Below are 57,671 nucleotides of genomic sequence, written 5' to 3'. Positions count from 1 at the left end.
ACAGCAATTCCCCGGCGACCAGCTGGAACCGGTGTGGACCTCGCTACTGAACACCCGTCAGGCCGTCGCCCGCGGCGAAGACTTGCGCCTGCTGCTGGTGAGCCTGTCGAAAAACCTTCACCAACTGACCCGGAGCAATGGCTAACCCCATGAAGACACGCAACCTTCGCCTTTGGATCAGCTGTCAGCATGGCGTCAGCAGTGTCGAAACCGCCTTCCTGATGCCAGTGGTACTGGTCAGCCTGATGCTGTTGTTTGAAATCGCCCACATGATGCTGGTGATCATCATTGGCAATCTGGCGTTGGACTCGGCGCTGAAAAACGTCCGTGACGCCGAAGGCATTTCCCTCGGCAGCAGTCAGTACCTCAGCGACGCCATCATCAGCAACATGCGTCAGGAAGGCTTTGGCTACCTCAACAAGGTGCAACTGACGCCGGAAGTGATGGTGTACGAAAACCTCGACATGATGAGCTCTGACGGCGGTGATGAAGACAACGACAACAGCGATGACGACAGCAGCGGCGCTTCAACCATGCCCCTTGTCGTCGCCGTCAGCGTCGAAAGCAAAGTGCCCTTTATTACGCCACTGCCCGCCTTGCTGATGATGTCGAACCAGTTTGGTTATCGCTTTCACCAGATCACCGGCACCCTTTACCAGAGTGAGTCGGAGCAATGATGCGCTGCGGCCATCGCCGTCAGCGTGGGGTTTCATTGGTCGAAACCGCGCTGTTGCTGCCGATTCTGATTGGCCTGACCTTTCTGGCGGCGGACCTGTTTCGCGTCAATATGGTTCGCGGCCAAATGGAACAGGCGATAGACACCCTGTCGTCGGTACTGGCGGGCCAGCAAACCCTCAGCGAAGGCGGCCTGCAACAACTGCTGGATGTCAGCATGCAGCACTTTCCCGACTACCAGCTCAACCTTGCCGAAGTGCAATCCGACCGCACCGTGGTGTGGTGGCTGCAACGAGGCAACGAAACCCACTTGTGTGATGACCGCATCAGCGCCAGCCAATACAACGGCGAGCTGCCGCAAGACGACGAAGGCGCCACCAAAGTACCGCTGATTGTGGTGCAAGGCTGCATTCCCGCCCGCCATCTGGGGCTGGCCAGTCGCCTGTTGATGAAATCCCGGCTGCAAACCGTCGCCATGTCCCGCCAATTGCTGGACGGTTTGCAACTGGACGAAGCCCTAGCCAAAGAAGCCGGACTGGATACCGATGAATAACCCTTTCCTCCGCGGCCAACGTGGCGCTGTTGCGCCGTTCGCCATTCTTGTGATTGCCGCTCTGCTGCTGACCGCCGCCTACGTTCAGGACACCGTGCGAATGGACGCCAACAGCCGCCAGCTAAAACGCGCCACCGACGCGGCGGCACTGGCACTGGCCAAGGAATGGCTGTTGCAGGACCCGGCTTTCAATGAGCAAAGAGAAATCATTGCCGAAGAATACATCCGCGCCAACCTGGGGCTTGACCAGGGGCTGGCACTGACGCTCGATCAGGTTGAAGTCGAGCAGCTCGATCGCAATGGCTACCCCAATTTTGAAGTTAGCGCCCACTTTACCGCCAACGCCGAATTGAGCGGCTTCGGCAGCCACGATATTCGCGTTGCTTCCACCGCAGAAGTGATCAGCACCACTCAGGAAGTGGCGCTGGTACTGGACTCTTCGATGACGCTGGTATCCAGCTTTGGACTGACCTCGGACGCCACCTTGCACGCTGATGCCATCGAATATTTCCTGCAACAGCTGTACGGCACCGACACCTCCGGTGAGGTTGTGGAAGAACGCGACAACCTCTACGTATCAGTGGTGCCTTTCAGCAACGGCGTCAACCTTTACAACGACGACGAACCCCAAAACAGCCAAAGCCGTCTGCTCGAATGGGCCACCACCGAATCGCTGACCCAGGACGAAGACTTTTACTGGATTGGCAGTCGTGGGTTTTACGAGCGTTACGGCGACCTCACCAGTCCGGTCTACCCGGACCGACGCGCCAAACGTCAGGGCTTCTATCGCGGCACCACCAGCCTCAACCGTCGATGGGTCTGGGAACCCAACCCCCAACAAGATCCCTTTCGACTGTTAGCCCGGATGCCCGGCTCCAATGCCGAAACCGGTCGCCCGGCACGTTCCGAGCAACGCTACTACACCCTGTCCACCATCGGTGACGGCGACTTTGCCGGAAGCCAGACCATCGCCACCGATCCCGGCTTGCCGAACACGCCCGTGCTGCCGCTGACCGCCAACTACCACACTGTGATGGAGCAAGTGCGCCGCATCAAAGGCGACTGGGAAATCTGGCCAATGCCCGGCATCTTGTGGGGCGGCTCGACCCTGTCGCCACAATGGCGCGGTGACAACGGCTGGGGCAGTCAGGAAACCCCGAAAGACTACACCCGTGACAGCAATGGCGAAGTGCACAACAAATCGCTGATTCTGTTTATGGAATGGTTCGACGGCTACGCCTGGGACCACATCGACACCGCCGCCGATTACATTGATATCTGCCAGCAGTTCGAGGAACGCGACATCGTTTTCTACGCCGTGGTGCGGGTCGATCAACCCGGCGACCTCGACAAGGCCGAAGGTGGCTCCAGCGTCGTACCCAACCACTGGCTCGAACCCTGCACCGGTGACGGCAAACGCCTGCACGTAATCACCACCGCAGCGGATCTGTCGGAATTGAAAAACGCCTTCGATGAGATCTATCAGGACCTGACCTACAGCAATTCGTACGTGCGTCTGGTGCAGTGATGGGCGGTCAATGTGATGGGCGCAAGCGCCCATCCTATAAACGCACCCGACTCCCGACGCCTGACATCTCCAACACAAGACACAAAAAAGCCCGGCAATGCCGGGCAAATGATGGAAAGTCGGTCGTAATATAAAATCAGGCCGCCAGAGGCTTCTCGAAACACTGCTCCAGCACCGTACGGAAATTCCTAAACGCGGCTTTGGCCGCTGCCAGCATCTGCTCTTCTTCCGCGTCGCTCAGTTGCAAGCCATCGATCACAGCAGTGAACTGCTTCCAGCTGGTCATGCGGGCCGCGGGCGATTCAGCCGCCAGATGGCTGGCACCTTCGTTGGCACTCAAGCCCAATGCTTCGGCGTATTTGATCAACTTGGCGGCACCCAGAGTGGAGCCTTCCGACACAAACAACCAGGCCAACGCTTCAATCAATGGCAGGTCCTTCTCATATGGCACGGCATCCACCGTCGGTACCGCATGGCCAAGAAACGCCAGATCCTTCGCCGCGGCCTGCAAGCGGCTGCGATGGGCGGCGTCTGGCAGCAGTTCGGCCACCTGTTTGTCTTCGTACAATCCCAACAGCTGCTGTTGGAAAATGTATTGGGCCTCAACCCATGGGCCGTAGTTTTCCACAGCCTTGAAAGGGCCAAAACGGTCGACCAGCACATGCAGGTCTTCATGCAGGTCATCGGTGTTCGCCATCAGGCGGCGGCAGCGGGATTTGTGTTCGGCAGTAGTATTCATACGGTCTCCAGGTCCGGACGCTCATCAAAGGTTATTCATGGCCGGATACGGTCGGGTCCAGATAAACAGCTGGCCTGTCGTCATCCCCCCAATCGCCAGCACGGTGACCCACAACGGGGTTTGCCAGTAGAGCAGCAGCACGACGCCGACCGCGCACAGCAACAGGCTTTTGATTCGGGTAGAACGGCGAATGGCACCTTCCTGCTTCCAGCAACGCAGGCTTTCAGCCCATAAAGGATGCTGTTCAATCCAGCGTTGCAAGGCAGGGGAAGAACGCGAAGCCAGCCACACGGCCAGCAGCACAAACTCGGTCGCAGGAATACCGGGCAATACCGCACCGACAAATGCCAATCCCAATGACAACACAGCCAATACGCCAAACAACACGCGGCGTATGCGGGTGGGAAAGGTCATTCGTTTCAACATTGGAGCAGTTACCAGCATTACGACGGAGAAGCACCGCCAACCCGATGAATGATAAGCACTTGCGGCTTCACGAACAGTGCGAACAGATTAAGGCTTGTTAAGAAGTGGCAGGATGGAAGCGGCAAGATGGAAGCGACCGTCGCTTGCGTGCAAACAGCCAAGACTGGCGCTTCTGTAAAAGTGATTTTCCGGCTCGAACGCCCATTCTGCCGCATTCCGACACATCCATGTCGTTTCCATCACACAGTCAGGGCTGCACCCTGAAACGCGCCAAACCGATCATTTTTTGTACCGTCGCTTTTTGTCATACCCCGGCCGCAAGCAGACATTCTGGCCCCCAAAGCCAGACTTACTATCCCTCCGACATACAAGCGCAACGTACTAGCGCAGACGCAATAAACACGGTCATCTCGACCCATACGTTTCAGGATAAGCCCATGTTCAACAAGCAAGATCGTATTGCGGATTTCGATCCGGCCCTGTGGGAAGCCATGCAAAATGAAGTGGCTCGTCAGGAAGATCATATCGAGCTGATCGCCTCCGAAAACTACACCAGCCAGCTGGTGATGGAAGCCCAGGGCTCCCAGCTGACCAACAAGTACGCTGAAGGTTACCCGGGCAAGCGTTACTACGGTGGTTGTGAATACGTCGACGTGGTTGAGCAGCTGGCCATCGACCGTGCCAAGGAACTGTTCGGTGCCGATTACGCCAACGTGCAGCCACACTCCGGCTCCCAGGCCAACGCCGCGGTATTCATGGCCCTGCTGCAACCAGGCGATACCGTTCTGGGCATGAGCCTGGCCCACGGTGGTCACCTGACTCACGGTGCCAAGGTGTCTTTCTCTGGCAAGATCTACAACTCCGTCCAGTACGGTCTGAACGCTGAAACCGGCGAGATCGACTATCAGGAAATGGAAAACCTGGCCAAGGAACACAAGCCGAAAATGATCATCGGTGGCTTCTCGGCCTACTCCCAGATCGTTGACTGGGCTCGCATGCGCGAAATCGCCGACTCCGTTGGCGCTTACCTGTTCGTCGACATGGCACACGTTGCCGGTCTGGTAGCGGCAGGCGTTTACCCGAACCCAATGCAGTACGCCGACGTGTGTACTACCACCACTCACAAGACCCTGCGCGGTCCACGTGGCGGTCTGATCGTTGCCAAATCCAACCCCGAGCTGGAAAAGAAACTGAACTCCGCCGTATTCCCGGCCGGTCAGGGTGGCCCACTGATGCACGTGATCGCCGCCAAAGCGATTGCCTTCAAGGAAGCGCTGTCGCCTGAGTTCAAGGAATACCAGCAGCAAGTGGTTAAAAACGCCGACGCCATGGCGCGCGTATTCGTAGAACGCGGCTACGACGTGGTTTCCGGTGGCACCAAAAACCACCTGTTCCTGCTGTCCCTGATCAAGCAAGGCCTGACCGGTAAAGACGCTGACGCCGCACTGGGCGCCGCTTCCATCACCGTGAACAAGAACGCCGTTCCAAACGACCCACAGTCGCCATTCGTGACTTCCGGTCTGCGCATCGGTACGCCGGTAATCACTACCCGTGGTTTCAAGGAAGAACAGTGCAAGGAACTGGCAGGCTGGATCTCCGACATTCTGTCCGTGCTGGGCACGTCTGAAGAAGCCCGCATCATCGGCATGGTGAAAGAGAAAGTTCACGACCTGTGCAAGCAGTTCCCTGCTTACGGCGAGTGAGTTTGCAGCGTCGGATGTCTGGCGTCTGGCGTTGACTTGAAGGAGGGAATTTATTCCCGACCCAGGCCCGCTCAGACGGCGACAAAACCGCCGCCATTCCGACAGCACAAACCACAGAAGATGGGCGCTTGCGCCCATCTTCTGCTATTGATTTAAAGATTATTGAAGATCACGCTGGTTGTATGAACAACAGCGGGGTCTGATGTCACCCGAGGAGCCGATCATGGCTATCAGTCTGTTCGACATGTTGAAAATCGGTATTGGCCCGTCCAGCTCTCACACCGTTGGACCCATGAAAGCCGCCTGGATGTTTTCATCGGCGCTGGCCAAAGAAGGCCTGCTGACGCAGGTTAACCGGGTGCAATGCCAGCTTTACGGCTCCCTCGGCGCAACGGGCAAAGGCCATGGTTCTGGCCCAGCGGTACTGCTGGGGCTGGAAGGCGAACTGCCAGAAAAGATCGACCCGGACCGCGTGGTGCCACGCACTGCCGACATCGAAGAAACCGGTCAACTGACGTTGCTGGACGTCACCGACTACCTCGAAGACGGCGTTCAGGCCGAGCCCAAAACCATTCCGTTCAATATGAACGAAGACCTGATCTACCACCGCATTGAAGCCCTCGACTTCCACGCCAACGGCATGACCTTCTGCGCCTGGGATGCCGATGGCAACGAACTCAAGTTCTCCACCTACTACTCGGTAGGCGGCGGCTTTGTGGTCGACGACAGCGTGCACTCCAGCGACAAGATTGGCGCCATCGTCGAAGACGCCACCAGCGTGAAATACCCGTTCAAGACCGGCGAAGACCTGCTGCGCATCTGCAAGGAAACCGGCCTGTCCATCTCGGAAATCATGATGGAGAACGAAAAAGCCTGGCGCACCGAAGAACAGATCCGCGAAGACATTCTGGAACTGTGGGGCGTGATGAAAGACTGCGTCAAAAAAGGCATGTCTTCCGAAGGCATCCTGCCCGGCGGCCTGAAGGTCAAACGCCGCGCCAAAGCCCTGCATGAAAGCCTCAAAAACCGCACCCGCATGGACATGATCACACCATCGCTGGGTGCGATGGACTGGGTCAACCTGTACGCTCTGGCCGTGAACGAAGAAAACGCAGGCGGCGGTCGCATGGTCACCGCTCCTACCAACGGCGCGGCAGGCATCATTCCTGCGGTACTGCACTACTACATCAACTTCTGCCCCAACTCCGATGAAGAAGGCGTGATTCGCTTCCTGCTGTCGGCTGCCGCAATTGGCATCCTGTTCAAGGAAAACGCCTCTATTTCGGGTGCCGAAGTCGGCTGCCAGGGCGAAGTCGGCTCCGCCTGCGCCATGGCCGCTGCCGGTCTGGCCGAAGCCACTGGCGGCTCGCCGTTGCAGGTCGAAAACGCCGCTGAAATCGGCATGGAACACAACCTCGGCCTGACCTGCGATCCGATTGGCGGACTGGTTCAGGTGCCGTGTATCGAACGCAACGCCATGGCCGCCATGAAAGCCATTAACGCCGCCGCCATGGCCCTGCGAGGCGACGGCGAGCACTTTGTCTCACTGGATAAAGTGATCAAAACCATGCGCGACACCGGCAAGGACATGCTCGATAAATACAAGGAAACCTCACGCGGCGGCCTGGCCGTGAACGTGATTGAGTGTTGATTCAACAGAATTAACAATCTGCACAAAAGAACGGGGCTTGGCCCCGTTTTCCGTTTTTAGCGTCCAGATCAAACTCTCCCACTCAAACTAACCACTCAAACTCTCGCGCTGTTCGCACATCCCTGCCAGCGCCAGGTCGATCTCACGCTGGATGTTCTGTAGCTGCTCGATCTTTTCACTGACTTCGGCGCGTTTTTCGCGCAGGTGTTTAGCCAGTTCTTTGGGCGTCAGCGAGCGTTGGTACAACAGCGCGTTGAGGCTTTTGATTTCTTTCAGGGTAAAGCCCAGATGTTTGGCGCGGATAATGAGTTTGAGTTGTTTCACCACGCCATCGTCGTAATGGCGATAGCCGTTCTGGCCTCGTACCGGTGCGGCCAGCAGGCCTTCTTTTTCATAGAAACGAATGGTGTCGCGGCTGAGGTTGGTAGCAGCCATCACGTCTTTCATCTGCATGGCGGGCAAACCCTTGACTGTGGAGTAAACTCCATAGTTTAGGCTCTGCTCTTTATTGAACACAACGTCAAACTGATAACAACAACAGGACGGATGCATGCAGATTGAATTCAAGGCGGCCGATGGAGCGACATTGGCGGGTTACTGGTTTGATGCCCAGACAACCAACGCAGCGCACTGGCAGACCAAAGGCACCGTGCTGGTAAACCCCGGAACGGCCACCAAAACGCTGTTTTATCGTCGTTTTTGTGAGTATTTGCAGGCCAACGGCTACCAGGTTTTGTTGTGGAATTACCGGGTATTCTGCGAGTCCCGCCAGCAACCGTTGCAGCAGTCGGATTATCGCTTTTCGGACATTGGCCGGCTGGATATTCCAGCTGCCATTGCCGAGGCCAAACGTCGCACCCCAGCGGGGCTGCCGTTGTTCTGTGTCGGCCACAGTGCCGGCGGCCAGCAGTTTGGCTTTGCCGACAACGTCGATCAGGTGCAGGGCCTGGTTGCGGTGGCGTCCTCGGCGGGTTATTTCGCCAATATGCCGTTGGGTTATCGGCTGAAGGCGCATTTTTTCTTCAAGCTGTTTGGGCCTTTGTCGCATCGCCTCACAGGTTATATAGCCGCTGGTCGCTTTGGTTTTATGGAGGATTTGCCAACTTCGCTGGCGTCCGAGTGGCACGACTGGTGTAAGGAGCCGGATCTGTTTTTTGCTCCCAGTTACTACGGTAAAACCGTTGCTGAGGGGGCTTACAAGGCGATGCCAATGCCGGTGCATGTGATCCATGCCAGCGATGATGAAATTGCTTCTGCCGCCAATGTGGCTAATTTCTGGCGTCATATTAAGGGCGTGAAAGGCATCAGCTTTCAGCAGTACCCGGCAACGGGCAGTCCTAACCGCAAGATCGGCCATTTTGGCTATTTCCATTCAGCCAATCGGTTTATCTGGGAGGACATCCTGCAACAACTGGAGCAGTGGCGGCTTGGGCTGGACGCTTGAAGTGAAGGCTTAAAGTTGAGATCTGAATAACTCTGTCAGTCGCCCATAAGAAAGGGCCTGCTGTTGCCAGCAGACCCTTAAGGAGAATCTCAACGCCAATTGGAAACTCCAACGGAGTCAGCGCATAAAAACGCAGGCTCTCACGTTTCAGGTTAGATCATGGCCCGCTGTTCTGGCGTCAATATGTCATAAATGCGGGTTTGGGCATCGCTGCGCACGTTGATCATTTTTTCATGCACCGCCGCCAGTGTGTGATTGGCTTTCATGATGGCATGGGCATCAAATTGCTCGTCGGCGTACAAATCCCGCAGCTTGTTCTGCATTTCCATTTCGGCGCCTTGCAGCTTCCACAGCTCTTTGCGCTTGTGGTCGTTGATCTCGGTGATTTTATCCACCTGCTTGTCGCTCAGGTCGAGGGCGGCAATGGGGTCAAACGGTGCCGGAGCGAAAGTTTCGGTTTCAACCACCAGCACCCCTTCGTTGGCGCTGGCCGATGCCTTGTTGCTGCTGGCCTGTTGAGAATCGGAATTCGAAGAGTGTTCCGCAACTTGCGGCACCTGGTCATGCTGAATCGGCAGTGGCGTTACGGCCATGGCCAGTGATGAGCCAGCGGCGAGGGCAATCGCCATTACGCCTGCCAGCCCTTTTGCAAACAGGGGCTTGGCGGCAAAACGGGATGAAGCATTCTGGTTACGTTGATTGGCCGGACGGTTATGGTTCGGGCTGTTGGTATTCATAACAGACTCCTTGAGCGCTCTTCAGCGCTGGGCAAATTGAGCTTGATGGATGGGCGGTGTTGCCCGCTCATGGTTGCTTTGAGAGCCTCTTGCGCCAGTTACTGCACCCAACCGTTCAGGTTTTACGCTTTGTGACCATGACCCACAGCGACTTTGCAGTCATGACGAATGCCAACACCTGCAGTGGAACTTGCCCGTTGTTGTATTGACTCAGGCGGCGCACAAACCAGTCGTTCAGAGCACACCCCACTAAACACCGGCCCCAAACCCCACGACGTTGCTGACAGTAACCATCAAGGATTGCAGTCGCGACAATTTCTCAGCTTGCCCAAAAAGGCATATCCATGTCGCGTTTTGAAAAACGCCCTCTCCGCAAAGGCGGCTAAATACGCCCATGGCAGTAAAGGGAAAAATCCCCGAGCGCCCCTCACAGCAACCGGGTTGCGGCCCACGCAGCGTTATTTACCACCTATTGAGGAAACCAGAGCGATGGAAAAATATTCCGGCTTGTCGCTGGTGAAACATTCACTCAGCCACCACGAAAACTGGGAGCGACAGTGGGCCAATCCAACGCCGAACAAAAAGTACGACATTATTATTGTTGGTGCTGGCGGCCATGGTCTGGCGACTGCTTATTACCTGGCCAAGGTTCACGGCATCACTAACGTTGCGGTACTGGAAAAGAACCACCTGGCGGGCGGCAACATTGCCCGTAACACCACCATCGTGCGTTCCAACTACCTGTGGGACGAATCCGCTGCCCTGTACGAGCACAGCATGAAGCTGTGGGAAGGCCTGTCGCAGGATCTGAACTACAACGTGATGTTCTCCCAGCGCGGCGTGTACCACACCTGTCACACCCTCGGCGACATGCGCGCCAACGAACGTCTGGTTCACGCCAACCAGATCCAGGGCGTCGACAACGAAATGCTGACGGCCGAACAGCTGCAGAAAGAAATTCCGACCCTCGACTGCTCTGCAGGCGCTCGCTACCCGATCATGGGCGCTTCCGTTCAGCGCCGTGCCGGTAACGCCCGTCACGATGCCGTTGCCTGGGGCTACGCTCGTGCTGCTTCTGCGCTGGGTGTACACCTGATCCAGAACTGTGAAGTGACCGGCATGATCATCGACGGTTCCAACACCATCCGTGGTGTGAAGACCAAGCAGTACGGTGAAATCCGCGCCGATCGCGTCGGCTGTGTTGCCGCGGGTAACTCCGGTGAAATGGCGCGTATGGCTGGCTTCGAAATGCCGGTTGAGTCACACCCGCTGCAGGCGCTGGTGTCCGAGCCTATCAAGCCATTCCTGGACACCGTTGTAATGTCCAACCACGTACACGGCTATATGTCCCAGTCTGACAAGGGTGACCTTGTGATTGGTGCCGGTATCGACGGCTGGGTTGGCTACGGTCAGCGTGGTTCCTACCCGATCATTGAGCACACGATTCAGGCCATCGTTGAGATGTTCCCGTGCACCAGCCGCGTTCGTATGAACCGTCAGTGGGGTGGCATCGTGGATACAACCCCTGACGCCTGTCCAATCATCGGCACCACGCCAGTGAAGAACATGTTCATGAACTGTGGTTGGGGTACCGGTGGCTTCAAAGGGACTCCGGGTTCCGGCTGGGCCTTTGCTGAGACTCTGGCACAGGGCAAACCGGGTGATCTGGCGGCGCCATTCAGCATGGACCGTTTTGTTACCGGCGCTCTGATCGACGAACACGGCGCTGCCGGTGTTGCTCACTAATCCAGCCTGAGAGGAAATCATCATGTTGCATATTTATTGTCCTCACTGCTGCGAATACCGCGAAGAGGAAGAGTTCCACTGCAAGGGGCAGGCACACATTGCCCGCCCGCTGGACCCGGATAACTGTTCCGAGCAGGAATGGGCCAACTTTATCTTTTTCCGCAAGAACACCAAGGGTCAGCATCAGGAGCTTTGGCACCACTCTGCGGGCTGCGGCAAGTTCTTTAACGTCAGCCGTAACACCATTACCTACAAGATCGAGCAGAGCTACCTGTTGGGCACCGCACCACAGCCTGTGCTGGATGTGAACAAAGAAGGAAAAGCGTGATGGCACAAGTGAACCGTACCCAGGCTGGCGGCCGTATCAATCGCGGCAAGCCGCTGTCCTTCACCTACAACGGCAAGCAGTTCACCGGTTACGAGGGTGATACCCTGGCCTCTGCACTGCTGGCCAACGGCGTCGACATCATTGGTCGAAGCTTCAAATACAGCCGTCCACGCGGCATTGTTGCGGCGGGCGCAGAAGAGCCAAACGCAGTAATGCAGGTTGGCGCGACGGAAGCTACCCAGGTGCCTAACGTCCGTGCGACCCAGCAAGCGCTGTTCAACGGTCTGACCTGTTCTGCCGTGGCTGGCTGGCCAAATGTGGACTTCGATTTGATGTCCTACGTTGGCAAGATCGGCGGCAAGATGATGCCTCCGGGCTTCTACTACAAGACCTTCATGGGTCCTGCCGGCATGTGGCCAATCTACGAAAAATACATTCGTAAAGCGGCGGGTCTGGGCAAGGCGCCAAAAGAGAAAGACGTCGACATCTACGACGCCATGAACCGTCACGCTGACGTCGTGGTTGTGGGGTCCGGCCCTGCGGGTCTGGCGGCGGCGCGTGCGGCGGCAAGCTCCGGTGCTCGTGTGATTCTGGCCGACGAACAGGAAGAGTTCGGTGGTTCGCTGCTGCACAGCAGCGAGACCATCAACGGCAAGCCTGCCGCTGAGTGGGTCACCGAAGTGGTTGCGGAACTGGCGGGTAACAAAAACGTGGTACTGCTGCCTCGCGCTACCGTTAACGGCCTGCACGATCACAACTTCCTCACCATTCATGAGCGTCTGACCGACCACCTGGGCGACCGTGCTCCAACCGTTGATGGCGTTCAGATGGCTCGTCACCGTATGCACAAGGTTCGCGCTCATTGCGTGATTCTGGCTACCGGTGCGCAAGAGCGTCCAATCGTATTCGCCAACAACGATGTTCCGGGTGTGATGGGTGCTTCTGCGGTTGCTACCTACATCAACCGTTACGGTGTGGTTCCTGGCAAAACTCTGGTCGTTGGTACTGCTAACGACGACGGCTACGACGCTGCCATCGCCTGGAAAAAAGCGGGCCGCGACGTGGCTGCCATCGTCGACAGCCGTCCGGGTGCCGATGGCGACCGTGTTGAAGAAGCCCGTCAGCTGGGTATCAAGATCATCTTCGGTTCCGTGGTATACGACGCCAAAGGCCAGACACGTGTTAAAGCGGCCAAGGTCGGCGCAGTCAGCCCTGATGGCAAAAAACTGATCGGCGACAAGCTCGACATCAGCTGTGACACCATCGCTACTTCCGGCGGCTGGAGCCCGGTGGTTCACCTGTCCTGTCACTCTGGTACGCGTCCACAGTGGGACGACAAGATCATCGGTTTCGTACCGGGCGACTGCTACGAGAACCGTCTGTACGTCGGTGGTATCTCTGGCAACTACGAGCTGGGTGCCTGTCTGACTGACGGTCAGGCGGCCGGTGAAAACGCCGCCAAGTCTGCCGGTTTCACACCAGATACCCCACGCGCTAACTACCAGACCAAAGCGGTCAAGGTATCTGCACCAATGGCGCTGTTTGTGGCTCCTCACGAGAAGCCATTCAGCCGTGCGCCAAAGCAGTTTGTTGACTACCAGAACGACGTCACCGCTGGCGGTATCGAACTGGCCGTGCGTGAAGGCTTCGAGTCCATCGAACACGTCAAGCGTTACACCGCACTGGGCTTCGGTACAGATCAGGGCAAACTGGGCAACATCAACGGTATGGCCATTGCCGCTCAGGTTCGTGGAGCCACCATTCCTGAAGTCGGTACGACTGTATTCCGTCCGAACTACACCCCAATCGCGTTCGGTGCCATCGCTGGCCGTAACGCCGGTGAACTGTTCGATCCAAAACGCTACACCGCCATGCAGTCCTGGCACGAAGCCAATGGCGCGCTGTTTGAAGACGTCGGTCAGTGGAAGCGTCCCTGGTACTACCCTAAGCCGGGCGAAACCATGCAGCAGTCATTGGATCGTGAATGTCTGGCAACCCGTGAAAGCGTCGGCATTCTTGATGCTTCCACGCTGGGCAAGATCGACATCCAGGGTAAGGATGCCCGTGAATTCCTCGGCCGTGTGTACACCAACGCCTGGGCCAAGCTGGCAGTCGGCAAATGTCGTTACGGCCTGATGTGTGGCGAAGACGGCATGGTATTCGACGACGGTGTAACTTCCTGTCTGGCTGAAAACCACTTCCTGATGACCACCACTTCCGGCGGTGCGGCGCACGTACTGGAATGGCTGGAACTGTACCATCAGACCGAATGGCCAGAACTGGAAGTCTTCATGACCTCCGTAACGGACCACTGGGCCACCATGACCATCTCCGGTCCTAACAGCCGTAAGCTGCTGGAACAGGTGAGCGAAGGTATCGATCTTGATAAAGACGCCTTCAAGTTCATGGACTGGCGTCAGGGCAAGGTGGATGGCATTCCGTCCCGTGTGTTCCGTATCTCCTTCACCGGTGAGCTGAGCTACGAGATCAACGTACCGGCCAACTACGGTTTGCAGGTATGGAAGAAACTGATGGAAGTGGGTGCGCAGTACAACATCACGCCATACGGCACTGAAACCATGCACATCCTGCGTGCTGAAAAAGGCTTCATCATTGCCGGTCAGGATACTGACGGCTCTGTGACGCCACAGGACCTGGGCATGAGCTGGGCGGTTTCCATGAACAAGCCATTCAGCTTCATCGGTAAACGCGGCATGAACCGTCAGGACCCGACCCGAGCCAACCGCAAGGAACTGGTGGGTATCAAGACCAAGGACCCGAAAGTGGTGCTGGTTGAAGGTGCGGCGGCGGTGAACGAGCGCAACTACAAGCAAGGCTCCAACGTGGTTCAGGGACACATTACGTCCAGCTACTACAGTGCCGTGCTGGGCCGCAGCATCGCGCTGGGCATGATCAAGGACGGCTTCAACCGCATGGGCGAAACCGTTTACTACCCAACAATGGACGGCTCAGTGATCGAAGCAGAGATCTGCAGCCCGGTATTCTACGATCCAAAAGGAGACCGCCAGAATGTCTGATATCACTCCAGTCATCGTGATGAACGACTGCGCCGTCATGAACCAGTTCGCCTCCGACAACAGCAAGGCTGAAAGCCCGATGGTGAACGTCAAGTGGGCCAACAGCAGCAACGCCACCGTGTTTGCCAAAGAGCTGGCCTTCAGCGGCCACATTGTGCTGCGCGGCAAGCCAACCGACGACGCCTTTATGGCCGGTGCTGCCAAAGTGCTGGGCACGGAACTGCCGGGTAAGCTGAGCAGCGTTGAAAGTGGCGAGTACGTGGTGCGCTGGTTGTCGCCAGACACCTGGCTGATCACCATGCCGGGTGCCGCGGCGTATGCTCTGGAAACCCGCCTGCGTGAAACCCTCACGGGTCACTATCAGGTGGTGAACGAGTCCGGCGGCCAGACCCTGCTGGTACTGAGCGGTGAAAACGCGGAAAACGTACTGCACAAGTCCGTGCACTACGATATCCACATCAGCAACTTCCCGGTGGGCAAGGTGGTTAACACCAACTTCGCCAAAACTGGCTGCACCCTGCGTCGTCTGGGGGAGCAGGAGTTTGAACTGGTGGTTCGTCGTTCTTTCTCTGACTACGTTGCCGCCTGGATTCAGGACGCAGCGGCGGAATACGGCTTTGCCTGGCAGGGCTAACCGCATTACCGCACCCTCGATGGCCAGTCTTTGACTGGCCATTTTTTTGCCTGCGGTTTGGATCAAGGAGTCTGACACCTGACGGACCAGCGTTGTGCCCCAATCACAGTTCTGAGCAGCGGTTTTGTTATGCTTTGCAAAACTCAACGGATGGGTCGTCATGCAAAAAGCCATTATTCGCCAGCTCGTCATTGTCGCCAGTCTGGTGATCTTCCTGATTGTCAGCGGGATGCTCGATCCTCTGCTGCCCATGCTGAACAGCCTGGACCCAAGCGACAGCCGCGACTTGCCATTCATCGGGTTTGCTGTGGTGTTTATTGGCCTGTTTTTCCTTGGGCCACTGCTAAAGATAGCCAAGGCAAGCAAACAATCCGGCAAGCAGCAAACGCCACTGGAACAGGCTTTGGCACAGGAAAAGTGGCGCGATAACCGCATCAAAAGCAACGTCAGCCCCGGTCTTCTGGGGATATTCGGCGGCGGCTTTTTGCTGTTATTCACCGGGACTTTCAGTGCCGCAACCGTAGCACCCACAGATATAGCCAACACCCTGCAACAGGGCGAGGTCGCCCGTCTGCTGGTGTACCTGTTGCCAGCAGCAGCATTGGTGATCCTGCTTCGCGGCATTCGAGCCCAGTACCGCTACCGCACTACCCCACAGGACAGTGTGCAACTGTCGCCCTTCCCCGGCCAGATTGGCGGTTTGGTGGCTGGCACACTGGACATCCCGGCCGCTCAGGGCTCGCCGTCTGACTTGATGAGCCGTCGTTATCAGGCCTCGTTGCAGTTAATGAAAACCACCACCTCCGGCTCCGGCAAAGACCGCCGTACCCACACCGCACTGGTGTCTGAAAAACAGGTCGATGCCAGCACCGAGCTAAGCGCGGTGGGCCAAAAGGTGGGGTTCAGCTTCAAGGTGCCGCAGGGCTTTCCGCAATCCCGTTTTGGCTCGCGCAACGGATATTGGTACCAGCTGAAAATCACCAGTACCGATGGCGACTACAGCAATACCTTTGAAATCCCGGTGTTCAAACCCACCGAACCCCTTGAGGAGATTCAACCAAGTGATCCAACGGCTAATAGCAGCCCTCAGCGAGAAGCCGTCATGGATAGCGAATTGGGCCTGGATACGGAGTCCATCAGCAAACGCTCGTCTGTCGCCCATCCCTTCAACGCCCATGCTTTGCCCATCAAGCTGGACAGCGGTTTACCGAAACTGAGCTGGGTGTTTGGGTTGGTTGGCTGCATATTCGCCATCATTGGCGTGGTGATGATGTTTGTTGACGACGCACCGGTAATTTTCCCGCTGGTATTCACCCCGGTGGGTGCCTTGATCGCTATCGTTGGATTGCGTTCGGCAGTCACGCGCTATCACACCGAAATCAACGCCGATACCGTCACCCACACCCGGGTAGTGATCGGCAAGCCTAAAACTCCGACCGTCTGGCAGCGTCAGCAGCTGGATCGTCTGCATCTGGTTAGCGGTGGCAGCAGTACCACCAACGGCCGCATGACCGAGTACTATCAGTTGGCCCTGCGCACACGCAGCGGCAAGGATTTGAGTCTGGAATTTGCCATCAAAGGCCGTGAGCAGGCGCTCAATCGAATGACCCAGCTAAGCGAACAAACCGGGCTGCCACTGTCATACGATCCCCTGCCTGCCGCGCACAGTCTGGGTGGAAGCCAATAAACGCAGATTGGTATGGAGCAACAAACAGAAGAAGCGGTGGGTGGAAAAGGAATACAGCGGAACAGAGAGAGGAAAAGCGAGAACGAGCAAACGTTGAAGTCCACCGCGCCGTGGTGGACTTCAGCGCCCGGGTTTGAACTACACGCGGATGCGGTGCAGCTCGTTACGGAAGATCAGGGAAGCGATGATCATAGCGACCACCCCGGCCCAACCAATCACCGCAAAGATTTGCCCCGTGGTGCTACCTTCTACCCAGCCCACCAACGATGAGCCAACGGCACAGCCGAACAGCACGCTGGCCAAACCAGCAGCAATATGGGATGCAGACAGGAACATTTCACGAGTGAATCGGTTCAATCGCAAGTGGTGAACCACACGCTTGCGACGCGCCCACCAGGTGGTTGCCAGTACGGCCGCCAGAATAGCGCCCGCGGTGCTGACCGACACCTGTAGTAGCGGTACCGACCACCAGTCGATACCAAAAGCTTCTGCAAACGTAACCAGCAAACCGGCTACGGCGAAGAACATCAGTTGTTTTTTCATGTTTGCCCCCTCGACAAACGCCTATACAAAATGCCCAACCGAGAAATCCATTGCCCGACGATCGCATTCACAAGGATGTGTCGTTAGGGATTGCCAAAAAGACTCACACTGACTTCAGGACTATTGGTAAGGCTAGTCCTTCCACTGGCACAGAAGCGAGAATCTGTTCACAAATTGAACAGCAAAGTCGCATTTGCCAGTTACCAAATGGCCAGCATGGCCTGCTTTTGAACATCGCTAAAAGCAGACAGACTAATCGGGCGGCGCATTATGCCTATTCGTAATGACCGACCCAATGCCTCTTTTGAACAAATGTGCATCAATTCCGCATTTCAGCGCTGTTTATTGCCCGCACGTCATTGCCAGCTCACGCTCGCCTTGTGGCAGTCACCCAAGCCTGGTGGTGACGAGCGCCAGCACACAGGTGAAGAGCGCCAACGCAGAAAACAGATAGATACAAAAATGGTCTCTTAAGAGCCCTATGAACACTCAGGTACACGCCCAGTGCGGTGCCAGATGATTCCAGGGAACCTTGGGGAGTATGGAAAGAAATTCAGACAGGAAGTTCGATACGTTATGTAAAACACAGGCTATTTCGATGGAACAACCTGTTCGATGACACAGCAAGGCTGTGTCATCGTCGGCTGGCCTGGCGTTTACCAGACTTCCTGATTATCAATCGCCGCCGCAGCGCCAACCAGACCCGGGTTTTCTGCCACACACAGCCACACAGGCACGGCGTTCAGGTAGCTGAAGAAACGGCCCTTGTTGGTCATATGGGCAGAGAATTCGCTGCTCAGCAGCAGTTCGCGTACCCGTGGCAAAATGCCACCACAGAGGTAGACGCCACCACGGGCACCCAGCGTCAGTACCTGATCGCCAACCACGGAAGCCAGAATCCGGAAGAAACGATCCAGCGCCGCATAACCCAACGAATTCGGGTCTTCCAGCGCCTGTGCGCTGACGTCTGCTGGCGATTCACACACCGGCTTCTCGCCACGCAGTTCCGCCAGCACCTGATACAGCTCCAGCAAACCGCCACCGGATAAAATACGCTCAACCGAAACCCGCTTATAGCGCTTGAAGAAGCCGGTCAGGATGGCCATTTCTTCTTCGCCGTTTGGCGCAAAGCTGACGTGGCCACCTTCGCTGGACAGTGGGTACCAGTCTTTTTCGGCCGGAATCAGACCGCCAACACCCAGACCGGTGCCCGGACCAATCACCAGACGCGGTGCGTGTTCCATACAGGTACCGGCGTGAACTTCCACCAGCTCGTCGTCTTTCAGGTTCAACATGCCCAACGCCATGGCGGTGAAGTCGTTCACCAGCTTGAGCTGATCCAGCTCCAGCGTATTGATCAACTCCTGACGGTTAAACTGCCAGTGGTTGTTGGTCATGTTGATGGTGTCGCCTTCCACCGGACAGGCCAGCGCCAGACAAGCACGCTTGACCTTTTCGGCACCGGTTTCTTCCAGATAACAGCGAATAGCGGCATCGATATTGGGGAAATCGGCAGTGGCCAGCGTAAGGACATTGGTCAGCTCAACGGAGCCCGGTTTAACCAATGCAAAGCGGGCGTTGGTGCCGCCGATATCGCCTACCAGTACGCGTTCACTGGTGATGTGTTGCTGCGGGCTCATCAGGCTTCAATCTCCTTGTTACGACCTGCTTCAGATGGATTACCGTGTACTTCATCGCACACCGGGGCTACGTCCTGAAAGAAATTAAATACCGTGGCACCCTGTTCCGCTTCGTTCACCTGCTGGCGCATGGGCGCAAACAGTTCGCGGCCCATGCCCATACCGTGTTGCTTGACCACCGCGGGCTCGGACGCCGGGCGTTGCAGCCAGCTGTCGTCGTCACTAACGAGTGTCAGTTCACCGGTATTACCGTTCAAACGGATGATGTCGCCGTCCTGCACGTGCGCCAACGGGCCACCCAACCGGGCTTCCGGGCAAACGTGAATGGCGGCAGGCACTTTACCGGAGGCTCCGGACATACGGCCGTCGGTCACCAGCGCCACCTTGAATCCCTTGTCCTGCAAGGAGCCCAGATACGGCGTCAGCTTGTGCAGCTCTGGCATGCCGAGGGCATTCGGGCCCTGATAGCGCACCACGGCAATGAAATCTTTTTCCAGCTCACCACGTTTGAAGGCGTCGGCAACGTCGTCCTGGTCTTCAAACACAATCGCCGGGGCTTCCACAATACGGTTTGCTTCGGCAACCGCAGACACCTTGATCACACCACGGCCGAGGTTGCCTTTCATCAGTTTCAGGCCACCGTTGGGTGAGAACGGATCAGACGCCGGACGCAAAATCTTGTCGTCGAGAGAGGTTTCGGTGCCTTCGCGCCATACCAGTTTGCCGTCTTCAATGAATGGCTCTTGGGTGTAGCGGGACAGACCATGACCCATGATGGTCATCACGTCGTTGTGCAGGTAACCGGCACCCAACAGTTCGCGCACCACATAACCCACACCACCAGCGGCGTGGAAGTGGTTGATGTCGGCTTCACCGTTTGGATAAACACGAGCCAGCAGCGGCACCACATCGGACAGGTCCGAGAAGTCCTGCCAGTTGATGATGACGCCCGCAGAAGCAGCAATGGCGATGATGTGCATGGTGTGGTTGGTAGAACCGCCAGTCGCCAACAGCGCCACTATGGCGTTCACCAGTGATTTCTCATCGACGATTTCGTACAGCGGCGTGAAACGACCGTTCTGGGCGGTCAGACGCACCGCTTGCTGGGAAGCATATTTGGTCAGCTCGTCACGCAGCTCGGTGCCCGGATTCACAAACGAAGAACCCGGCAGGTGCAGGCCCATCATCTCCACCATCATCTGGTTGGAGTTGGCGGTGCCGTAGAAAGTACAGGTACCGGCGCTGTGGTAAGAGTCGGACTCACATTGCAGCAACTCGTCGCGGCCAACCTTGCCCTGGGCGTATTCCTGACGGATACGGGCCTTTTCCTTGTTCGGCAAACCGGACTGCATTGGGCCAGCAGGTACAAACACGGTTGGCAGATGACCGAAGCGCAAGGCGCCCATCAGCAAGCCCGGTACGATCTTGTCGCACACACCCAGATACAGGGCGGAGTCGAACATATTGTGAGACAGCGATACCGCCGTCGCCATGGCAATCACGTCACGGCTGAACAACGACAGTTCCATGCCCGGCTGCCCCTGGGTCACACCGTCACACATGGCCGGGACACCGCCAGCAAACTGGGCCACCGAGCCCATCTCACGAACCGCAGCACGAATCAGTTCCGGATAGGTTTCAAACGGCTGATGGGCAGACAGCATGTCGTTGTAGGCAGACACCATGGCCACATTGACCTGGTTGACCATTTTCAACACGTCTTTGTCTTCGGCATTACAGGCGGCAAAACCATGAGCCAGGTTGCCACAGGACAGGGTCGCACGGTGAACCCCCTGCTCTTCTGCTGCGCGCATTTGAGCGAGATACGCTGAACGAGTGGCCTTGCTGCGCTCAATGATGCGCTGAGTGACCTGGTCGACGACGGGATGCATGGAGCCTCCTCACTTTTCGGATTTTCAGATTTTTGTAGTTGTCGGTGTTCACGGTTGCCTGCGGCAGGCCCGTTTCGATTAAAGCATGGCTCCGGCAATGGAACATCCTGCTTCAATCGGCTCGGCACAGCAGCAGCCTTTTACTTCCAACAACGAGCAACAGCATTGATTTCATTGTCGCTCAGGCTTGGGAGTTCGGCTTCTGCGATGCCTTCAAATTCCGGTATTTAGCTCTTCATTCACGAACGAGTTGTACAAATTCGACTATGACAACGCTGTCATTTTCCCGAATTTATTCGAAACTTTCACCCAAAAAAATGTTTCCGAATCTGACAAGTACGCTCTGGCATGGTGAATTCCCGGCTTTTCTACCGATGTTTTTATGTAAGTTTACAAACAAAACGTGCCATATCCTAGCTAATCATCTTGACACAACCAATATCGAGTGTAATTTTTACGAAAAATAACGAAGCGACAATTTCCTTCCGCAAGCACTGACAACGACCCGATCGCAGCGCTTGTGTTGGTCATTTCCTTCATCAATAAGAATCAAATATAAGAATCTCGAGGCACACTATGACTATTCGCGTAGCCATCAACGGTTTTGGACGCATCGGCCGCAACGTTTTGCGCGCTCTGTACGAAAACAACTACCGTGACCGCATCGAAGTGGTTGCCATCAACGATCTGGCACCCCCTGCCACCAACGCTCACCTGTTCCAGTACGACAGTGTGCATGGCCGCTTCAACGGCGACGTCAGCGCCGACGACCACAGCATCACCATCAATGGCGACCGCATTGCCGTCAGCGCCGTTCGTGACCCGGCAGAACTGCCATGGGCCGACAACAAGGTCGATGTGGTGTACGAATGCACCGGTATTTTCACCAGTCGTGACAGCGCTGCCAAACACCTCACTGCCGGTGCCAAAAAGGTCATCATCTCGGCGCCTGGTAAAGAGGTAGACGCCACCGTGGTGTACGGCGTCAACGACAACGTATTGACCCGCGACCACCAGATCATTTCCAACGCTTCCTGCACCACCAACTGTTTGTCACCGGTGGCTCAGGTGCTGCAACGCGAAGTGGGCATTGAGAGCGGTCTGATGACCACCATTCACGCCTACACCAACGACCAGAACCTGTCGGATGTGTACCACTCTGACCTGTACCGGGCCCGTTCTGCCACCCAGTCCATGATCCCGACCAAAACCGGTGCCGCTGCCGCCGTCGGTCTGGTACTGCCGGAACTGGCGGGCAAATTCGATGGCATGGCCGTGCGAGTACCCACCATCAATGTGTCGCTGGTCGACCTGAGCTTTATTGCCGAGCGTCCAACCACGGTGGAAGAAGTCAACGCCATGATGAAAGCTGCGGCAGCGCAGTCACCCGTACTGGGCTACAACGAAGCGCCGCTGGTATCGATCGACTTCAACCACGACCCTCGCTCGTCCATCTTCGACGGCAGCCAGACCAAGGTGTCCGGCCGACTCGTAAAAGTAATGGCCTGGTACGACAACGAATGGGGTTTCTCGAACCGAATGCTGGACAATACGCTGGCACTGATTAACGCCAAGTAAGAGGCTTCCATGCTCCGCAGAACCAAAATTGTTGCCACTCTGGGCCCGGCCACCAACACTCCGGAAAAACTGGAAGCGTTGATTGCCGCTGGTGCCGACGTGGTGCGCCTGAACTTCTCCCACGGCGAAGCTGACGACCACCGTCAGCGCGCCGACATGGTGCGCGAAGCGGCCCGCAAACAAGGCCGTTTTGTTGCCATTCTGGGCGACCTGCAAGGCCCGAAAATTCGCATCGCCCGCTTTGCCGACAAAAAAGTCCATCTGGATATTGGCCAGGCTTTCGCCCTCGACGCCACCTTGGGCAACGAAGCCGGCGACAAGGACCAGGTCGGCATCGATTACAAGCAGCTGATTGAAGACGCCAGCGTTGGCGACATTCTGTTGCTGGACGACGGTCGTGTGGTACTGGAAGTCACCGCTACGCACCCGCAGAAACTCGATACCGTGGTGAAAGTGGGTGGCTGGCTGTCCAACAACAAGGGCATCAACCGTCAGGGCGGCGGCCTGTCAGCCAAGGCGCTGACCGACAAGGACAAGCAGGACATCAAGCTGGCGGCGTCAATTGGCGTTGACTATCTGGCGGTGTCTTTCCCGCGTGATGCAGCCGACATGAACGAAGCCCGCGAACTGCTGCAAGCGGCTGGCGGTCATGCGCATCTGGTGTCGAAAATTGAACGCGCTGAATGCGTTGCCGATGACGATACCCTCGACGACATCATTCTGGCGTCCGACGCCGTGATGGTTGCCCGTGGCGATCTGGCCGTGGAAATTGGCGATGCTGAACTGGTTGGCGTACAGAAGAAAATCATCCAGCGTTCGCGTCAGCTGAACCGCACGGTGATTACCGCCACCCAGATGATGGAATCGATGATTTCCAGCCCAATGCCAACCCGTGCTGAAGTGTCCGACGTTGCCAACGCGGTACTGGACTGCACCGACGCGGTGATGCTGTCCGCGGAAACCGCCGCCGGTGACTACCCGGTAGAAGCCGTGGAAGCCATGAGCCGGGTGATCATTGGTGCCGAGAAACAGCCGATCAACAAGCGCTCGCATCATCGCCTGCACAAGGATTTCCACGACATCGACGAAACCATCGCCATGTCGGCCATGTACGCTGCCAACCATCTGGTTGGTGTAAAAGCGGTGATTTGCCTGACCGAAAGCGGTGCCACGCCACGACTGATGTCGCGTTTGCGCTCGCATCTGCCGATTTACGCCTACTGCCGCAACGAAGCCACCCAGAACCGCGTGGCCTTGTACCGCGGTGTGCAAACCATCCCGTTCTACTCCGACCAACTGCCACCGGAACAGGTGAACCCAAAAGCCATTGAGCTTTTGAAGGAAGTTGGCGAAGTCAGCAGCGGCGATCTGGTGGTGATGACCAAAGGCGATTTCCACGATGCCCAGGGCGGCACCGACATGCTCAAGATTGTGCGTGTGCGCTGATACTCATTCGTCTGTTTGACGTTTCACGGCTGCCCTTCGGGGCATTTGGGGAGAGCATGGCTCTCCCTTTTTTTGGCCTGAAAAGCAGCAACACTCGCCGTTCAATACCGCCTTTGGGCTGGCATCCAGGCCTGACTGTTCTATAGTGGAAGGATAAAAAGTCGACCGATAACACCGGGCCCGAACCGAGGGAGCTTGTTGATGCTGGGAATGATTTTTACCGAAATGGTCGAAATGATCGAAGAGACATTTTCGCCCGAAATGGCCGATGAAATTCTCGACGAAGCCAACCTCGAGCACGGTGGCGCCTACACCGCCGTCGGTTATTACCCGTTCGAGGAAGTGGTGACACTGGTCAGCTTGCTGTCGCAAAAAACCGGCATGCCGGTGCCCGACCTGATTGAAGCCTTCGGCAGCTACCTGTTCAACTCCTTCACCAAAAGCCACGCCCAATTGCTGGTGAACAAGCACTCCTTATTCGACCTGCTCGACACCCTCGACGGCGATATCCACAAGGAAGTCTACAAACTCTACCCCGATGCGGCGCTGCCGAAATTCAACGTCGTCAGCAAAACCGACCACTCGCTGGAAATGGAATACCGTTCCGAGCGCAACCTTCAGCCACTGGCGCTGGGCCTGATGAAAGGTGCTGCCGACTACTTTGGCCACCAGCAGGTACAAATAGAGCAGCAACCCCTGGACGATGGGGCGACGCTGTTCCGTGTCAGCATCTGACGACCTGCTCATGACCGACCTCACCAAGGATATACAGCGCCTGCAGCGCAAGGCCGAACGGGAGCGCACAGCCCGCAAGGCCGCAGAGCAACTGCTGAACGTCAAATCGCTGGAACTGTACGATGCCCTGGAGCTCGGCAAGAAGGACCGCAACAAACTGGAACTGGCCATCTGGGCTGGTAACGAGTCCATCTGGGACTGGAACGCCGACGAGCAAATCTACGAGCTGATGAGCTACCCCAGTGGCGCTTCGGAAGTGGTTCGCACCTGGGGCAACACCGCCCAGGTCGTCAAACGCATTCACCCGGACGACCGCCAGGAATTCATCACCAACTGGCAGCTGTTCCTGTCGGACATGCTCGACTCGTTTGACCTGCTGCTGCGCTATCGCCTGCCCCGCGATCCGAACCGCACCCAAAGCAAGGAAGACGCCCTTGCCCAACGGGAAAATCACGAGCTGCAACTGACCGCGCCGCGCCAGCTGACCAGAACAGACGACTTACCGACAAATCATTCACCGACAGAAGCCTCTCGGGCTTACTCTCCCCAACCAGATACCACCCAGCCAGATACAGTTCAACCGGACACAGCACAGCCAGACCCACAACAGTGGCGCTGGCTGCATTGGCGCGGCCGCATTGTCGAACGGGACAAACAAGGCACGCCGACCCGGGCGGTCGGCACCGTCAAGGACATCACCAATTACCGCCGCACCCAGGAATCCTACCGACTGATGGCCCGCGCCTTCGCCAGCAGTCGCGATGCCATGGTGATTACCGACCAGCACGGCCATATTCAGGAAGCCAATCAGGGCTTTCAGGATTTATTCAAACTGACCCCGGCTCGCTATCACGGTCGCAGCCTGGATGAATTCGTCGACATGGTCGATGTTGCCAAGCGTACCCTCAATGAGCACGGCAGCATTTCCTTTGAAACCAGTAGCACCCAAGCCAGCAATGGTAACCCGAATACCGCCTCTGAAACCGATGTGGGTATACCACTGGAAGTCTCGCTGAACCACTTCCAACCCGACGACGCCAGTCACTTCTACAGCATCATCACCCTGCGGGACCTCAGCGAACGCAACAAGGCACAGCAGGCGCTGGAACACATGGCCAGCCACGACGGCCTGACCAACCTGCCCAATCGCGGCACCCTGCATGAACAACTGGAGCGCATGCTCGGCTCGGCCAGCGAGAAGCGACCGCTAGCGGTGATGTTTGTCGACCTCGATGGCTTCAAGGCCGTTAACGATGAGTTTGGCCATATTGCCGCCGACTTGCTGCTGGTATCGCAGGCTCGCCGACTCAAACGTATTACCCCCAAAGACGGTCTGGTGGCACGCTGGGGCGGCGATGAATTTGTGGTGGCCTGGTGGCCAGAACGCCGCCCCATCGACGCTGACCCGATTCCCTCGGCGGTACTCAAAACCATCCGTGAACCCATGGGGCTGCATGGTGCCAGCATCCGCCTGTCGGCCAGCATTGGCATTGTTGAAACCACCGACGCCGAGGTCGGCGCCACCCAACTGATCCGCGAAGCCGACACCGCTATGTACGAGGCCAAGGCACAGGGCCGCAACCGTATCCAGGTGTTCTGCAAAGGCATGGGCAAAGCCGCGCTGCACCGCGCCAGTCTGGTGTCGGAACTGGCACAAGCCATTGAACAAGACCAGATCAGCTTTCACGTACAACCCAAGTTCGACCAGAACCAACGCATCGTCGGCGGCGAAATGCTGGCCCGCTGGACCTCTCAGAGCAGTGGCTTTGTGTCACCGGCTGAGTTCATTCCAATGATTGAACAAAACGGCCTCAATGCCGCGTTCGCCGAAGCCGTGATGCGCAACGGCTGTCGTTATGCCCGCCAGATCGTTGCCGTTGACCCTGCCGCTCACCTGGCCATCAACCTGTCTGGTTGGCAATTGCTGGATACGTCGCTGCCCGAGAAACTCAAAACCCACTGCAGCAACGAACAGGTCGACTGCAAGGCTCTGGAACTGGAAATCACCGAATCCGTGTTCCTGCAGCCCGACAGCGACCCGGTATCCATCATGAACCGGCTGCGCAAAAAGGGCTTTCGTATCGCCATCGACGACTTCGGCACCGGCTACTCCTCACTCAGCTACCTGCGCGATATGCCATTGGACACCGTCAAAATCGACCGCAGTTTTGTGATCGACGCCGACGCCAATGAGCGCGCCCACAAAATCCTCTCAGCCATCATCACCATGAGCCACCAGCTGGACATGAAAGTGGTGGCCGAAGGCGTTGAAACCGACGGCCAATGGCAATTGCTGCGCGACCTCGACGTGGAAATCTACCAGGGCTTCCTGTTCGGCAGACCCATGCCCTTCGACGACTTCCTGCAATTGCTGAAGCAGCAGAGCAGTCTGAAGTCTGAAGTCTGAAGTCTGGCGTCGGGCGAAGCGTAACCTTCCCGCAACACTCAGCAACCCTTGCTTACACACCTATATCAAAAAATATTGATATAGATTTTTTCACTGTTATCATGAGCCACCTTGAAGATGACCGTGTAACCGACGGACGGTGGCCATGCCCCACACATTGCTTTCTCCAGACCAACTTGCCGCGGCAGCCAAAGCCATCGGCGACCCGCTGCGACTGGCCATTGTGCAGGTACTGGGCAAGGGGTCGTTTGGCGTATTGGAGTTGTGCGAGCTGTTCGACATCAAGCAATCGAGCATGAGTCATCATCTGAAGATCCTGTCCAAAGCCGGCGTTGTCAGTAATCAGCGCGAAGGCAACAGCATCTTCTACCGTCGGCCGCTGCTGACCGGCCAGAACGACTGGCACAGCTGGCTGCGAAGCACCTATTCGGCGCTCGACCGCAACCCGCTGGCCAACGCCGTACAGCAGCGTTTGCAACAGCTGCTGAACGACCGGGCGGAAGTGTGCGAAGAGTTTTTTGCCCGCAACGCCGAAGCCTTCCAGCAGCAACAGGATTTGATTGCGTCTTACGAGCAATACGGCGAGACGCTGGAAAAGCTGGTGCAGGATTACAGCGGCAACACCGCCACGGCACTGGAAATCGGCCCCGGCGACGGCGCCTTTCTGGCACCGCTGGCGCAGCGCTTTGAACAGGTTATGGCGCTGGATATTTCCGAGCCCATGCTGAATCGGGCCAAACAGCAGGTAAATCAGCAACAGTTGGCTAACGTTAACTGTGTGCTGGGCGAGACCACCGCGCTGGATCAGGAATTTAATGGTTCAGTCGACCTGATGGTTGCCAATATGGTGCTGCACCACGTGCCCGCACCGCAGAATATTTTTGCCGACGTTGGCCGCTTACTGGCACCCGGCGGCTGTTTTCTGGTGACGGATTTGTGCCGCCATGAACAAACCTGGGCACGGGAAAGCTGCGGCGATTTGTGGCTTGGCTTCGAGCCGGAAGATTTAACCGCCTGGGCTGAAGAAGCCGGGCTGAGCGAAGGCCAGAGCCAGTTTCTAGGCCTGCGTAACGGATTCCAGATTCAGTTCCGGTTGTTTTACCAACAACAGTAAAACAGCACAGATAAGAATCATTATCATCAAGATGATTATCCATCAGTCTTGGTGACCTTCGTACCATTAATACGAACATTAAACGAACAATGGCTCCCCTACCCAGGGAGCACCACCAAACATAGAGGGTTACACATGAGCGAATATTCGATTTTTACTTCAGAGTCTGTATCTGAAGGTCACCCGGACAAGGTTGCTGACCAGATTTCCGATGCAGTACTGGATGCGATCATTGCCCGCGATCCTTACGCCCGAGTGGCGGTAGAAACTCTGGTAAAAACCGGTATGGCTGTGGTCGCTGGTGAGCTGACCACCTCTTGCTACGTTGATCTGGAAGAGATCGTTCGTGATGTAATCACCGGCATTGGTTACACCAGCTCCGAAGTTGGTTTCGACGGCGCCTCCTGTGCAGTACTGAACGCCATTGGCAAGCAGTCTGTCGACATCAACATGGGTGTTGACCGCGCCAAGCCTGAAGATCAGGGCGCTGGCGACCAGGGCCTGATGTTCGGCTACGCCACCAACGAAACCCCGAACCTGATGCCTGCACCTGTGTACTACGCGCACCTGCTGGTTCAGCGTCAGTCCGAACTGCGTCGCAACGGCACCCTGCCGTGGCTGCGCCCGGATGCCAAATCCCAGGTAACCATCAACTGGGAAGGCGACAGCCCGAAAGTTGACGCTGTCGTACTGTCTACCCAGCACGATCCTTCCATCTCTCTGGAAGACCTGCGTGCCCAGGTACTGGAACACATCATCAAGCCAGTACTGCCTGCTGAATGGCTGCACGAAGGCACCCTGTACCACATCAACCCGACCGGCAACTTCGTGATCGGCGGCCCAGTGGGCGACGCTGGCCTGACTGGCCGTAAGATCATCGTCGACACCTACGGTGGCATGGCCCGCCACGGTGGTGGTGCATTCTCCGGCAAGGACCCGTCCAAGGTTGACCGTTCCGCAGCCTACATGGGCCGTTACGTTGCCAAAAACATCGTTGCTGCTGGCCTGGCTGACCGTTGTGAAATCCAGGTGTCTTACGCCATTGGTGTAGCCGAACCGACTTCCATTTCTGTGAACACCTTCGGCACCGGCAAACTCAACGACCGCGAACTGGCCAAGGTCATCCGCGAAGTCTTCGACCTGCGCCCATACGCCATCCAGAACCAACTGGAACTGCTGAACCCAATGTACCAGGCCACCGCTGCCTACGGTCACTTCGGTCGCGAACCGTTCGAAATGACCTACGAATACAGCGACCAGGGCGAGAAGAAGAGCAAAACCTTCACCGCCTTCACCTGGGAACGTACTGACAAGGTTGATGCGCTGAAAGCGGCGGCGGGCCTGTAAGGCCTTGCGTCGGGCGTCGGGCGTCGGGCGTCGGGCGTCGGGCGTCGGGCGTCGGGCGTCGGGCTCAGCCTGAAGGGATATGATCGAGAGAACAAGGATGTTCTGTGAATCGCAAATACCAAAACCTGGTGGTTTGGCAAAAAGCCATGTCACTGGTGAAAGACATATACAGCATCACCGCCGGATTTCCCGAATGTGAGAAATTTGGTTTGACCAGTCAGATGCGTAGAGCTGCTGTGAGCGTTCCATCCAACATTGCCGAAGGCAGTGGTCGTGGTACAGACAAGGATTTTCGACGCTTTTTATTGCATGCACGCGGCTCGCTGACTGAACTGGATACCCAGCTGATTCTGGCTGAGAGCCTTGGATTAGCGTCTTACGAGCCCTGTGTTCGTGAGCAGGTTGAGCATGTTTTTGCTCTTCTTAACGGCCTGATCAACCGATTGGGCAACTAAATTACCGCAGGTCGGCACTCTGGCTCCAGACACCAGACTCCCGACACCAGACTTGGCAACAGGAGCCTCAAATGACTCAGTTCACTGATTATAAAGTCGCCGACATTACTCTGGCCGATTGGGGCCGCAAGGAAATCCAGATCGCCGAAGGCGAAATGCCAGCCCTGATGGCGCTGCGTCGCAAGTACAAGGAAGCCCAGCCGCTGGCCGGTGCCAAGATCATGGGTTGTATCCACATGACCATCCAGACCGCCGTGCTGATCGAGACCCTGGTTGACCTGGGTGCCGACGTTCGCTGGTCTTCCTGCAACATCTTCTCCACCCAGGATCACGCTGCTGCGGCCATCGCTGCTGCTGGTATTCCTGTGTTCGCCTGGAAAGGTGAAACCGAAGAAGAATTCCTGTGGTGCATCAAGCAGACCATCCTGTCTGAAAAAGACGGCGAACAGGTATGGGATGCCAACATCATCCTGGACGACGGCGGCGACCTGACCGAGATGGTTCACAAGGACTTCCCGGCGATGCTGGACAGCATCCACGGCATCTCCGAAGAAACCACCACTGGCGTACACCGTCTGCTGGAAATGATGGAAAAAGGCGAATTGAAAGTGCCTGCCATCAACGTTAACGACGCAGTCACCAAGTCCAAGAACGACAACAAGTACGGCTGTCGTCACTCTCTGAACGACGCCATCAAGCGTGGTACTGACCACCTGCTGAGCGGCAAAAAAGCGCTGGTTGTTGGCTACGGCGACGTGGGTAAAGGCTCCGCTGCTTCCCTGCGTCAGGAAGGCATGATCGTTAAAGTAACTGAAGTCGATCCAATCTGTGCCATGCAGGCCTGCATGGACGGTTTCGAAGTGGTTTCCCCGTACATCAACGGCGTAAACACTGGCGAACTGGACTGCGTAGACGCCGACCTACTGGGCAAAACCGACCTGATCGTCACCACTACTGGTAACGTTAATGTATGTGACAAGAACATGCTGCAAAAGCTGAAGAGCGGCGCTGTGGTGTGTAACATCGGTCACTTCGACAACGAAATCGACACCGCTTACATGCGTGCCAACTGGGAATGGGACGAAGTGAAGCCACAGGTTCACAAAGTGATCCGTGACGCCGCTTCCGACGATCACCTGATCCTGCTGTCTGAAGGCCGCCTGGTGAACCTGGGTAACGCTACCGGTCACCCATCCCGCATCATGGACGGCTCCTTCGCCAACCAGGTATTGGCACAGATGTACCTGTACGAAGCCAAATTCGCCGACCTGAGCGCCGAAGAAAAAGCCGCGGGCATCTACGTTAAGGTTCTGCCGAAGAAACTGGACGAAGAAGTGGCCAAGGACATGGTGGAAGGCTTCGGTGGTGTGATCACCAAGCTGACCCAGACCCAGGCCGACTACATCAACGTCAGCGTTGATGGCCCTTACAAGCCAGAGGCTTATAAGTACTAAGGCGTAAGCAGCCAGAGGCTTATAAGTACTAAGGCGTAAGCAGCCGGAGGCTTATAAGTACCAAGGCGAAAGCAGCCAGACCTCGGAGGCCTGACACCAGCAGGTGCAGCTCCGGTGTCTGGCACAGTCTCTGTGTCCAAAATCCGCTTCCATCAACCGATGGCGGATTTTGGAACAGACCCAATTCATCAACGCCACGACACCTACCTCACAATAGAACGTCGACAGCTCCAGCCTGTCATCAGCCAATGCTTGTGAGGCAATCGCCCGCTCTGTCCAACGAGCACCTATCAGTCCTAATATAACGCCTGTCCAACGCGCCAAAGCAGGTATACTCAGGCGACTCCAAAGCTACCTTGTTATTGATTCATGATGTTGCAGAACAGGATAGGTATTTTTGCCGCCCGCAAGGCGCAGCGGCGATACGCAGACAAGCTGGGTACAGAGCTGCAAAAATCCGGGTTTCAGTGCCAGACACTCTGGTACAAGGACGTCTCGCTCTTCCGTGGTCTGGGCGCAATCAACAGCAGCTATCCGGAAGAAGAAGCAATTCTGGAGGCGACTCGCAACACCCTCAAAAACAGCCCGGCGGGGCTGAAAAGCTGTTCGTCCTACCCCCTGAAAATGGTATTAAAACGGCTTGAGGGACGGCTATTGTTCCGCTGTTATCGGGCCTGTTTGCAGCAGCAGAATATTCAACAGCTGGTGTTGTGGAATGGCTTGAAGTTCCGCCAGTGGATCATGGCCAGCGCTGCCCGCAGCCTCGGCATTCCCTGCTATTTCATTGAACGTGGACCGTTTCCGGGCACCACCACACTGGACCCCAACGGCATTAACTTTCTGAACTCGGTGCCACGGGAACCCGAATTTTATCAGCAGCTAGCGGCAACTTCGGCCCTGCACAGCAAAGCCAGGCCGCTCTCTGAAACCACAGAAAGTCGGCCCGAGCAGTTGCCCGAGCACTATATTTTTGTCCCCTTGCAGGTAAATACCGACACCCAGACGGTGCTGTTTTCTCCCTGGGTTCGCAATATGTTCGAGTTGCTGGAAGCCACCAGCAAGGCCGCGGACCAATGCACTCCAGCGCCCCATCTGGTCTTCAAGGCGCACCCTTCCTGCCCGCAATGTTACAAGGACGCCTTTGCCAGGCTCTGCCAGCGGCCAAATGTTCATGTCGTCACAGACATTCCAGCCAGCACCCTGATCCAACATGCCGATGCAGTTGTTACCATTAACTCGTCGATCGGTATGGAATCCCTGCTGATGCGTAAAAAGCTGATGGTGCTGGGACAGGCGTTTTATGGCTTACCCGGCCTGGTACTGAATTGTCCGGATCAGCAAAGTCTTAACCAGGCCATGCAAAACGTCGGACAGTGGCAGTTCGATCACGATTTGTTGGAAGCGTTTCTGGGCCATGTCGACGCTGAACACGCCGTCACCGGCGTTTGGCAGCAATCGCAGCCCGAACATTTGACCGCAATGGCTGAACGCTTGGCTCGGCTGATGGAGAACGCCGCCTGATGCAAAGCCATCTGTTCCTCGCCTCCACTCCATTTAACGTCCTGACCGCCACCATGGTGGCATTGGCTTTGCCTGACTCCGACGACAAGCAACTGTGGCTGATTGATCAGCCCGCCTCCTTGTCGCCATTCATGCAGGCTGCCTTGGTGTGGTCCTCCAGTCCGTTTACGTCAGTCCGTCTGGCCAGCAACAAGGCTCGCGGTCTGCAACAAAAACTGCGCCGTAAAGCATTACTGGAAACTCTGGGGCGGCAAGCCTGCGAGCTGGCACCAAGCCACGTCTACACCGCCAATGATCGACGCATTGAATTCCAAGGCATCATGGCGGCCCTGAGCCATTATGGACAACCCGCCGTTGGTCATTATCTTGACGACGGCACCTATACCTACACCGGGCGAAAAACCCATTGGTTACTGGATAAAATCATCGATCGCCAGCTGAAGCGCTGGCTTTATGGAGGTTGGTGGCAACAACCGGATGACATTGGCTGTTCTGGCTGGATTCAGGATGCCCATGTGGCTTTTCCCTCATTGGCGCATCCAGGGTTGCAGCAAAAGCACTTGCTCCCCTTACCTGCCAGCACCGACCACCCGGCTCTGAAGCAGTTGGCACAGGCTCTGGTCGATAAGCCGCAATGGCTGGAGCAAGCGTCACTGGTTGTAGTCCTGCCCCACGACAGTGTGCGTGATGCCCAAACCGAAGCCGCCATGCTGCAATTGGCCACCACGACCGGCGGCAATGTGGTGATCAAGAATCATCCCCGCAATGCACCCTTTGCCAACGACTCGCCATGGGCGGGTTATCAGCTGCTGCCGTCGAGCATTCCGATGGAAATGCTGTTCCCCTTGCTGCCCGAAGGGGCACAGCTCTGTGGTGATGTGTCCAGCGCGCTGTTGACCAGTCGCTGGTTGCGGCCAGACATTGAGGTCACCAGCATCTGCAAGCAAACGTCCGAGCTGGCCGAAGTGATGGAGAAAGTGGGCGTCAGGCTGCTGTATTGCTGAACGCCTGCTGCAACCAATCGGCGGCGGGTTCAATCCGGGTCGCCAACTGCTGCGGTTCGCGCTTTTGCTTGTAGTGCGACAGGCTGGCAATCAGGTAACAGCACACCAGCACGTTCGCCAACTCACCGCTATAGCCGGTGTGCTGCAACATATCGGCAACCGTGTAATTGCCACGGGAATAGAAAAACGCCAGATCCCACACCCGCAGGCCATGGCAGTAGTACTCCAGATCGATCCCCAGATAGGTACCGCTGTGGCCATCCTGCAATATGTTCTGGCGCTTGAAATCACCATGCACCAATCCCCAGTGAGGCGCACCCTGAAGCATTGGCCAGTAGGCCACCAGCCACGCCATGGCAGGCTCAATGCTGGGCCGAATTGCCGCGCGCTCGCCGTAAGAGAGCTGCTGTGACAAGTACTTATCCAGAAACTGCGCCATGCGGGTCTGGTCTGTCTCGGTGACAAAGCCGCACAGCAATGCCTTGATCGGCGTCGTTGGCTTCAGCTCCCTGTTTACACTCGACCAGTCGGTGTTGGCTGGGGCGTGAAAGCTGCTCAGTCGTTGATGCAACTGCAACATGTGCTCAACCTCAAACGGTGCTGGCGTTGCAGCAAAGCGTGTCGTCAAAACACTCACATCCTCTGACAGCTCACGGCAATCAACAGCTGCTGGAGCGATGTCATCGGCACCGGCGTTGGATTGCCATTGCAGCAAGCGATATTCCCGCTGCGCCATAGAGCGATCCATCAGTTTGGAAATAGCCAGCGGCTTGGCGCTATGGCCCAAATGCAGAAACATACCAAGGTTGTTTTTACCGCCCAAGTTACGGAAACACAGTGACACTGATGGTTCATCCAACAATGGATGAACCCGATACAAGGCTTCCTTGAGCTCGTCTATAGGCATGCCCAGACGGGCAGCAATAACGCGCAGTTTGAATACTGTGTAGGCTCGCTGCCACCAGCTGACGTTTGCCATCAGTATTGATACTCACCCTGGGCTTGCTGACGAATATCCGCTGCAATGGCACGGATCATGGTTTCAGATTCTCGATTGGCCATGGCCAGAAAGGTATCAATGGCAGCCAGCTCTTGTTCAGAAAAAGGCTCTACCGGCTGATCGCCGCTTGCGGCGATGTCTTCCAATGTGCGCTGGCGATGATCGTCGCCAAAAACATCATTCAACAGGAAAAACACTTTCGGCGTGTTGGACGCCAGCGCATAAAAAGGCACCCGCTGCTTCAGGCACATGGTCAAGGTGTGATAACGCCCCGTGATCACGCCCGAATAGGTCGCCAGTTGCTGAAGGTAAACATCCACATCGGTGCTGACCAAGCGGTCTTCCCGCAGCCACTTCCAGATGTTTTTGACCCACGGACGTGGGCTGCGTAAAAAGCGGGCGTTACCGGGGCGAGCAACAATCATCGAGCGGAAGTCGTGATCATGTCGATCGGCCAACTCACGTAATAACGCCGTGTCGGTTTTGATGGCACTATCAATGACGAGAGTTCCCTTCCGAGCAGTCGTATCCAGGGTCATGGTTTCCGGAGAACCGGCCATCGTCAGGTCAGGAACATAACTGCCTGGCACGTCGTGATCGTTCAGCTCCTGCAAGCTGCCACGATCACGAACATAAATTGCCCGCGCCAATGCCAACTTCTGATACGCATCCGGACTATTTTGATTCAGCGTGGCATTGACCACATACACCGGCTTCTTCATCACCTGACTGGCGTATTCACAGAAGTCGATCAAGGCCTGGGAAAACTTGCGCTGCCGATTATGATGAATGGTGCCTTCCCCATTGATGATGATGGCATCCACCTCAGGCATCGAACGAATCTTGCCTTTATGCTTGCGCCAATCGACGCTGACAGGCCAGCTCCAGGCCACCTCCATTTGTTGTTGCTGTAGCAAATGAAGCAAATTTTTCATTACCAGCAAGCAACCAAAATGATGAGTCGGGCGAGTGTCGTTAATCACGGCAACCTTGAGCAAGGATATCTCCAGAACATCTGTCAAATTGAATACACCAGCGCCTTCCCAAACTTTCAGTAGGCCCTGATGTTCAGGCGGGTATTTAAAGGCATCAAAGCGTTATGATTTCACACTTTTGACACAAAACCATCACGCAATCGCAGCATATCCAGCCCTTTGCGGGACAAATGCAGAACATCCGTTTACTTTCTCAACACAGGCGAACTCGGTAACGTTTTCCGCTGACGATGATCGCAAGCCGGTTTTTGTCACGGTCAAAGGATGTCAAGCAATGCGTTCAGTGTAAGAAAACCGTAAAGTAGCGCACTTAAACACGATCCGCTCAGCGGAGACATCCAACGATGTCGTAAGGGTAAGACAGGATATGGACAACAAAAGCCCCTCGCGGGGTGTGGTATATGCCGCCACAGGCGATCAGGCATACATAGATCTGGCGATTCGCTCAGCCAAATCCCTCAAGGCTCAGTGCCCGGATCTGGCGATTGATCTATACACCGACAGGGATGTACAAACGGAGGTCTTTGACCGCATCGTGACGCCAGAGCATAGCTGGTTTCGAACCAAGATTGATGCACTGGCACAATCCCGCTTCGATCAGACGCTCTATATCGATGCTGATACCTATGTCATCGGCGACATCGCCGACATTTTCTGTCTGTTCGACAAATACGACGTCTGTGCCTGCCACGATCCCGGTCGTAATTCGGAACACGGTTCGGCCATTCTCAAGCAGCGCTTCCCGCAGTCCTTCCCGACCCTGAATGGCGGTCTGATTGGTATCCGACGCTCTGAGGCAAGCCAGCAGTTTCTGCAACGCTGGAAAGAGGTTATTCAGTCCCACCAACAAACCAAGGATCAACCATCTTTTCGGGAGTTGTTGTGGCAATCGGACCTCAATCTGGCCATCCTGCCACCCGAATACAACGTCATGTTCCTGCGCTGGCTCGACGTTCTTGGTTTCAAGCAAGGCATTCCCAAGGTCATCCACAGCCCAAGACTGCACCAGCACAAGGGCACCAACACTCCGGCCATCGATGGATTGGTTGAGCTGCTTGGCGCCCGCCGTACTTTCCGACTGCTAAAAATCCTGCACCGGGGCGGCGTGTCATTGCCGCCGGACTGGGTTGTCTACGGCGAGGGAACCAATGCCCGCCAATGGAAACAACGCATAACCCGCTATTTTGCAAACCGCACCTTCGACGATTGAGACAGTGATGACCGCGACCCATTCCTTGCAAGCCAAAAGCCAGCATCTGCAAAACAAGTCCCAAAAGACCATGGCTGACGGCAGTATTCGCCGTAAGGCCTTTCAGAACTTCATCCGTAACCACGGTTATCATGCAAACCTTGCGCAGCCCAAAACGTTCAGCGAAAAGCTGCTGTATCGCAAACTGCAACAGCACCGCTGGCTTGAACAACAAGCATCGCTGGTCGATAAGCACGCAGTGCGCGAATACATCCGCCAAACCCTTGGAGAGGAGTTTCTGATTCCACAGCTTGGCTACCTGCAAGATGCCAATGACTTTGACTTTGAGCGCTTTCCCCCGCCCATTATCCTCAAGGCGACGCATGGCAGTGGCTGGAACCTGATTATCCGCACCGCCGACGAGTATTCTCTGGCAGATGTAAGAGCCCTGATCAGTGCCTGGCTTGGCTGTAACTACGCCGATAACTTTACTGGTGAAGCCCAGTACCGTCTGGTTGATCCCGGTGTCGTCGTCGAACCGCTGCTCACCGATGCCCATGGCAAGGTGCCCGTTGACTATAAATTCCATTGTTTCGACCATGGCAAACGCCTGATCGTACAGACCGATATGGATCGCTTTGGCGACCACTCACGGGACTTCTTTGACGAACAGTGGCAAAACCTCGACCTGCAATTGAAGTACAACCGCAGCGAAGCACCGGCTTCCCGGCCGGATAACCTGCCCGCAATGTTGAAGGCAGCTCGCGAACTGTCACAAACCTTTGATTACGTCCGCGTCGATCTTTACTCCTTTGAAGGCAAGGTGCTGTTTGGCGAGATAACCTTTGTTCCAGAAAATGCCTGTGGAAAAGTATCTCCTGCCCAACAAGACCAACAGCTTGGTGACGCTTGGCCGTTGCAATTCTTTACAGATGATGAGCGTGGATTGACCAACCGCTGGATGAATCGTGTATATGCTCTGCGGGCTCGACTCTTCCCGGGATAACCGTTCCCGGGCCAGGGACCCCCTGCATAACTCTGCATAGCTCTGCGCGACCACTGAGTAATTCAGAGGGTCTCTAGATCACGCGCACAGCTGACATCCCACCCGGTGCCTGCAAGGAACCCGCAGCATCAACAGATTGTCACTGAAGTAGTTTATCAATGCACACCAGCATGCTGCTGTCGTCGAGCCCAGCCTCGAGGCTTATTGTGTTTATTTCCCAGGACTTTTAATGAACGTTCTGTTTTTTGCTGTTCGCAATCATCACAAACAGTATTTCAGTCAACTTGGCAAAACTGCCGACTACCAGACCACTCAGGTTCGCCATCGCCAATGGTGGCTGAAGCGTTTGTGGCCGCCGTTCAAATCCCATCCTGGGCTGGATGACGCCGTGGCGGTTGAATTGCGCCAGTATCAACAGGCCAGCCCGAACGGCCAGCGTTCATTACCAGCGCTGTGGATTAGAAAGCTCTGGCTCGCGCTCAGCGGACGCTTTCTGTATCGGGCCTACTACGCCGGATTAAAACACACCGCACCGGACGCCATGGTGTGCTGGAATGGCATTGTCTGGCATCAACGGCTGTGCGCGCTGGCCGCTGATCAGCTCGGGATCAAGACCCTCTACATGGAAAATGGCTGCCTGCCAGCAACTACCACGGTGGATGCCCGAGGCATCAATTATGAAAACAGCACACTGCGTACACTCGAGCAGCTGCCACATGGCGATCAAGGGGCAGACACGCTGCGTCAGCGCTTGCCAACCCAGCTGAGCCAACGTCAGGCACACAAAAGCAAACAGGGTCTGCAACAAAGCAACCAGCAGCCTTTACCTGACCACTATATTTTCGTGCCATTCCAGGTAGATACCGATAGTCAGATCATTTGCTTTTCGCCCTGGATTCGCGATATGCGAGCGCTGTACCAGGTTCTGGTCGACAACATTGATGCCTTGCCGGAACCTTATGTCATCCTGTTGAAAGAACACCCATCTTGCCCCAAACAGTACGATGACCTGCATGCAAAGCACCCCCGACTGCAATTCGCCAACGACCACAATACCCAGCAGCTGATTGAAAATGCGGCGCTGGTTATGACCATCAACAGCAGTGTTGGCCTAGAAGCCATGCTGCTGGAGAGGCCGGTGGCGGTGCTTGGGCAAGCATTTTACAGTCTGCCGGAACTGTGTTTGTCGGCACAAAACCCACACGATCTTTGCGGCATAATGGCGGCCCCATCGCAATGGCAATGCTCGGATGCAACGCCACGCTACCTGAACTACCTGTACAACGATTATCTGGTTCAGGGCAGCTGGAAAGAGGCCTCTCCAGACCATCTTCAGGCGATGAATCTACGAGTTAAGGAACTGACACAATGACCATCTCCGCCTACCTTGCATCGACTCCATTGCACATATTGAACAGCATTGCACTGGCGTCAAAACAGCCCGGAGAGCATCACCTGCTGATACTGGATCAGGCCAATGTCGACGACAATCTGTACTTCAAGTCGCTGATGGACTGGCCAGGATCGCCCTTTCGCAGTATCGATATTTATCCGGGCAGAATCCGCAAGGCCCGCGCTCGACTGAAGCAGCGCAAACAGATCTTCCAGCGTATTGATGCCTTTGTTGAGCACCACCAGCCCCGTCATATCTACACCGGCAATGACCGTCGCATCGAGTTCCAGTATCTGATGCACCAATGCGAGCGCTCAGGCTGGCAGCCCCATGGCTGTTATATGGATGAAGGCACCTTCACCTACGTTGGCCGCAAGGCATCCTCCGGTTTTGGCGACAAGTACGTCGACAATTTACTGAAAAAGCTGGCCTACGGATTCTGGTGGCGTAATCCACCAACGGTAGGGGGGTCCGGTTGGATTCAGACCGTCTACGCGGCCTATCCGGAATTGGTGGTGCCTGAGCTGAAGCGTAAGGAACGCATCAGTTTGCCGGCCTACTACCGCAACAACGAGGTCATTGCTGACTTTTCGCGCCACTTTCTGAAGCCGTTCAACGTCAACGTCGAGCAACTGGCAACGACGGATTTACTGATCACAACGCCGCATGAATCGCTGATTGCCAAACTTCCGGGTTATGTCGAGATGATTCATGGCTGTATCGAGCAGGCACTCGAACAAGGTAAGTCGGTGGCGGTCAAATACCACCCGAGGGATGCAAGCCCGGATGCCCTTGGCATTGCCGCTTTCCCGCAAGTCGAGGTTCTTCCGGCCGCCATTCCATTTGAGCTGCTGTGCCCGATGATGCACAACGTTGTACTGGTTGGCGATGTATCCTCAACACTGATCAACGCCTCCTGGCTGACGCCGGACATCACCAGCTACGCGCTGGAAGTGAATAGCGGCAACCAGCGCTTCGATCAGTTGTTTTCAAATCTGGGAATCAAGGTGATCCCACACAACACTCTGGGCCAGTACATCGGCACTGCCAGCTGGCAGGCAACACAGGCCTGACTGAACCAGGGCTGACGGCTAGCGTGCCGTCAGCATTTGGGCTTCCAGCGCATCCAGATCCGGAATAAACGCTGCTTCACCTTCTACCGATACCGACATGCGGTCCATGTTGCCTTTTGGCAGCATGGAGTCGACTTCCTGAATGTTCTTCTCATCGACTTTCTTCAGCTTCGGAATGCCCTGCACCAGCATGGCGTAAAACGGCATGTCAGCGTGATTACCAACGCCATTGATCACCGCAAAGCGGGCGTTGGGGCTTGGTCGAGGTGCCGTCAGACCATTGAGCATTTCATAGCAAACAACCGGAATCTGAACCCCACGCCATTGCAGGCTACCCAAAATCCAGTCAACGCTGGAGTTGGTTGTCATCAACTGCGAGAACGGGATGATTTCTGCCACGGTAACGTTCGGCAGCAGCAGTTGGCGGTCGTTCAATGGCACCATCAGGCAATCAACCTGACCGGCGTGTTCAATCTTGGCTGGTGTCTGACTCATGCACTCTGACCCGTTGGTTCTTCAATCGATTAACCAGCTGGTTGGCCAGCTGGAAAGGGGTTCCGTGGAAGGATACCTGGCCGGTATCCAGTGCGCTTTGCGGCATCGAATCACTGGCGCAGCAACCGGGGGTCTGAACCCAGACCGGTACCTCAGAGGCTGCGATGGTACTGATGGCATCGGAGCCATCGTTACCCATGCCGCTGAACAGCATCACGCCCATCCGATGCGGGAAGCGTTGATGTACGTTCAGAATCACCTGATCAATCGAAGGGCCATAGGGACCCGGCCATGGCTGGCCCTTGTCGATCATTTCAAAGGTGGGCGCAAATTCAAATTCGTTGGTGATCGGGGCGACCAGCACGTCGCCATTATGCAGTTTGCCGCCGGCTTCAAAACCTGCGAAACGCAGCGCCGAATGACGCCCAACCGTGTTGGCCAGCGTCCCTTCAAAGCGGGCATCGATGTGCTGGGCGTAGACAAAGCCAACGGGTAAACCGGCAGGCAAGGCATCCAGAAACGCTTTCACCGCCCCCGGGCCACCCAGGGATGCTCCCAGGACCCAAACCTCTGTGGCAAGCCCCGCAGAGCTGTCCTGCAAGCAGTGTGGCAGTGGAATCTTGCCCTGCGCGACCGATATCGATTCAACCGCGCTCAGCTGGCGCAAGTTGTCAGCGGTCTCCGATACCCGAACCGGTGTACGCACCAGCTCATGCAGTTTTTGGTAGAGGCGTTTTTGCCAGCGGGGGAAGGTCGCTGATTCCCGCGCGGGCGCTTTTTCCAGCCCCACCAGAACCGGCACATCGCCACCCAGCAAGTCGTCCCACCAGGCCGGACATTCCTCATCCGACTCCTGTTTGACGTCGACCAGCCAGGCATCAAGGTTAACCGCAGACTCCCGGATCAGCTCGAAGCGATCCGGGCTGGTTGCCAGCGCCACCTCGTAACCGAGGTGGCTGATGGTCAGTTTCAGCAGGTGTTGTTGCAGCGAGTCATCGGCAAGAATGCCGACCCTGGGTGTGCTCACTGAGCGTCCCCGTCCAACAGCCCTTGCATGGTGCCCAGCAGGCCTTCTTCCTGGAACGGTTTACCCATGTACTCGTTCACCCCAATCGACAGCGCCCGTTCACGGTGTTTATCACCGGTACGCGAGGTAATCATGATGATTGGAATGTGCTTCAGGCGCGAGTCATGGCGAATGATCGACGCCAACTCGAAGCCGTCCATGCGTGGCATTTCGATATCCAGCAGCATCAGGTCCGGCATGTGGTCCTGTAGCATCGCCATGGCGTCCACACCATCCTGGGCGGTAAGCACTTCCATGCCATTACGCTCCAGCAAACGAGTGGTTACCTTACGTACCGTCACCGAGTCATCGACCACCAGAATGCGTGGTGGACGCTTTTCCTGCTCGATACGCTGTTCGGCCAACTGGTTGTCCAGCAAGCGAGCTTGCTGATACTCCAGCGATGCCTGGGTACGAATCAGGGCTGGCAAGTCGAGAATGATCACCACGTTACCATCCCCAAGAATGGTACCGCCGGAAACCCCCATGACGGACGCAAACTGTGGTCCAAGGGTTTTTACCACGATCTCACGGGAACCCAACAGGGTGTCCACTTGCAGTGCGTACGGTACCGGACCATTCACCAGCAGAACCGGCAATGGCAGGTTCTGGTTAACCACCTTCGGCTGACTTTCGTTTTCCAGCATCACGCCGAGGTATTCCAGCGCGTACTTTTCACTGCCGTATTCGTAGAAGCGTTCACCGGAAGGCAACTGGTAGTAGCCCTGCAGTTCTTTGGCGGACGCCCGCACGATACCGCGAATGTTGTTCAGTGGTACCGCGAACAGGTCATCGCCAACCCGTACCATCAAGGCACGGTTAACCGATACGGTGAACGGCAGACGCACAACAAACTGGGTGCCCTGACCTTCTTCGGAGTGAATTTCGACCGAACCACCAATCTGTTTGATCTCGGTGCTCACCACGTCCAGACCAACACCACGGCCGGAAATCTGGGTAACGCTCTTGGCGGTGGAGAAACCGGCTTGCAGGATGAACTGCAGCAGGTCGTGATCCGACACCTTGGCATCTGCGGTCATCAGACCACGTTCGATGGCCTTGGCACGCACCGCTTCACGGTTTACGCCCTTACCATCATCGCGCAGGGTCAGTACCACGTCGCCGCCTTCGCGGCTGACGTCCAGTTGCACCTGACCGACGTCCGGCTTGCCAGCCGCACGACGTTCTTCAATGGTTTCAATACCGTGGTCGACGGCGTTACGAACCATGTGCTCCAGCGGCGAGATCATGCGCTCAAGAATGGTACGATCCAATTCACCGTCGGCATTCAGAACGCGGAAATCGACCTGCTTGCCCAGCTCCTGGGATACCTGACGCACGATACGACGCAAACGCGGTACCAGACGCTGGAACTGCACCATCCGAGTCTTCATCAGACCTTCTTGCAGTTCGGTGTTTACCCGGCTCTGTTGCAGCAGCAGGGTTTCAGCGTCACGGGTTTTGTCGGCCAGGGTTTCTTTCAGGTCGAGCAAGTCGGATGCTGATTCAACCAGAGCACGGGACAGCTGCTGAATGGTTGAGTAGCGGTCCATTTCCAGTGGGTCGAAGTCTTCGTAGTCCGGGCCCTGACGTTCCTGACGGAACAGCACCTGGGCTTCGGTTTCCATATCCAGACGACGCAGCTGGTCACGCAAACGATCCAGCGTGTTTTCCATTTCTTCCAGACTGTAGGAGAAGTCGGACACCTGCTGTTCCAGACGGCCACGGCCAATCGAGGTTTCACCAGCCAGGTTTACCAGGTCATCCAGCAGGTCTGCGGATACCTTCACCAACTCCTGCGGCGCACGACGAGCCGCCACTTGCTGTGCGGCAGTGGCCACATCCACCAGTGGAGTACCGGACAGTTTCGGGGTGGTCGTCAGTTGGCTATCGTCGGATGTTTCCGGTTCTTCTGGCTCAACAACCGCAGGCACCGACGGATGCAGCTGCACCACATTGGATGGCTGTTCCGTTTGGGAATCAGCGGATTCGTCCGCATCAACCGGCTCAAAGGCTGCGCTGTCGGTCGCTTCGTCGATGGATTCCACCACAAAGCCGGAATCCGGTTCGATCTCTGATGGCTGCTCTTCGTTAACAAACTCAGCGCCACTTTCGCTTTCGAAAGCGAACTCACCATCGCCATGGGTATCGGCAGGCAGTTCATCGGCGGACAGAACGTCGAGTTCAACGTCATCGTCATCGACATCCGCATCCGCATCCGCATCCGCATCCGTAGCTGTAGCTGTAGCCGTAGCCGTAGTCAGCTCAGCTGACTCATCAGAGGCAACGTCCTCAGAGTCAAAGGCTTCAGTATCTACTGGCTCGACATATTCAGGTTCAGAACCAGCCGCACTCACACCGTCGTCGAGGCTATCCTGATCAGTTTCAGGCGCAGGCATATCCAGCGTTGGCTGCACAAAGTCATCAGACGCCGTTTCAATTCGGTCTTCGCCCAGAATGATCGGCGCACCCGACTCCATCAGTGCCGCAATGTCGTCGATTTTCTGAACCAGCTCATCCTGAGTCAGGTGAGCCTGACGGAAGAAGTCGGCGTCGGCATTCAGGTAGCCCTGCTGCACTCGGACAATCCGGCTTTCAAACTCATGGGCCTGATCACCAATATCCAGCAAGCCTGCCAGACGCGCACCACCCTTCAGGGTATGCAGAACCCGCTGGGCTTCTTCGGCAGCGGCCATATTGGATGGATCTTGCTCCCAGTCGTGAATGGCCTGATCCAGACCTTCATGCAACTCGGAAGACTCATCAATGAAAATCTCGAGAATTTCGCGGTCCGACTCGTCCATCGCCACCGGCGTAATACTGGCCGGGGCGTCAGCCATCAACGGCGGTTCATCGTAGTCCGCAGTTGCAGCAGAGTCGGCCTGATCCAGGCTGGTCTCGCTGGACATCGGTGCCGCATAGTCAGCGATGTCATCGTCCTGATTCGCATCAGGGTCGATCACCACTTCACCTTGCAGGTAACCACGCAGGTCCATCAGCAGGCCAGTGGCCGCTGCCAATGGTATGCCAGCCTTGATGTCGTCCACCTGCGCATGCAGTTTGTCATGGGCTCGCTGCAGCAAGTCGAACATGCCGTCACGGATACCCAAACGACCGTTGTTAACGCGCTCGTAGATGGTTTCCAGCTCGTGGCACACATCGGCCACATCGCCCAGTTCGGCCATGCGGGCACCGCCTTTGACGGTGTGCAGGTCGCGCTGTAAACGCGCAACGCTGACCAAATTGTCCGGGTCAGCACGCCATTCATCCAGCGCTTCGTCGATGGACTCCAGCAGTTCTTCACATTCTTCCAGGAAGATTTCGACCACTTCGTCCTGGCCGTCTTCGGCCAGATCCATCATCGGCGGCGCGGCGTATTCCATTGGCGACAGTGAAGACACCGCCTCATTCGGCGTGTCGTTTTCAGAGCCTTCAGCGGTATGGTCAGAGCCCTCAGCGCCGAAGTCAGAGCCTTCAGCGGTATGGTCAGAGCCTTCAGCGGTAAGGTCAAAGCCCTCAGATTCAAGAACAATCCCGGCGTTGTCTTCCGCATCAAGATCCAGAGACAAATCGGAATCCAGCGGCAAGTCAGATTCCAGAGAAACCTCTTCAGAGAGTTCCTCGGAAGCAAATACATCGCCTTCAAGAACATCAGGCACTGAAATATCGGTTTCCAGCTCAAAGCCGGAATCCAGTTCGGCTGTCAGGGCGTCGGTTGAAGCATCGTCGAGAGCGTCCATGACGGGTTCGACTTGCAACGGATCATCAGTGCCTTCAAGCAAGGACTCAAGCGCATCGTCTGATTCCAGAACCATGTCATCCAGAGCTAGGCCATCCAGACCGCTTTCCGCAGTGTCCGCATCTTCTTCAACGCCAAAGCCATCCAGCGGGCTGTCGACGGAACTGTCCATGGATAAGGTCAACTCGTCGTCAGCATCCAGTACGGCTTCGTCACTGGCCAAAGAGGCTTCGTCACTGGCCAACGCGGCTTCGTCGAGCTCCAGCTCTTCTTCCAGAACCAGCTCTTCGCCCAGCGTCAGGCTGTCATCCAGAACGAGTTCTTCGTCCAGAGTGAGCGATTGCTCCAACACAGGTTCTTCAGTCTCGGAGGCGTCCAGTTCCAACGCACTGTCCAGATCAATGGACATGTCCAGCTCAGGGCCAAAGTCTGCGTCAGTATTGGTCTCAGACAGCTCGAGGTTATCAACGTCATCGACATCCACGTCAATGTCGAGAGTGATTTCCGGCTCAAGTGTTTCGCTCAACTCAAGCCCATCAACCAGTTCAAGCACAGGCTCTGACTCAACAGTATCTGCTGCCTCGACCATATCACCAGACTCAACCGTTTCATCCAGCAGCTCGGCATCAGCGGTCTGCAAGGAATCGGTCAGCGCCTGAATATCGTTTTGAATGGCAGGAGACTGCAACGCCTGGCCGGCGGCCAGACAGTCCATCATGTTCAGCAATTCTTCCTGGCCATCCAGTGCCAGAGTGCTCCAGGCTTTCAGATTCTCTGCACGCTGGGACTCAGGTACCCGGCTGACTTGCTGATAGAAGCTGTGCAGCGTCAGCGCCAGCTCGGTGATGGTGCCCTGATCGGCTTTTTCAGCGCCGTCAGCAACTTCCGACAAATCACTGCACAAGGCATCCAGCACAGACAAATCGCCACTTTGCTGCCATTGCATCAACAGCTGGTCGGCATCCAACAAGGAGTCCATACCACTGGCGAGGAAGCTGGAAATAGCTTGTGGATCAACGGTGCGAGCACCGGTTTCCTGCTCGGCACCCAGGGAAGCCATCAGATCGGTTTCGAACGTTGTCAGGCGGCTCAGGAAGGCGTCGGTTCCTTCAACCGGATCGCTGCCAAGCACGTCGATGCTGTCGAGGCCACTGCGAATCAGTTGGCAACCGCTATCCAGCAAGTCGATCAATTCGGCGCTGTTGCGGAAGCTGTAGGCACGCATTTCCTTCAACAGGCGTTCCATCGGGCCTGCCAAGCCGGCAATGCCTGAAATGCCTGCCATGTGTGCACTGCCCTTCAGGGTATGCAGCGCACGCTGGGCCTGATCCGATACTTCGTTATCGAACAGCTGGTCACGAGACTCGGCAATAAAGCCTTCGACGGTGTCCAGGTGGTTGTTGGCTTCCTGAGTGAAGACTTCCAGCAGAGCGCTGTCGTCGTCATCTTCTTCAAAAGCAGCTTCTTCTTCAGCCTGCGACTCAATCGATGTATTGGTCACATCAAGATCAACGACGTCGAATGCATCGTCTTCGGCCACGGCTGCCGGATCACTTTCCAGCGTCAGGCTATCGCTGCTTTCTTCTTCCAGTTCAACACCGGATTCAAATGAGTCGAGCGTGTCTGTATGTGCGGTTTCTGGATCTGCGGTTTCTGGATCAACCATTTCAGCAGATTCAGGCTCACCAACTTCAGCCTCAGCGACCTCAGTTTCAACAGCCTCAGAATCGACAATCTCGGATTCAAGAACGTCCGTTTCAGGCGTCTCAATTTCAGAGACATCAGATTCAGAAGCCTCAATTTCAACAACTTCGGATTCAGGAACCAAAGACTCTTCGTTGCTGGTATCTGGCTCGGCCAATACCTCGGCCAGTGACGGCAACTCAGTCCCTGCGGCTAGCGCAAAGGCGTAATCCATCAGAGGTTGGGTATCGATGGATGGCTCTTGCTGTTCCCGAAAATCGTTGATCAATGTCGGCAAGCAAGCAATCACATGCTCAACCAACTCGAACAGCTGCGGAGAAGTGTGAACGGTCTTGTCGATGATGCGGTTGAACAGGTTTTCAACCGACCAGGCCAGCTCGCCAATGATCAGCGCCTGAACCATACGGCCACTGCCCTTGAGGGTGTGGAACGCTCGGCGTACCGTGCTGAGCGCTTCAGCATCGGAGGTTTTGTGGCGGTAGATTGGCCACCATTCATCCAGCGTCTGAGTAACTTCGGCCGCTTCTTCCAGGAAGATTTCGATGATGTCGTCGTCGATCAGGTCGTTGTCGACCGCCGCTTTGAGGTCGGCCACGGTTACCGGACCTGCCGGTACCTGCTGACGCGCTGCAGACTGACTGCTTGCGCTCGGCTGTTCTTCTGTGGCGTCTTCTGCGACTGCTTCAGTAACCGCTTCTTCAGTGGCAGTTTCATCCGCAGCAGTTTCTTCTTCCGTAGCAGATTCGTCGGTGACAGCTTCTTCCGTAGCAGCTTCGTCGACAGCAATATCTGCCACTGGGGTTTCGGCAACGTTGTTTGCTTCGCTGACAGGCCCGACGGCTTCTAGCGTCTGCTCTTCGTCAGAAACAGCTTCCGTCTCTTCGGCAGATTGATCGTCAACAACGACGTCCGCAGCAGCCAGACTGTCGACGGTAAAGCTGTCGTCCGTTGCCTGATCGGATTGCTGCTCAGCAACTTGTTCTGCCGGCTGTTCGGAGTCGGCGGTTTCGCTCACGGCGTCAGTTTCAGCTTCGGCTTCAATCTCAACGTCGGACTCGCGCTCAGCCTCTGTTTCAACCGTCTCTGCTTCAACAGTTTCTGCAACTTCAGGAACCACAGTTGCAGGCTCAGCAACAGCGGGGGATTCATCGTCAGCATCGCTGTTTTCTACTGGACGTGTCGCGCCGGTCAGCGCTTGCAGGGATTCCCACACGCGGTCCATGATCTGGTCACCCGGATCGTCCGGGTTACCCGCATAGCGTTCGATAAAGTATTCAACACCGGACAGAACGTCGGCAAAAGCGTCCAGCGTTGCCCAGTCACACCGTTCGCCAGAGTCAATCAGTCCCTCAACGAACGGAGCACCGGCAGTCAACGCTTCTGCCACATCGGCCAGAGGCAACATCCGCAGCGAACCGGCGATGGTGTACAGCAAGCCCGGTACATCGCGCAACTCATCAACGTTCCACTGATTACCAACGTAGGCAATGATGGCGTCCTTGACTTGTTCCAGCACGTTGCGCGCTTCGCGCAGCACGGCTTTCTGGGCGTCGGTCAGGGCACTGGTTTCACCACTGGCTTCCAGATTGCCTTCGCGAATCATGCCGGCCAGCGTGGCTTCAACAAACAGCAAGGCACCGGCAACATCAAACAGACGCGACTGGTCTGCGTGGCCGCTGTCCTGCATCGACTCAATCACGGCCAGCTGTTCCTGTACCGTGCGGCGTGGAGAGCCAAGGCCCAGCATGCCCATGGTATCGGACACCTGCTTCATGGCAGGTGCTACCTGATTGAGGGTGTCGCTGCCGTTGTTGCCATCGCGCATGGCCAGATCGAGCCGATCCTTGATGGTGGCAATTTCTTCTGCCAGCGCACTCAGAACCTGACCGATGGTGTCACGATCCGGGCCCGACAGCGCATCCCGTTCTTTCTGGATTTCGTCATCGGTCGGCAAGGAGTCAGCAAGATGGTAAAGCTTCTGGGCCTGTTTGATGGCCTCGCCTTCAACGGCGGTACGGGCAATGTAGAACAGCAGGTTTTTGACCAGATCGTCAGAGGCCGCGTGGTTAAGAACCCGGGCGCCATCCTGAATCAGTTCTTTCTGCATGGCATCCAGTTCGCGCAGCAACAGCTTGGCGCTGGCCGGTACACTGGCTTGTGCTTGCAACCATTCAGTGAATGCCATGGCAGGCAGCCAGACAACCCCGTTTGGCGTGTGGCCAAGGGCATTGTTCAGACGGCCGAATACCTTCAGCAGGTACTCCATCGCAACATCGGGTTGTTTGTTTTGCAGCAGCTGTGCTGACGCCGCCTGGAACATCTGGCGGACCTTACGAATCCACTGCAGGAAATCCGGCTGGCTGTAGCGTTTCAGCTGGGCAGGTGTCAGTACCGCACGGCGAACCATGCGAGGGCTGAACAGGGCAGTTTCGGATAGCAGGTTTTCACCGCGGGCCGAACGCAGCTCGTTCAGGATAGGCAGCAACACCACGGGCAAATCGCGGTTACCGACCTTGATGTGATCAAGATAGTGAGGCAGCTGGATAATGGCTTGCATCAGTACCGACAGACCATCGCGTTCGTTGGTCAGGGTACCGTCGGCCAATGCCGATGCCACTGCTTCCATTTCTTCAGCCAGCAAGGCAGCGCCATAGAACTCAACCATCTGGAGGGTGCCATGAACCTGGTGCAGGTAGCTGAAGCAGAATTTCAGTCTGCTCTTGTCCTGAGGATTTTCCCCGTAAGCCTCCAGAGATTGCTGGGCTTGCTGGAGTGTATCCTGAATCTCGCCTTTCACCCATTCCAGGGCGATGTAGTCCTGACTCATCGCCGTTCGGTCTCCATATTTGTATCGTTATGCTTACGGATAAAAGCCGTCAGCTTTCCACCGCGAATCGGTTCCAGCAGCGGGTTGTGCCAATCCACAATTTCTCCCAAACCAATCACCAGAATGCCTCCCGGGACCAGTCGTGCTGCCAATTCGTTGAGAATTTCCTTACGACGCCAGCGACGGAAGTAAATCAACACGTTCTGGCAATAAATGATGTGCTGCGATTGCAACGGAAAAGCAGACAGGTTCAGCATGTTCACCTGGGTAAAACAGCTACGCTGACGAATGGCATCGGACAAACGGAATTTTCCGTTGTCGGCTTCCACACAGTAACGGCGCTGGTACTCTTCCGGAATCCAGTGTCGTGCGGACGCCGGATAGGTACCGGCACGCGCCTTTTTCAATACGAAGGTCGAGATGTCGGTACCGGTCACGGCGAAGTGACGGCCGTTAGAACCCCATACATCATCGGCTACCATGGACAGGCTATAGGCTTCTTCACCCGAAGAGCAGCCAACACTCCACATTTCCAGGGTTTCATCGTTGGGGAAGCGTTCCAGTGCTTCCTCCATAAACTGCTGAACGCATTCGATGGCATCAGGGTCGCGGAAAAAGCGCGTTTCCTGCACCGTCAAACGGTCAACCAGGGTGTTCCATTCAATGGCACCAGAAGGGCCACTGACCACCTTGCTGTAGTATTCGGAGTAGTCCTTGCAATCAATCTCGCGCATGCGCATGCCAAGACTGGTTTGCAAGAAGGTCCGCCGCTGAACCGGCATACGATTACCGGTTCGCTCTTCCAGCAGGGCCTGCCAGCGTACAAATTGTTCGTCAGACAGCTCGGGAAGCGAGCTGCCTGACGAATGACGGATCTGGTGATTCATGTCTGGAACTCACCGGGTCTTAAAACACCTGCTGAACGTCAACGTCTGCTTCTTCGTTCTCAGGCAGTTTGAAGCCCGCTACCGATTCACGCAGTTTGTTGGCCATTTCAGCGAGGTTACCAATGGACTTCGCTGTTGCAGTGGTACCTGCGGAAGTCTGCGACGTAATCTCCTGAATAACGTTCATCGTGTTGGAGATGTGACCAGCAGAAGAAGCCTGCTGACGTGCCGCGTTGGAAATGTTCTGAATCAGTTCCGCCAGGTTTTTCGATACGTTCTCAATCTCTTCCAGGGCAACACCCGCGTCCTGGGCCAGACGAGCACCACGTACCACCTCGGTGGTGGTCTGTTCCATCGAGATTACCGCCTCGTTGGTATCGTTCTGAATCGTTTTAACCAGGGCTTCAATCTGCTTGGTCGCAGCGGCTGAACGTTCTGCCAGACGCTGTACCTCATCCGCAACTACCGCGAAGCCTCGACCGGCGTCACCGGCCATGGATGCCTGGATCGCCGCGTTAAGGGACAGGATGTTGGTTTGGTCAGCAATGTCGGTAATCAGGGAGATGATGTCACCAATCTCCTGCGAGGATTCACCCAGACGTTTAATACGCTTGGAGGTTTCCTGAATCTGCTCACGGATGTTATCCATGCCGTTAATGGTCGCCTGTACCACTTCCGCGCCTTTGTTGGCGATCGCTACCGATCGCTCCGCAACCGCAGAGGATTCCGAGGCGTTGGCAGATACCTGGTCAATGGACACCGCCATTTCGTTAATCGCCGCAGAAGCACCGGCAATTTCCTGCGCCTGGTGTTCGGATGCCTCGGCCAGGTGCATTGCCGTGGCCTGGGTTTCCTGGGCCGCCGACGATACCTGTACCGCCGTTTCGTTAATCGCCGATACCAACGAGCGCATCTGGTCGATCGCGTAGTTGATGGAGTCAGCAATCGCACCCGTAAAGTCTTCGGTTACCGTTGCGGAGGCTGTCAGGTCACCGTCTGCAAGGTCAGCAATTTCGTCCAGCAGTCGCAGAATCGCCATCTGGTTCTGTTGGTTCTGGCTTTCTGTGTCTTCCAGGTCGCGACGGGTACCCTGGTAAAGGGAAACACCCAGCAGGGCCAGCATCAGTACCGCCAGACCAGCCGCTACGAAGCCGATGGCCTGCATCAGGGAGCGATCTTCCGCCTGTTTCAGAATGGCGTCAGTCAGTTCAGAGGTCTGGGTCAGCAGTACCTGGGAGTTAACAAAGATGGAGTCGGATGCTTCACGCACCTGGAACAGTTCAGGGGAAGTTTCCAGAATTTCATCTACGGAACCGGATACGAAGGCGAACAGTTCAGCAACTTCAGACAGTGCCAGCTCGGCTTCTTCGTCTTCTACCTTGGAGATGTTCATCGCCACGTTGCCCTGCAACATGCCGTTCAATACACGACCAAACAAGGAAGCATCGCGACCGAAGGCGTCCGCCGCCATTACCGCGTCTTCACCACCGGCCAGTACCTTGTTAACGGAACGTACGATACGTTCTGCCAACCAGGACTGACGCTGGGCAACCGCCACCTGGTCAGCCGGGGCATCGTTATCAAGCAGAATTTCTACAATCTCGTCGTATTCCACCTGCAGCTGTGGAATCGTTTCAGACAGGGTCGCGGCTACTTCGTGCAGCGACAGAATGATGTCCTGGGCGCGGGTAATCTGGTCAGCGTTCTGGCTCACGCTGTCCCATACCTGCTGTACGTTGGTCATGGACGCTACTTCCGCAGGCGCCAGACCGTTGGCAGCGTCACCGTTTTTCAGGTAGCCCCAGCGTTGTTCAAAGTTGTTACGGGCGATGCGCAGCTGATCAAAAGCCTCGCTGTTACCCGCCGCCGATTCCACGGCGTTGGTGGCCATCTGCTGGGACAGTACCCGCAGCTCACCCGCGTGTTCAATGTATTGTTCATCTCGCGCCTGATCTTCACTCACCAGGTAGGTGAGGACGATGAACACGCCGAGGAAAATGAACAGAAAAACCGCGAGACCGACGTTCACGCCGTTTTTCAAAAACGTCGAGGCGACGCTACCAGTCTTCGAACTCATGCTTATGTCTCCAAACTCACTGCATGCCAGTTGGGGGCGCCCCTTGAGAAGCCCTTGTCACAGTTACACTGCGATTTGTAAAAACCCGGAAGATTGAACCAGCTCGTCGATTCGGAAGATCGACCAGACTTTTTCGTTCTTTTCAAAGCCGTAATGCACGTATTGCTCGAGGCTCTTTTCCACCTCGGTCACCGTACGCATTGTATCGACAGGAAACTGCTGCATACCCAGAACGGCGTCCACCAACAACCCTGTCAGAAGGTCCCCCTGCTCCACCACCAGAACCCGGCGCGAACGCCAGCTGGCACGAGAGGACAAACCCAGCATACCTGCCAGATCCATCACCGGAACGAGTCGACCACGAACGTTGGCCACACCCAGCACCCAGCTCTTCACGCCAGGCACCTTGGTCATACGGGGCGGTTGCAGAATTTCTGAAATCTGCCCCATATCAGCCACAAACTGCTGCCCTGCCAGCATAAAACCGACACCACGCCAGTAACTGACAGCCTCAAGTTGTTGAGGCAGAGCAGATGCGTTGGATTTTCCACGATTTGCGATATCAACCAGCAGGGCAAAAGGCGTCATATTGCTCAGCCAGCCATCACAGAATTGATTTCAGACAACAGGATGTTCTCAGCCACAGGCTTGACCAGATAACCACTGGCACCCTGACGCTTACCCCAAACCCGGTCGGTTTCCTGATCTTTGGTGGTCACAATAACCACTGGAATATGAGCGGTTTCCGCATCCTTGGTCAGCTGACGGGTTGCCTGAAAGCCGTTCAGGCCTGGCATCACGATATCCATCAGAACCACATCTGGCTTTTCCTGCTTGGCCAGTGCCACACCGTCTGCACCATTTTCTGCGGTGAGGACTTCATGACCGTTTTTCTCCAACATGGAACGAAACACCTCGGTTTCTGTCGGAGAATCATCTACTACCAGAATGCGAGCCATGCTTAATACCCCTTAAATGCTGCGCGAACTTGCTTAGGATTTTACGTACTGTCGGATAGAGCCCAACAGCTCATCCTTACTGAATGGTTTGGTGAGATACTCATCCGAACCAACAATGCGACCCTTGGCCTTGTCGAACAAACCGTCCTTACTGGAGAGCATGATGACAGGAGTGGATTTGAACTTGGAATTGTTCTTGATAAGGGCGCAGGTTTGATAGCCGTCGAGACGCGGCATCATGATGTCGACGAAAATGATATTGGGATTGCTGTCCGCAATTTTCGCCAGGGCGTCGAACCCGTCTGTTGCAGTGATGACCTCGCAGCCTACTTTTTTAAGCAGGGTCTCCGCGGTGCGACGAATGGTTTTGCTGTCGTCAATAACCATCACTTTAATGTTTTGAAAGTTGTCGTCCATAGATAGACCTTAACCATCCGATCTCAATTGGTGTTGCCGGCCGCGACCGCAAACAGGGAGTCGTTACGGTGAATGTTTGTATCACACATTAATGTACCAAGCTAGGACGGAACCATGTCAAAACTGTTTCACTGTTCCTGAACTTAAATGCGTTAGAATCCGGCCCTGAATCAATATTTTCAATAACTTGCAGGACACAGGTATGACCAGGAAACTCGGGGTCGTGATGGACCCGATCGCTGATATCACGTTCAAGAAAGATACTTCCCTGGCACTGTTGAACGCCGCCAGGGAAGCCGGTTTCGAGCTGTATTATATGGAACAGGACGACCTATATATTACATTCGGTAACGCGATGGCCCGAATGGCCCCTCTTTCTGTACAAATGAACCCCGAACACTGGTTCGATTTGGGTGAATTCGAGCACCGCCCACTGGCCGATCTCGATGTCATCCTGATGCGCAAGGACCCGCCATTCGACAGCGAGTTTATTTACAGTACCTACATTCTTGAGCTGGCTGAACAGCAAGGCGTGCTGGTTGCCAACAAACCGGCCAGTTTGCGCGACTGCAACGAAAAAGTATTCGCCACCCATTTTCCGGAACTGATGACCCCCACTCTGGTGGCGCGCAAGAGCGAGCTGCTGAAGCAGTTCCACAAGGAACATGGCGACGTCATTTTCAAACCGCTGGATGGCATGGGCGGTTCCTCTATTTTTCGTTTGAAGCAGGACGACCCCAACGTCAGCGTCATCATTGAAACCCTGACCAACCATGGCCAGCAACAGATCATGGCGCAAAAATTCCTGCCGGAGATCGCCGAAGGTGACAAACGCATCCTGATGATCGACGGCGAACCGGTGCCTTACTGCCTCGCCCGCATTCCGGCCAGTGGCGAAACCCGTGGCAACCTGGCCGCCGGTGGTCGTGGTGAAACCCGCGAGCTGAGCGATGCCGACCGTCGCATTGCTGCCGCTGTTGGCCCTGAGCTGAAGAAGCGCGGCTTGTACTTTGTTGGCCTCGACGTGATCGGCAGCAGCCTCACCGAAATCAACGTCACCAGCCCGACCTGTGTGCGCGAAATCAGCCGCGACAGCGGCATTGACGTCGCCAAACTGCTGATCGACTGCCTCAGCGCCAAGCTGGATCAACAAGCCGGCTAAGCCAATTGCCATGCTTTCTGTATCAGATGGCTTGTCCGATGTGTTGGACAGGCCCATCTGGTGCAGGTAGCAGGTCATCATTCCCCACCAAAGCGGTAGACAAATATTCCACTTCAGGCCAGACTCCGGCCAACCGGAATAAATCAAAATCATTGAGTCTCACGCGAACTATCCAATGTCCTCCGCCGCTGTTTCCAGCTCAGACCGCCTTACCTTTGCCCTGTTTCTGGCCCTGCTGGTGCACGCCCTGATTGTTCTCGGCATCAGTTTTTCTGCCGAAGACAGAACCAAAGCCAGCACCACGCTGGAAGTGACCCTGGCCAGCTACAAAAGCGAACAATCGCCTGAAGAAGCCGATTTTCTGGCTCAGGAAAACCAGCAAGGCAGCGGCACCGAAGACGAAGCGCGGATGCTGAGCACCGATGTTGAAGCACCGTTCCAGAACAACGAAATCAAACAGGCGTCGGTGCAGGAGCAACAAGTCTCAGCACCAAAGCCGGATAGCCACCAGCCCGACAAACTGACGACCCAGGCTGATAGCCGCTTCAAGGCACAGAACATCAAAAAGCCGACCCCGACCGAAGCGCAGGACGTGCCGGAAGGTGAACAGAAGATGCTGCTGCAACGCAGCCTCGAAATGGCCAGTCTGGAAGCCAAACTCGACACCATGCGTCAGGCGTATGCCAAGCGTCCCCGGGTACAACGTCTGACGGCCGCGTCGACCATGAAAGCCAGCGACGCCTATTATGTGAACAACTGGCGCCGCAAGATTGAAAAAATGGGCACGCTCAATTACCCACGCGAAGCAGAGGACTGCTTCGACGATTGTCGCCTGCGTCTGCTGGTTGCCATCAAGCCCGACGGCACCATCAACAACCTGGAAATTCTGGAGTCCTCCGGCCGTAAGGTACTGGACGACGCCGCATTGCGTATCGTAAGAATGTCGGCTCCTTTTGCGCCATTTACCAAAGACATGCGCAAGGATACCGACATCCTTGAAATCATTCGTACCTGGCGATTCAAAGGCAATCGCTACCTCTCTGACGGTTCATAATGAAACAACTCACCAGCCTGCGTAACCAGCTGCTGATCGCCATGCCCCAGCTGCATGACAGTTTTTTTGAAGACACAGTCATCTACCTGTGCGACCACGATGCCGAAGGCGCCATGGGCCTGGTGCTCAACAAGGCCCTCGACATCGACTTCGCCCGGGTCTGCGAACAACTGGAAATTTTCCGCCACGACCACATCAATCCCATCATGATGGCGGGCGGCCCGGTTGGCAGCGAACAGGGGTTTATCCTTCATCGCGAACCCGGCCGCTGGCAGGCCACCCGGGTGTTTGACTCCTTTGCCCACCTGACCACTTCCAAGGACATCCTTGAAGCCATCGGCAAGGGTGAAGGCCCAACCGAATATCGGCTGGCACTGGGCTACTCCGGCTGGAGCGCCGGTCAACTGGACGAAGAGATTCTGGCCAACAGCTGGCTCAACGTAGAACCCGACGCCGAACTGCTATACCGCACCGCGCCGCAAGACCTTTATCAGGCGGCGCTGGCGAAACTGGGCGTCAGCCCGATGACCCTGTCCGACCAGAGTGGCCACGCCTGATGAGCACTGTCCCCGACCGCATTGTCCACGTGATGGCCTTCGACTT

Annotated in this window: 47 protein-coding genes (2 of these 47 only partly in view); 30 read left to right on the top strand and 17 right to left on the bottom strand. The window is 56.1% G+C overall.

Annotated features, from left to right (window positions below):
- The 4 genes in view from G516_RS20755 to G516_RS0102855 are tightly spaced (at most 4 nt apart) and all read left to right on the top strand, a layout consistent with a single transcriptional unit that may run on beyond the window.
- On the top strand, window positions 1–145 hold the 3' end of the coding sequence (locus tag G516_RS20755) for a tetratricopeptide repeat protein (protein WP_051218859.1). The gene continues 785 nt to the left of window position 1, outside the view; the window shows 145 of its 930 coding nt (coding positions 786–930); the start codon falls outside the window, past its left edge; the stop codon is at window positions 143–145.
- Window positions 146–149: 4 nt separating this feature from the next.
- On the top strand, window positions 150–677 hold the full coding sequence (locus G516_RS0102865) for a TadE/TadG family type IV pilus assembly protein (protein ID WP_028292388.1): 528 nt from the start codon (window positions 150–152) through the stop codon (window positions 675–677).
- Entirely contained in the window at window positions 674–1,228 is a 555-nt protein-coding gene (locus G516_RS0102860) for a TadE/TadG family type IV pilus assembly protein (protein ID WP_156878918.1), read from the top strand. Before G516_RS0102865 ends, G516_RS0102860 begins: the two co-directional genes overlap by 4 nt.
- Window positions 1,221–2,756 (top strand): pilus assembly protein TadG-related protein, encoded by a 1,536-nt coding sequence (locus G516_RS0102855; protein WP_028292386.1) that lies wholly within the window; start codon window positions 1,221–1,223, stop codon window positions 2,754–2,756. Before G516_RS0102860 ends, G516_RS0102855 begins: the two co-directional genes overlap by 8 nt.
- A gap of 136 nt (window positions 2,757–2,892) precedes the next feature.
- Here G516_RS0102855 and G516_RS0102850 read toward each other — a convergent pair whose 3' ends face one another.
- Both G516_RS0102850 and G516_RS0102845 read right to left on the bottom strand, forming a co-directional pair.
- On the bottom strand, window positions 2,893–3,495 hold the full coding sequence (locus G516_RS0102850) for a biliverdin-producing heme oxygenase (RefSeq protein ID WP_028292385.1): 603 nt from the start codon (window positions 3,493–3,495) through the stop codon (window positions 2,893–2,895).
- Between the two features lie 24 nt (window positions 3,496–3,519).
- Window positions 3,520–3,921, bottom strand: a complete 402-nt coding sequence (locus G516_RS0102845) for a YbaN family protein (protein ID WP_051218858.1) — start codon at window positions 3,919–3,921, stop codon at window positions 3,520–3,522.
- 437 nt (window positions 3,922–4,358) lie between these two features.
- Between G516_RS0102845 and glyA the strand changes: the two genes are divergently transcribed.
- Complete coding sequence (gene glyA, locus G516_RS0102840) at window positions 4,359–5,624, top strand: serine hydroxymethyltransferase (protein WP_028292383.1); 1,266 nt, start codon at window positions 4,359–4,361, stop codon at window positions 5,622–5,624.
- Between the two features lie 223 nt (window positions 5,625–5,847).
- Window positions 5,848–7,275: an L-serine ammonia-lyase gene (locus tag G516_RS0102835; protein ID WP_028292382.1), complete on the top strand. Its 1,428-nt coding sequence runs from the start codon at window positions 5,848–5,850 to the stop codon at window positions 7,273–7,275.
- An 87-nt stretch (window positions 7,276–7,362) separates the two neighbouring features.
- Here the strand turns inward: G516_RS0102835 and G516_RS0102830 are convergent, their stop codons facing one another.
- The gene (locus tag G516_RS0102830) at window positions 7,363–7,728 is read right to left on the bottom strand and encodes a MerR family transcriptional regulator (RefSeq protein ID WP_028292381.1); all 366 of its coding nucleotides are present in this window, start codon (window positions 7,726–7,728) and stop codon (window positions 7,363–7,365) included.
- A 97-nt stretch (window positions 7,729–7,825) separates the two neighbouring features.
- On the opposite strand from G516_RS0102830, the gene G516_RS20750 reads away from it, so the two are divergent.
- Window positions 7,826–8,719, top strand: a complete 894-nt coding sequence (locus G516_RS20750; protein ID WP_051218857.1) for an alpha/beta hydrolase family protein — start codon at window positions 7,826–7,828, stop codon at window positions 8,717–8,719.
- A gap of 152 nt (window positions 8,720–8,871) precedes the next feature.
- Here the strand turns inward: G516_RS20750 and G516_RS23650 are convergent, their stop codons facing one another.
- Window positions 8,872–9,456 (bottom strand): Spy/CpxP family protein refolding chaperone, encoded by a 585-nt coding sequence (locus G516_RS23650; RefSeq protein ID WP_051218856.1) that lies wholly within the window; start codon window positions 9,454–9,456, stop codon window positions 8,872–8,874.
- Between the two features lie 489 nt (window positions 9,457–9,945).
- Here G516_RS23650 and G516_RS0102810 point away from each other — a divergent pair, with 489 nt between their 5' ends.
- From G516_RS0102810 to G516_RS0102790, 5 genes are all read left to right on the top strand, one after another.
- Window positions 9,946–11,202 (top strand): sarcosine oxidase subunit beta family protein, encoded by a 1,257-nt coding sequence (locus G516_RS0102810; protein ID WP_028292380.1) that lies wholly within the window; start codon window positions 9,946–9,948, stop codon window positions 11,200–11,202.
- Window positions 11,203–11,224: 22 nt separating this feature from the next.
- On the top strand, window positions 11,225–11,530 hold the full coding sequence (locus G516_RS0102805) for a sarcosine oxidase subunit delta (RefSeq protein WP_028292379.1): 306 nt from the start codon (window positions 11,225–11,227) through the stop codon (window positions 11,528–11,530).
- Window positions 11,530–14,568 (top strand): sarcosine oxidase subunit alpha family protein, encoded by a 3,039-nt coding sequence (locus tag G516_RS0102800; RefSeq protein ID WP_028292378.1) that lies wholly within the window; start codon window positions 11,530–11,532, stop codon window positions 14,566–14,568. The genes G516_RS0102805 and G516_RS0102800 overlap by 1 nt, the downstream gene beginning before the upstream one ends.
- A complete protein-coding gene (locus G516_RS0102795) occupies window positions 14,561–15,202 on the top strand; it encodes a sarcosine oxidase subunit gamma (protein ID WP_211225043.1) in 642 nt (213 codons plus the stop codon). The genes G516_RS0102800 and G516_RS0102795 overlap by 8 nt, the downstream gene beginning before the upstream one ends.
- Before the next feature lie 160 nt (window positions 15,203–15,362).
- Entirely contained in the window at window positions 15,363–16,889 is a 1,527-nt protein-coding gene (locus tag G516_RS0102790) for a hypothetical protein (protein ID WP_028292376.1), read from the top strand.
- Between the two features lie 138 nt (window positions 16,890–17,027).
- On the opposite strand, the gene G516_RS0102785 is transcribed toward G516_RS0102790, so the two are convergent.
- From G516_RS0102785 to edd, 3 genes are all read right to left on the bottom strand, one after another.
- Window positions 17,028–17,432, bottom strand: coding sequence for a hypothetical protein (locus G516_RS0102785; RefSeq protein WP_028292375.1), 405 nt, complete (start codon window positions 17,430–17,432; stop codon window positions 17,028–17,030).
- 656 nt (window positions 17,433–18,088) lie between these two features.
- Window positions 18,089–19,072 carry a glucokinase gene (locus G516_RS0102780; protein WP_051218855.1) on the bottom strand — a complete coding sequence of 328 codons (984 nt, stop codon included), beginning with the start codon at window positions 19,070–19,072 and terminating at the stop codon, window positions 18,089–18,091.
- A complete protein-coding gene (edd, locus tag G516_RS20740) occupies window positions 19,072–20,964 on the bottom strand; it encodes a phosphogluconate dehydratase (RefSeq protein ID WP_051218854.1) in 1,893 nt (630 codons plus the stop codon). Before edd ends, G516_RS0102780 begins: the two co-directional genes overlap by 1 nt.
- A gap of 576 nt (window positions 20,965–21,540) precedes the next feature.
- Here edd and gap point away from each other — a divergent pair.
- From gap to G516_RS0102725, 10 genes are all read left to right on the top strand, one after another.
- Complete coding sequence (gene gap / locus G516_RS0102770; protein WP_028292373.1) at window positions 21,541–22,542, top strand: type I glyceraldehyde-3-phosphate dehydrogenase; 1,002 nt, start codon at window positions 21,541–21,543, stop codon at window positions 22,540–22,542.
- Between the two features lie 9 nt (window positions 22,543–22,551).
- Complete coding sequence (gene pyk / locus G516_RS0102765) at window positions 22,552–23,988, top strand: pyruvate kinase (RefSeq protein ID WP_028292372.1); 1,437 nt, start codon at window positions 22,552–22,554, stop codon at window positions 23,986–23,988.
- A 201-nt stretch (window positions 23,989–24,189) separates the two neighbouring features.
- Window positions 24,190–24,723 (top strand): heme NO-binding domain-containing protein, encoded by a 534-nt coding sequence (locus G516_RS0102760; protein WP_028292371.1) that lies wholly within the window; start codon window positions 24,190–24,192, stop codon window positions 24,721–24,723.
- A 10-nt stretch (window positions 24,724–24,733) separates the two neighbouring features.
- Entirely contained in the window at window positions 24,734–27,130 is a 2,397-nt protein-coding gene (locus G516_RS0102755) for a putative bifunctional diguanylate cyclase/phosphodiesterase (RefSeq protein ID WP_036533878.1), read from the top strand.
- Window positions 27,131–27,275: 145 nt separating this feature from the next.
- A complete protein-coding gene (locus G516_RS0102750) occupies window positions 27,276–28,244 on the top strand; it encodes an ArsR/SmtB family transcription factor (RefSeq protein ID WP_036533874.1) in 969 nt (322 codons plus the stop codon).
- 135 nt (window positions 28,245–28,379) lie between these two features.
- Window positions 28,380–29,591 (top strand): methionine adenosyltransferase, encoded by a 1,212-nt coding sequence (gene metK, locus G516_RS0102745; RefSeq protein WP_028292368.1) that lies wholly within the window; start codon window positions 28,380–28,382, stop codon window positions 29,589–29,591.
- 104 nt (window positions 29,592–29,695) lie between these two features.
- A complete protein-coding gene (locus tag G516_RS0102740) occupies window positions 29,696–30,046 on the top strand; it encodes a four helix bundle protein (protein ID WP_028292367.1) in 351 nt (116 codons plus the stop codon).
- Window positions 30,047–30,117: 71 nt separating this feature from the next.
- The gene (ahcY, locus tag G516_RS0102735; RefSeq protein WP_028292366.1) at window positions 30,118–31,500 is read left to right on the top strand and encodes an adenosylhomocysteinase; all 1,383 of its coding nucleotides are present in this window, start codon (window positions 30,118–30,120) and stop codon (window positions 31,498–31,500) included.
- 369 nt (window positions 31,501–31,869) lie between these two features.
- Window positions 31,870–33,021, top strand: coding sequence for a capsular polysaccharide export protein, LipB/KpsS family (locus tag G516_RS0102730; protein WP_028292365.1), 1,152 nt, complete (start codon window positions 31,870–31,872; stop codon window positions 33,019–33,021).
- Complete coding sequence (locus G516_RS0102725; RefSeq protein ID WP_028292364.1) at window positions 33,021–34,025, top strand: polysialyltransferase family glycosyltransferase; 1,005 nt, start codon at window positions 33,021–33,023, stop codon at window positions 34,023–34,025. Before G516_RS0102730 ends, G516_RS0102725 begins: the two co-directional genes overlap by 1 nt.
- On the opposite strand, the gene G516_RS0102720 is transcribed toward G516_RS0102725, so the two are convergent.
- On the bottom strand, window positions 34,006–35,004 hold the full coding sequence (locus tag G516_RS0102720) for a phosphotransferase (protein ID WP_028292363.1): 999 nt from the start codon (window positions 35,002–35,004) through the stop codon (window positions 34,006–34,008). The genes G516_RS0102725 and G516_RS0102720 overlap by 20 nt on opposite strands.
- A complete protein-coding gene (locus G516_RS0102715; protein WP_028292362.1) occupies window positions 35,004–36,023 on the bottom strand; it encodes a polysaccharide pyruvyl transferase family protein in 1,020 nt (339 codons plus the stop codon). The genes G516_RS0102720 and G516_RS0102715 overlap by 1 nt, the downstream gene beginning before the upstream one ends.
- 364 nt (window positions 36,024–36,387) lie before the next feature.
- Between G516_RS0102715 and G516_RS20735 the strand changes: the two genes are divergently transcribed.
- The 4 genes from G516_RS20735 (at window position 36,388) to G516_RS0102695 (ending at window position 40,681) form a co-directional block, all read left to right on the top strand.
- Window positions 36,388–37,230, top strand: coding sequence for a putative nucleotide-diphospho-sugar transferase (locus G516_RS20735; protein ID WP_051218853.1), 843 nt, complete (start codon window positions 36,388–36,390; stop codon window positions 37,228–37,230).
- A gap of 7 nt (window positions 37,231–37,237) precedes the next feature.
- The gene (locus G516_RS20730) at window positions 37,238–38,215 is read left to right on the top strand and encodes an ATP-grasp fold amidoligase family protein (protein ID WP_051218852.1); all 978 of its coding nucleotides are present in this window, start codon (window positions 37,238–37,240) and stop codon (window positions 38,213–38,215) included.
- Window positions 38,216–38,444: 229 nt separating this feature from the next.
- Window positions 38,445–39,587 carry a capsular polysaccharide export protein, LipB/KpsS family gene (locus G516_RS20725; RefSeq protein WP_051218851.1) on the top strand — a complete coding sequence of 381 codons (1,143 nt, stop codon included), beginning with the start codon at window positions 38,445–38,447 and terminating at the stop codon, window positions 39,585–39,587.
- Window positions 39,584–40,681: a polysialyltransferase family glycosyltransferase gene (locus tag G516_RS0102695; RefSeq protein WP_028292361.1), complete on the top strand. Its 1,098-nt coding sequence runs from the start codon at window positions 39,584–39,586 to the stop codon at window positions 40,679–40,681. Before G516_RS20725 ends, G516_RS0102695 begins: the two co-directional genes overlap by 4 nt.
- A gap of 18 nt (window positions 40,682–40,699) precedes the next feature.
- On the opposite strand, the gene G516_RS0102690 is transcribed toward G516_RS0102695, so the two are convergent.
- The 8 genes from G516_RS0102690 to pilG all read right to left on the bottom strand — a co-directional run bounded on the left by G516_RS0102690 (window position 40,700) and on the right by pilG (window position 54,852).
- Window positions 40,700–41,176, bottom strand: a complete 477-nt coding sequence (locus tag G516_RS0102690; protein WP_028292360.1) for a chemotaxis protein CheW — start codon at window positions 41,174–41,176, stop codon at window positions 40,700–40,702.
- Window positions 41,151–42,203, bottom strand: a complete 1,053-nt coding sequence (locus G516_RS20720; RefSeq protein ID WP_036533869.1) for a chemotaxis protein CheB — start codon at window positions 42,201–42,203, stop codon at window positions 41,151–41,153. The genes G516_RS0102690 and G516_RS20720 overlap by 26 nt, the downstream gene beginning before the upstream one ends.
- Entirely contained in the window at window positions 42,200–50,512 is an 8,313-nt protein-coding gene (locus G516_RS25310; RefSeq protein WP_028292359.1) for an Hpt domain-containing protein, read from the bottom strand. The genes G516_RS20720 and G516_RS25310 overlap by 4 nt, the downstream gene beginning before the upstream one ends.
- Window positions 50,509–51,399, bottom strand: a complete 891-nt coding sequence (locus tag G516_RS0102675; protein WP_051218850.1) for a CheR family methyltransferase — start codon at window positions 51,397–51,399, stop codon at window positions 50,509–50,511. Before G516_RS0102675 ends, G516_RS25310 begins: the two co-directional genes overlap by 4 nt.
- Before the next feature lie 19 nt (window positions 51,400–51,418).
- Window positions 51,419–53,476, bottom strand: a complete 2,058-nt coding sequence (locus G516_RS0102670) for a methyl-accepting chemotaxis protein (RefSeq protein ID WP_028292357.1) — start codon at window positions 53,474–53,476, stop codon at window positions 51,419–51,421.
- Window positions 53,477–53,539: 63 nt separating this feature from the next.
- Complete coding sequence (locus tag G516_RS0102665) at window positions 53,540–54,064, bottom strand: chemotaxis protein CheW (RefSeq protein ID WP_036533865.1); 525 nt, start codon at window positions 54,062–54,064, stop codon at window positions 53,540–53,542.
- Window positions 54,065–54,069: 5 nt separating this feature from the next.
- The gene (pilH, locus tag G516_RS0102660) at window positions 54,070–54,435 is read right to left on the bottom strand and encodes a twitching motility response regulator PilH (RefSeq protein ID WP_028292355.1); all 366 of its coding nucleotides are present in this window, start codon (window positions 54,433–54,435) and stop codon (window positions 54,070–54,072) included.
- Window positions 54,436–54,468: 33 nt separating this feature from the next.
- A complete protein-coding gene (pilG, locus tag G516_RS0102655) occupies window positions 54,469–54,852 on the bottom strand; it encodes a twitching motility response regulator PilG (protein WP_028292354.1) in 384 nt (127 codons plus the stop codon).
- 202 nt (window positions 54,853–55,054) lie between these two features.
- Between pilG and gshB the strand changes: the two genes are divergently transcribed.
- The 4 genes from gshB to ruvX form a co-directional block, all read left to right on the top strand.
- Window positions 55,055–56,014, top strand: coding sequence for a glutathione synthase (gshB, locus tag G516_RS0102650; RefSeq protein WP_028292353.1), 960 nt, complete (start codon window positions 55,055–55,057; stop codon window positions 56,012–56,014).
- 175 nt (window positions 56,015–56,189) lie between these two features.
- A complete protein-coding gene (locus G516_RS0102645; RefSeq protein ID WP_028292352.1) occupies window positions 56,190–57,068 on the top strand; it encodes an energy transducer TonB in 879 nt (292 codons plus the stop codon).
- The gene (locus G516_RS0102640) at window positions 57,068–57,625 is read left to right on the top strand and encodes a YqgE/AlgH family protein (protein ID WP_028292351.1); all 558 of its coding nucleotides are present in this window, start codon (window positions 57,068–57,070) and stop codon (window positions 57,623–57,625) included. The genes G516_RS0102645 and G516_RS0102640 overlap by 1 nt, the downstream gene beginning before the upstream one ends.
- Window positions 57,625–57,671: the 5' end (the start) of a Holliday junction resolvase RuvX gene (gene ruvX / locus G516_RS0102635; RefSeq protein ID WP_036533861.1), read on the top strand. The gene runs 406 nt beyond the window's last position; 47 of the gene's 453 nt are visible here — the first part of the coding sequence; the start codon lies at window positions 57,625–57,627; the stop codon falls past the right edge of the window. Before G516_RS0102640 ends, ruvX begins: the two co-directional genes overlap by 1 nt.

This window comes from Oceanobacter kriegii DSM 6294 (assembly GCF_000422845.1).
GTDB classification, from domain to species: Bacteria; Pseudomonadota; Gammaproteobacteria; order Pseudomonadales; family Oceanobacteraceae; genus Oceanobacter; species Oceanobacter kriegii.
This window is presented reverse-complemented; position numbering and strand designations above follow the sequence as displayed.

Excerpts from the sequence above, each read along its gene's own strand:
- pyk (WP_028292372.1), top strand. The coding sequence starts at position 22,552 with ATGCTCCGCAGAACCAAAATTGTTGCCACTCTGGGCCCGGCCACCAAC.
- G516_RS20735 (WP_051218853.1), top strand. The coding sequence starts at position 36,388 with ATGGACAACAAAAGCCCCTCGCGGGGTGTGGTATATGCCGCCACAGGC.
- G516_RS0102760 (WP_028292371.1), top strand. The coding sequence starts at position 24,190 with ATGCTGGGAATGATTTTTACCGAAATGGTCGAAATGATCGAAGAGACA.
- G516_RS0102640 (WP_028292351.1), top strand. The coding sequence starts at position 57,068 with ATGAAACAACTCACCAGCCTGCGTAACCAGCTGCTGATCGCCATGCCC.
- G516_RS0102855 (WP_028292386.1), top strand. The coding sequence starts at position 1,221 with ATGAATAACCCTTTCCTCCGCGGCCAACGTGGCGCTGTTGCGCCGTTC.
- G516_RS0102645 (WP_028292352.1), top strand. The coding sequence starts at position 56,190 with ATGTCCTCCGCCGCTGTTTCCAGCTCAGACCGCCTTACCTTTGCCCTG.
- G516_RS0102865 (WP_028292388.1), top strand. The coding sequence starts at position 150 with ATGAAGACACGCAACCTTCGCCTTTGGATCAGCTGTCAGCATGGCGTC.
- G516_RS0102800 (WP_028292378.1), top strand. The coding sequence starts at position 11,530 with ATGGCACAAGTGAACCGTACCCAGGCTGGCGGCCGTATCAATCGCGGC.
- G516_RS0102690 (WP_028292360.1), bottom strand. The coding sequence starts at position 41,176 with ATGAGTCAGACACCAGCCAAGATTGAACACGCCGGTCAGGTTGATTGC.
- G516_RS0102795 (WP_211225043.1), top strand. The coding sequence starts at position 14,561 with ATGTCTGATATCACTCCAGTCATCGTGATGAACGACTGCGCCGTCATG.
- G516_RS0102810 (WP_028292380.1), top strand. The coding sequence starts at position 9,946 with ATGGAAAAATATTCCGGCTTGTCGCTGGTGAAACATTCACTCAGCCAC.
- G516_RS20730 (WP_051218852.1), top strand. The coding sequence starts at position 37,238 with ATGACCGCGACCCATTCCTTGCAAGCCAAAAGCCAGCATCTGCAAAAC.
- G516_RS0102665 (WP_036533865.1), bottom strand. The coding sequence starts at position 54,064 with ATGACGCCTTTTGCCCTGCTGGTTGATATCGCAAATCGTGGAAAATCC.
- G516_RS0102730 (WP_028292365.1), top strand. The coding sequence starts at position 31,870 with ATGATGTTGCAGAACAGGATAGGTATTTTTGCCGCCCGCAAGGCGCAG.
- G516_RS0102755 (WP_036533878.1), top strand. The coding sequence starts at position 24,734 with ATGACCGACCTCACCAAGGATATACAGCGCCTGCAGCGCAAGGCCGAA.
- G516_RS0102725 (WP_028292364.1), top strand. The coding sequence starts at position 33,021 with ATGCAAAGCCATCTGTTCCTCGCCTCCACTCCATTTAACGTCCTGACC.
- G516_RS0102790 (WP_028292376.1), top strand. The coding sequence starts at position 15,363 with ATGCAAAAAGCCATTATTCGCCAGCTCGTCATTGTCGCCAGTCTGGTG.
- gshB (WP_028292353.1), top strand. The coding sequence starts at position 55,055 with ATGACCAGGAAACTCGGGGTCGTGATGGACCCGATCGCTGATATCACG.
- gap (WP_028292373.1), top strand. The coding sequence starts at position 21,541 with ATGACTATTCGCGTAGCCATCAACGGTTTTGGACGCATCGGCCGCAAC.
- G516_RS25310 (WP_028292359.1), bottom strand. The coding sequence starts at position 50,512 with ATGAGTCAGGACTACATCGCCCTGGAATGGGTGAAAGGCGAGATTCAG.
- G516_RS20725 (WP_051218851.1), top strand. The coding sequence starts at position 38,445 with ATGAACGTTCTGTTTTTTGCTGTTCGCAATCATCACAAACAGTATTTC.
- pilH (WP_028292355.1), bottom strand. The coding sequence starts at position 54,435 with ATGGCTCGCATTCTGGTAGTAGATGATTCTCCGACAGAAACCGAGGTG.
- G516_RS0102860 (WP_156878918.1), top strand. The coding sequence starts at position 674 with ATGATGCGCTGCGGCCATCGCCGTCAGCGTGGGGTTTCATTGGTCGAA.
- edd (WP_051218854.1), bottom strand. The coding sequence starts at position 20,964 with ATGCATCCCGTCGTCGACCAGGTCACTCAGCGCATCATTGAGCGCAGC.
- G516_RS0102695 (WP_028292361.1), top strand. The coding sequence starts at position 39,584 with ATGACCATCTCCGCCTACCTTGCATCGACTCCATTGCACATATTGAAC.
- G516_RS0102850 (WP_028292385.1), bottom strand. The coding sequence starts at position 3,495 with ATGAATACTACTGCCGAACACAAATCCCGCTGCCGCCGCCTGATGGCG.
- pilG (WP_028292354.1), bottom strand. The coding sequence starts at position 54,852 with ATGGACGACAACTTTCAAAACATTAAAGTGATGGTTATTGACGACAGC.
- G516_RS20750 (WP_051218857.1), top strand. The coding sequence starts at position 7,826 with ATGCAGATTGAATTCAAGGCGGCCGATGGAGCGACATTGGCGGGTTAC.
- G516_RS0102830 (WP_028292381.1), bottom strand. The coding sequence starts at position 7,728 with ATGCAGATGAAAGACGTGATGGCTGCTACCAACCTCAGCCGCGACACC.
- G516_RS0102780 (WP_051218855.1), bottom strand. The coding sequence starts at position 19,072 with ATGAGCCCGCAGCAACACATCACCAGTGAACGCGTACTGGTAGGCGAT.
- G516_RS0102835 (WP_028292382.1), top strand. The coding sequence starts at position 5,848 with ATGGCTATCAGTCTGTTCGACATGTTGAAAATCGGTATTGGCCCGTCC.
- G516_RS0102670 (WP_028292357.1), bottom strand. The coding sequence starts at position 53,476 with ATGAGTTCGAAGACTGGTAGCGTCGCCTCGACGTTTTTGAAAAACGGC.
- G516_RS0102805 (WP_028292379.1), top strand. The coding sequence starts at position 11,225 with ATGTTGCATATTTATTGTCCTCACTGCTGCGAATACCGCGAAGAGGAA.
- G516_RS0102845 (WP_051218858.1), bottom strand. The coding sequence starts at position 3,921 with ATGTTGAAACGAATGACCTTTCCCACCCGCATACGCCGCGTGTTGTTT.
- glyA (WP_028292383.1), top strand. The coding sequence starts at position 4,359 with ATGTTCAACAAGCAAGATCGTATTGCGGATTTCGATCCGGCCCTGTGG.
- ahcY (WP_028292366.1), top strand. The coding sequence starts at position 30,118 with ATGACTCAGTTCACTGATTATAAAGTCGCCGACATTACTCTGGCCGAT.
- G516_RS0102720 (WP_028292363.1), bottom strand. The coding sequence starts at position 35,004 with ATGGCAAACGTCAGCTGGTGGCAGCGAGCCTACACAGTATTCAAACTG.
- G516_RS0102785 (WP_028292375.1), bottom strand. The coding sequence starts at position 17,432 with ATGAAAAAACAACTGATGTTCTTCGCCGTAGCCGGTTTGCTGGTTACG.
- G516_RS0102675 (WP_051218850.1), bottom strand. The coding sequence starts at position 51,399 with ATGAATCACCAGATCCGTCATTCGTCAGGCAGCTCGCTTCCCGAGCTG.
- metK (WP_028292368.1), top strand. The coding sequence starts at position 28,380 with ATGAGCGAATATTCGATTTTTACTTCAGAGTCTGTATCTGAAGGTCAC.
- G516_RS0102750 (WP_036533874.1), top strand. The coding sequence starts at position 27,276 with ATGCCCCACACATTGCTTTCTCCAGACCAACTTGCCGCGGCAGCCAAA.
- G516_RS23650 (WP_051218856.1), bottom strand. The coding sequence starts at position 9,456 with ATGAATACCAACAGCCCGAACCATAACCGTCCGGCCAATCAACGTAAC.